Here is a 56,269-nt window from a genome sequence, read left to right as displayed (position 1 = left end):
CCGCCTAGCACGGACTTTAACTGGTTGTGCAGGGAAGGATCGTTGATAAGGGCACCCAGAGTGCCTTGGCCTTTGTCGATTTTTGTGAGAATCGCATCAAGCCTGTCGATGGATTTTGCAAACTTCTCTCCGCCGCCGTGACTTGAAGCTTCGGACATGAATTTTTGCGCGTCTTTACTTGTTTGCGTTAAATGTGTCGTCGCTGTTTCAAGATTTCCCATGATACGGCCCAGACGATTTTCAGAGTTGATCGTATGAGTGATCTTTTGAAGCTCCGTGATGATATCGAAAATTTTATTAGCTTCATTCCCGCGCTCGGAAATAATTCCAAAAAGATCGGTGGCTTTCGCTACATCAAGCACATCGCCTTCCTTCACAACCGCACCACGAGGGTCTCCGGGAATGATAAAGACAAATTTATCGCCCAAAGCACCTTGCGTGCGAATCTCTACCTGAGAACCCTGACGAATACGGCCGATGTAATTTTCGTTGATTCGCATTTTTACGTCGAGTGAATTGATCTCTGGTAAGAAAGTGATTTCTTCAACGTTACCGACTGTCACACCGGACAAGGAAACAACACTTCCTGCAGAAAGACCTTGCACTTGTTCAAAGTGAGCGTGCACTCGCACATAAGATGTGAAAAGGGCTTTGTCGGCTCCCAAGAAAAAGATCGAACTTAAGATCACAACAATTCCGATGGCAAGAAAGATTCCGACTTTGAGTTGTGTGCTTGTGTGTGATTCCATTAGGCACTTTCTCCGTTGATAAACTGGCTCATGGCTCCGGCAGGTTCCTGCTTGAGCTTTTCAATTGTGTATTGTTCACCGATACGACCGTTTAAAAGCAAAGCGACTTTGTCACAAACGGCATATACAGTGGGCATATCGTGAGTGACAAGAATAGAGGTCACTCCCTTGGATTTTAAACTTAGAATAGATTCTTGGATGCGTTTCGTATTGTAAGGATCAAGGCCCGCCGTCGGTTCATCATACAAAACGACTTCAGGATGCATCATCATCGCGCGAGCAAGTCCCACACGCTTTTGCATACCGCCAGATAGATTTCCGGGAAGAAGTTTTTCAGAACCTTCAAGGCCGAACTCTTGAAGCTGTTCTAGAATCTTTGTGGTGATTTCGTTTTCACTCAGTTTGAAATGTTCACGCAAGGGATAGGCGAGGTTTTCAAATACCGTCATGGAGTCAAACAACGCGCCACCCTGAAAGGCGTACGCCACTTTTTTTCGTATTTCGATAAGTTCATTTTCACCCATCGGAGCGACATCAACGCCGTTAATAAGAATCTGCCCGCGATCCGGTTTTTCAAGACCGACAAGACTGCGCAAAAGAACGCTCTTTCCGGTTCCTGATCCTCCGATCAAACCTAAGCATTCGCCTTTTCTCACATAGAAACTCACGCCTTGGTGAACTTTTTTATTCCCAAAGGATTTGTGAAAATCAATAACTTCAATGACGCCTTCTCTTTTTTCACTCATATCATTTTCTCGAAGATCCAAAAGAGTTTAGATAAAAAGAAATCTCCCACCACAATCAAAATAGAAGAGACCACGACGGCTTTAGTTGTTGCAATACCGACTTCTTTGGTTCCGTTTTTCACGGTCAAGCCAAAATAACAAGACGGAACGGCGATAAAGAGAGCAAAAAAGAAAGTCTTACCAAAACCGGAAAGATAATCTTGAATGCTTGAAGTCGTCATAACTTTCAAAAGATAAAAATTAGGATCGAGATTCAACTCAACTGCGCCAACAATCAAACCACCGGCATTACCCACGATGTTGGCCATCGAAACAAGAATCGGCAGAGTGACAAGAGCCGCAAGAACTCTTGGAATCACGATTTTTTTAATCGGCGAGGTTCCCAAAGCTCGGATTGCATCGATTTGTTGGGTTACAACCATACTGCCGATTTCACTGGCGATACCAGCTCCCACGCGAGCGGCTAGCATCAAGCTTGTAAAGACCGGTCCCATTTCACGCAAGATCGTGACCGCCAAAAGTTTTGGAACGTAGAGTTTTCCACCGAATTTTTCCAGCCCCAAACCGAATTGCAAAGACATCACCATTCCGATACTCACAGCGGTGATAACGATCAAAGGCATGGATCTTAAACCGATTTGATAAATCTGCTCGGCCACCAGTTTCCAATAAAACTTTCCGCGGAAAAGTTCTTTGCAAACGTCTCTGAATAAAAGACCAACGCCTCCGATGAATCGCAGGATTTCGATCATGAATTCAGTAAAGGGCAGGCCGATATTATTCATTAAGGTGCCTTGAAGTTCTGTTTAAAGTTTTCAAAGTATTTTTGTTCTGAAGAAAACTGTTTTTCAACTCCACCGTAGCTGAGTGTATAGCTGCAGCCGTTCTTTTTAAAAACCATCAACGCGATTTGCACCGGGACGCCGTCAATTTTTCCTTGGGAAATACTTTCGCGAGCGGCGCGTCCGTTAAAGGAAACTTCTTCGCTCTTTAGAATATGCAAATCAGAAAGGGCTCCTAGAGAATCCGTTTCAAGTTGTTGCAGTGTCGGCTCGCTGTTGCTGCCGCATTCGGAAAGATAGGAAATCGTATTGCCTGTTTTTTCGCTGATCCAGGCTTTATCGGAATTTCCTCCGCTCATTTCTTTGAACGGTGAACCGGGTGCAGAATAGTCGACATCCTTAGCGGACGTGACTTTGCCGCCGGGGAGTTGTACCGACACGCAACTTCCAAGAAGTAAACTCATGATGCAAACAATGAAGTGGTTTCTCATAGCACCTATCTATCGGAATCTTCTGAGGGAAAATTCAGTCTTGATCCAGCAAAACAGGACCAAGGTCCCTGTCATGAGTTTGTCGGCCCCGCCAGAAATTCTATGAAACTTTTTGCCCATCTTGAACTTATTTGCCAATGGACCTTGGAAAGACCTGGCACCGTATGTGCAACAGCACAAAGAAGGGAAAAGAAGGGGTTCAAGGAGTGAACACTTTGCGATTATTAGTTGTGGCAGGATGCCTATTCTTTGGTCTAGCTTCAGCGCAAGCTGGCAAGGTCAATGGCGTGATCAATTTCCAAGGTGATACAGTTCACATGGAATTGATGGGTCAGCAGAATTGGGACTATGACGTCAAACGCCTTGAAAACAAAGGTCAAACTGTCGTGCAAATGACAGTACCTGCTTTGGACGACTCTACGATTCAATCTCTTTCTACATTTAAAAGTGACTTTGTTAAAGGCGTGACTGTCGATCAAAAAGGTCCAGATGGTAAGCACGTCATTCAATTCACGCTTTCTGGTGATGATATCGATACGTTTGATTATCTGACAGATCAACCGTCACGTTTGATCATGGATTTCTATTTAAATCCAAATGCTAAAGTCAAAAAAGCAGCAAAGCCTGTAGCGAAAAAAGAAGAAACTCTGCCAACAGAGCTTCCTGCTAAAGGCGCTAAACCAGTAGCAAAAGCTAAAACTGAAAAAGCAGCTAAGAATAGAAAACCTGCAACAGCAGATACCTTGGCCATTGCCGGTCAAGGCGTTGCGGTTGCACAAAATGATGAATCCGTTAAGTCCGGTATCTTTGATGGTGGCGATCCAGATTACAGTCGTTTTTCTGTGAAGGATTACGAAATCAAAGAAGAGGCGATGATTCGTGCCAAGGATAACTATTATATCCCGTTTCCAATGCTTGAGACTCCGGTGGGTTATTGGGAAAAAATGAAGGTGACTCCGACTTTTTATCAAGTGTCGCCAAAATCCACGGAAGAAAACAAACAAGCACGTCTTCTTTTGACTCTTTTTGAAAAGAAAAGATATGCGGTTTATTTGAAAACCCAAGAGTGGTTTAAAGACAAATATCCACAATCAGAATACAACGAAGTCATTGATTATATGACGGCCGATGTGCATTTGGCTTTGTGGGAAGAAAGCAACCGTCCTAAAGATTACGACGAAGCGATTCAAAGATATAAAGAAGCCATCGCAAAATATCCGCAATCTCCTTTGGCGGAAAGAACGTCGTTGAAAATCGGCTATCTTGCTTTGGACAAAGGTGATTATTTAAGTGCGCTTCGCTTGTTCAAAGAACATATCGATAACAAAAACTTTACGGATAAAAATTCTCTTTCAAAAGATCTAGCTCGCTTGGGCACAGGTCTTGCGTTCATGAAACTGAATAAGTGGAAAGATGCCGTTGCTCAGTTTGATGATGTCGAGAAAAATTCTTCCAATCGCGATTTGAAAGTGGAAGCCGCTTTCCGCCGTGGTGACGTGTGGGTGCGTGCAAAAGATTACACAAAAGCCGTTGAAGATTATAAAAACGCTCTAAAGAAATATCCAGAAGGTCAGAACTACTATCCAAATGCTTACTACAACCAAGCAGAGTCTTTGTTCTGGATGAAGAACTACAACCAAAGCTTGGATGCTTATCGTGAATTCGTAAAAAAATTCCCAAGCAGTGATCACGCCGCTTTTGCGATGACTCGCATGGGTGAACTTTTAGAAATCTTCGGCGTGGATAAGTCCCGCGTGATGGGTGCGTACTTGGAAACTTATTTCCGTTACGGAGAAAGCCCAAGTGCCGTCATTGCCCGCTTGCGTTTGCTCAGTGCCCGCATGAAGGGCATGAAACAAAAAGAAGTGAACAATGCCGTGGAAGAAATCATGTCTTTGGCTAAAAAAATTGATCTTCCTAATATCGAGCAGTTCTCAACGGTGATGGTGGCCGATGGTTACACTCGTCGAGAAGAAAACCAAAAGGCGATTGATCTTTTGTCGAAGTACTACAAAGAACATCCGACATCTGTGGACGTGCCTTTGATCACGAACCGTATCGTTGCGAACATCAACGACAAACTTCAGTCGGAAATTGATCACGGCGATTTTATCACGGCTCTGAAAACTCATATTCAGTATGCGGATAGCTGGCTTAAAAATTCAAAGCGTTTGGATACGAAGTACAATGTCGGTCGCGCTTTTGAAATGGGTGGCGTGCCTGTTGAGGCCGAGAAATATTATAAAGATGTTTTGAATCGCGTTTACGCCATTCGCGGAACTCCCGAAGCCAAAGAGATTCAAGTAAAGGAAGAAATTCCGTCTGAAGACGAACTGAATCTTCGTTTGGCGGCCGTGTTCGCACAAGAGCACAAATACAATCAAGCTTATGAGTTTTTGAAAAATATCAAAACGCCAGAAAAACTCAAAGAAGACGCACAAATTGAACGCGTTAACATCGCCGTTCGCTTGCTTGAAAAGCGCGGAGATAACGAGTCGGCGATTCGGTATTTGGGCGAGCTTCTTCGCACCTGGAAAGGTCAACCTGAATTGGTTGCCGAACCTTATTTGAAACTCGCTGAACTGCAATTGAAACAAGGTCGTTCTCCGGAAGCTCTTCAAGCCCTGGAAATGGTGGATAAGCTTGAAAAAGACTCTGACAAAGTCGCTCCTTCAGTTCATGCCAAAGCATTGGAAATGATGGGCGATATTCATTTGGAAAAGAGCCAGCAAGAACAAGCAATTGCTTCTTACGACAAGCTTCTTGAACAGTATGAAGAAAGCCGTCCTCTTTCTTCCATTCGTTATAAGTTAGGACAGATTTATTTCAAGCGGGGCGAAATTCAAAAGGCCGCAGAAGTTTGGAATGAATTTAAAGGTGAAAAAAGTGCGTTCTGGAAAAACTTAGCGCAAGAGCAGCTTAAGAATTCCGAATGGCGCGATGGTTATAAGAAATATATCAAAAGAATTCCAGCGATGTCTGAGAACGAGCAAGGCAAATAGGAGTTTTGATGTCGTACTTTGATTTTGATGCTTTACACATTGAAGACAGAAGAATGCATGAAGTAAAGCAGCTCAGTTTGCAGTTGGCCGCGACCCAAGCAAGTTTATTGATTGTGGGTGAAGCGGGTGTGGGTAAAACGAGTTTGGCCCGTTACACATACACGAAAAGCCGTTCACCGCGTCTTTATTGTCTTGATTGCAAAAATGCCGGTGGTTTTGATTTTTCCAAAGTCGACGGCGGTACTTTGTTGATTGAAGATTTAGATTGCGCGAGTCCTGCTTTGCAAAACGATTTGATGAAACTTGTGGAAAGAACCGATGGTTCCCGTCCCAGATTTATTTCAACATCTCGCCGCGATTTACGTGCGTTGGTGAAACAAGAACAATTCCGTCAGGATTTATTTTATAAATTGGCGGTGGTTCACCTTGAAATTCCGCGCCTGGAAGATCGCACGACGGATTTTCAAAATATCGTGAATTTTATTCTGGAAGTTGCGCAGATCATGCACGGAAAAAGCGGCCTTCGTTTGACGGCGGAAGCTTTTGACCGTTTGAACTCTTGGAACTGGCCTGGCAACATCCGCGAGCTTGAAAACGTGCTGGAAAGAGCCGTGGTTCTTGCAAAATCTTCACTCATTGGGCCCGAATCCATTCAATTTGAGGCTGTCGTTGAAGATATGGCTTTGGATTTTGCTCCTGGAATGTCCCTTTCTGAGGTCGAGAAGCGTCTTATTATACAGACCTTGGAGCTGACGGCACAGAACCGGACGCGCGCAGCACAGATGTTAGGCATTAGTATTAGAACATTGAGAAATAAACTCAACGAATACAAGGAGGAAGGTGTTTTATGAGTAGTGGACTCTTCGATAAAACAACCAACGCTCTCGCCACGTCATTGTCGATGAGACAGCTTCGTCACAATGTTACGTCGTCGAATATCGCGAATGCAGAGACTCCGGGTTATCACGCGAAGAAGATGGATTTTGAAGGAGCTTTGCAAAGAGCTCTGGATTTGGATGGCGGTAATGCCCTAAGCACAAGCGATTCACAACACTTCGGTGTCGGAGGAGTTTCCGTTAGTAAAACTCGCCCCGATATCTATGACGATCCAGAAGGTGCTGTGAACAACGACGGCAACACCGTTGACGTGGAAAAAGAAATGTCCGCTTTGTCAGAAAACGCGATCATGTACAAAGCAGCACTTCAATTGATTAATAAAAAAATGGCGGCACTCAAATACGCTGCGACTGAGGGCCGATAGGCACAGTGTGGAGGGGCGGAGCCCCGGAACTGGAGTAGCTAGTGGCTGATTTCTTAACAGGGATGAGAGTAAGCAGTAGTGGTATGGCAGCGCAAAGAATGCGCATGAATACCATTGCCAGCAACATCGCCAACATCAATACGACCCAGACTCCTGAAGGCGGACCGTATCGCAGAAAAGACGTGGTCTTTGAAGCAATGCCGGATGCAAAAAACTTTGGTGAGATCATCACGTCAACAGACCCGAAAGGAAACTTTCAGCGGGTCCAGGTGACGGATGTTATTTCGGATCGTAAAGCGCCGCTGTTGAAATACGAACCCGACCATCCCGATGCAAATGCTGACGGATACGTCGCATATCCTAATATCAACCTTATGGAAGAGATGACCAATATGATACAGGCATCGCGTTCCTATGAGGCGAACGTGACGGCTTTGCAGGCGTCAAAGGATATGGCACTCAGTGCGCTGGAGATCGGCAGGTAGCTGATTAGCACTCCGGCGTTGCCGGAGTAATTTTCCTAGACCGCGGCAAAATTTTAGGTTTTTTTGAGTTTATTTATATTACAATTTTTATATAGGAGAAGGTGAAGCCATGGAGGGTTTTACTGTATCAAATGCAAACAGGTTTCTCGACACAGGAAGCATTCGTGATTCCAAGTCGTTAAGCATCGAGAGCCCTTCATCAGTTGGTTCGACATCCGATACTGGCAAGAGCTTCGCCGACACCCTAAAAGACGCCGTTGGTAGCGTGAATGAAATGCAGAAGGCTTCAGATAAAGCCATGCAAAATCTCGCGACAGGCAAAACAGACAATGTGGCCGACGTCATGATTGCAGCGGAAAAAGCAGACATCGCTCTCAAAGTGATGGTGCAAGTACGCAACAAGATCATTGATGCGTACCAAGAAGTCATGAAGATGCAGGTCTGATTCTTTAGTTTTTATTTGAGTTTGGAAGTTTAGGTTAGTTTGGCGGAGGGGTTGTCTTGAATAAAATTTTTGGTGGATTGGTTGTCCAATTTCGCGAGTTCTTTAAAAATTTGGGACCAACCAAAAGACTTTCGGTCGTTGCGGTTACAGTCATTGCTATCGTGGCTTTGCTTACGATGGTTTTCATGGCTTCTGGAAAAGACTACGTTCCTCTTTTCACAAACATTCCTACTGAACAAGTTTCTACCATCGTTGCGAAGTTGAACGAAAAAAATATTCCGTTCCAGTTGCGCGACGAAGGTAAAACAGTGGCAATTCCTAAGGAACTTTTGCACTCAACGCAAATGACGTTGATGTCTGAAATCGGTTCTCCAAAAATGGGATCAATTGGTCTTGAGATCTTCGATAAGCAAGATTTCGGGATGAACTCTTACGCCCAAAAAATCAATTATCAAAGAGCCCTTCAAGGTGAGTTGATGAGAGCCATCAATACTTTGACAGCGGTGAAGCAATCCAAAGTGATCTTGGCATTGCCAAACAAAAAAACTTTCCTTGAAGAAAGCGGTTCCGCCACAGCATCTGTTGTTGTTGAACTTCATCAAGGCAAAGAACTCACTCCAGATCAAGTTCGTGGTATCCGTTACCTGGTTGCCAATGCTGTTGAAGGCATGGATGCGGATAAAGTCACGGTTCTTGATGAGCGCGGTAAAGTTCTGACTCGTCAGGAAAACGGAGCGACGGGTGGATCGAACGAATTGTTGGATCTGAAAGCAAAAATCGAAGGCGATCTTGAAAATCGTATCGAAGACATTCTTTCTAAAGTTGTAGGTCACGCAAAAGTCGTGGCGAAAGTCGATGCAACTCTTAATCACCGTATTATTTCTTCGGTGGAAGAATCCGTAGATCCAGATAAGACAGCGATTCGCTCGCAACAATCTGAAGAAGAATCTTTGGATGGCGCCCGTACAAATCCTTCCGGTGTTCCAGGTTCCCGGTCAAATCTTCCTGGTGCTGAAGATCAAGGAACTGTGGGTTTCAAGCAAGACGTTAAAAAAGAAATCAAAACAACAAACTATGAAGTTCCAAAAACTGTGCGCAACATCCGTGAAGCAGCGGGAAACTTGGAGCGCGTGAGTGTCGCTGTCGTGGTTGACGGTATGGCGGTCACAACGACAAAACCAGACGGCACAACAGAAACAAAATACCAACCTCGTACAGCGGAAGAACTTAAAAAGTACGAAGATCTGGTTAAAAATGCGATTGGCTTTAATTCCGCTCGCGGTGACAGTGTCCGAATTGAAAACATGCAATTTCAACCTGAAGACTTCTCTGAAGCTGACAAGATTCTTACGACTCTTGAGCGCAAGAAGTTGATCCATGCATTGTTCAAATGGGCATTGCTTGGTTTCAGCTTGGCGTTGTTCTTCTTCATCGTGGTTCGTCCATTCATGCAATGGATTACCGACAGCTTCCAGGATTCCGTGGAAGAAATGCTTCCTCGTACTATTGAGGAACTCGAAGAACTTCAATCTGTGGATAACACTCTTCCTGGTATGTCGACGGCTCTTCCTGTGTTGCAGGAATCTATCGATCCGGAAAAGGCAGAGAGCGAACTTCTTAAGGACCGCATTATGGCGGCCATGTCTCGCGACGAAGAGAAAGCAGCCAATGCTTTTGGTATGTGGCTTGTTAGGAAGGATAGCTAATGAAACTACATAAGGCCGATAATATCGAGTATGAAAATCTAAAAGGTTTTGATAAGGCCGCAATCCTTATCAACTACTTGGGCCGTGACGCGGTGAAAGTCCTTCTTCGCCGTATGGATGACGCTGACATCCGTAAGCTCATCAATCAAATGAGCAAACTGCGCGTCGTTCCTGTGCACGTGACAAAACGTGTGCTTGAAGAATTCTATGAAATGGTTTCTGAAACGGAAGATTACATCTTCTCTGAAAATATCTCCGCCAAAGACACGATCGTCGATGCTCTGGGTGAAGAAAGAGCCCGCGGTATCCTCGGGGGTTTGAATATCACTTCGGGTGGCTCGCGCTCGTTGGAATCTTTAGAGATGGTCGATGCGAAATCTTTGGCGACATTCTTAGTGAATGAACATCCGCAAACAGTCGCGGTGATTTTAGCGCACTTGGAACCAGAGAAAAAAGGCGAGGTTCTAAAACGTCTTCCAGAAGCGCTTCAAGCCGAAGTGGTTCTGCGTATGGCGAACTTGGAACATGTCGATCCAGAGTTGATCGCTGAAATCGACCGCGTCTTGAAAAATCAATTATCAAATACTGCCACTGTTGAACAAGCTGCCTTGGGTGGAGTTCAACCGGTTGCCGAAATGCTCAACGTTATGGACAAGAACACGGAAACAGCGATCATGTCGCGCCTGGAAGAGAAAGATCCTCTCTTGGCGGAAGAGATCCGCAAGCTTATGTTCGTTTTCGACGATATCGTCAAAATCGACGACCGTGGTATCCAGGCGCTTCTCAAGGAAGTTCCAAACGACAAACTTCTTTTGGCTCTCAAAACAGCCAGCGAAGACATTCGCAACAAGATTCTCAAAAATATCTCAGCTCGTGCGGCCGAGATGTTACGCGAAGACTTGTCGAACATGGGACCTTCTCGTTTGTCAGACGTAGAATCGGCGCAACAAGAGATCGTCAACGTTGCAAGACGTTTGGAAGCCGAAGGAAAGATCTTGATTGCAAGAGGTGGTTCGGAAGATGCAATGGTCTAATTCTAGCAGAGCAGCTAAGTCTGTCCTTCCTAAGGAAGTGGCAGAAAAGACAGTCTTGGATTTCGTGCCCGTTCGTTTTGACCTGGGCACACCCGAGCAGGCTTTGAATTATCTTGCTGAAAAAAGCAAAGGCTCTGACTTCCGCATGAACGACGCGGTTCGCGTGCAAACGGGAATCGATGAAGTCGAAAAAGTCAGCGAAGAAGAAAAAGTCGAAGCCGCTGCCCTTGAGAAACTTAAAGAGATCCAAGAAGGCGCTTACAAAGAAGCTTATAATTTGGGTTTGGAAGAAGGCCGCAGGGAAGCTTTTGAAGCGGTTTCAGCAGAAATCGCCGAGCGTATGCAAACTTTGGATACGCTTTTAAATACAATCAAAGACATGAAAACTGAAATGGCTTCTTTTAATGAAGCGCATTTGGTTCAGTTGGCTTTCCGTATGGCTGCTCGTTTGGCGAAAGCGGAATTGAAAGGTAATAACGAAGCGATGGTGCAAATCCTTCGCGATGCCGTGAGCCTTTCACAAGATGAAGAGAATATCACGGTTCATGTTTCTCAATCCCAGTTTGAGTTCCTTGAAGAGCTTAAAAAAGAAACTGGTCGTGAATTTGAATTCGCAAAACGCATCCGCTTTGAACCGAATCAGGAAATTTCAGACGGCGGTTGTATCGTTGAAACGAATTACGGTGAAGTCGATGCGCGCATTGAACAACGTATCGAACAGCTTTGGACCACTCTTGCTGAAAACATGCCCAAAGTAAAAAACAGGATTGCTGGTTAATGAACGAGCTTGAACTGAATCTGGATAAGTACGCCAACGTTATTGACTCCATTCACTTAACTCGCGATAGCGGGAAGGTGACGGAAGTCAATGGCATGCTTATCAAAGGCTATCTTCCAGGTGCCAGTGTCGGTAGCATCGTGAAAATCAATCCGAGCGGCATGGAAAAATCTTTTCTTGCTGAGGTCGTCGGTTTCAAAGACAAACATGTATTGATGATGGCTCTGAATGACATGAGAGGCGTGGCTTTGGGTTCCAAAATCACTCTGGCTCGTCAAATCGCCACGGTCCGTGCCGGAGACGAACTCTTAGGCCGTGTGGTGGATGGTTTAGGCCGCCCTTTGGATGACAAAGGTGAAGTTGAACATTTCCGAGAAGTTCCTCTTTATAGTGAAGTTCGCAATCCTCTAGCAAGACGGCCTATTCGCGAACCTATTGATTTAGGTATCAGAGCTATTAATGGCGCATTAACCGCAGGTCTTGGTCAGCGTGTCGCAATTATGGCGGGTTCGGGTGTTGGTAAATCCGTTCTATTAGGGATGATGGCGAGAAATACTAATGCTGACGTCAACGTGATTGCAATGATCGGTGAACGTGGCCGTGAGGTGCGTGAATTTATCGAGCACGATTTGGGTCCGCAAGGGATGGCAAGATCTGTTGTTGTCTGTGTGACGAGTGATCAAAGTCCTTTGCTTCGTATGCGGGGTGCTTACGTTGCCACAGCCTTGGCAGAGTATTTCTGCTCTCAAGGTAAAAACGTTCTTTTGATGATGGACTCTGTAACACGTTTTGCAATGGCGCAAAGGGAGATCGGTCTTAGCACTGGCGAACCTCCTTCACAAAAAGGTTATACACCGAGCGTGTTTGCGACTTTACCGAAGTTGTTGGAACGTGCGGGATCTTTTGAAGGCGAAGGCAGTATCACGGGATTCTACACAACTCTCGTTGAAGGTGATGATATGAATGATCCTATCGGAGATTCTGTTCGTTCCATCGTCGACGGGCACATTGTTCTTAGTCGTGCCTTGGCGCAAAAGGGACATTTCCCTGCGATTGATATCATGCAAAGTGCAAGTCGTGTGATGCGGGCTGTGACATCTTCTGAACACGCAAAATTGGCGCAAAAACTGCGCGAGACCTTGGCTGTTTATAAAGATGCTGAAGATTTGATTAACATTGGTGCATATAAACCGGGATCAAATCCAAAAATCGATAAAGCGGTGAAAGTGATCGATCAAGTGAACGACTTCCTTAAACAGAGAGTCGAAGATCCGACAACCTTCACGCAAACAGTTCGCCAAATGCAGCAAATCCTTGTGAATGCCTAAGGCTGGGGCCCACAGTGTGCAGGGCTGGAGGCCCGGAACTGGAGTAATATCTTATGAAATTCAAATTCCCACTCCAAAAAGTTCTCGAGCACCGTAAAATCAAAGAAAACTTAGCTCAAAAAGATTTTCAAGAGGCCATGATGCTTCTCAATGAAGAAATGGCTCGCCTTAATCACATGGAAGGGCAAAAAACCAATGCCCACGCGCAGGCAGGTGCTTTCGCCAGTCAGGGGGGAGCCCAAGGTCCAGCTCTTTCGCAGATCCATGAGTTCCTAAAAGGCCAGGAAATCCGCATCCACAGGCAAAAGCAAAAACTTCAAGAAATCGAGAAATTGGTCGAGTCCAAGAGAGAAATTTTGCGACAATGCGCGCTCGAATATAAAATTATGGAGAAGATGCGAGAAAACAAGTTTGAGGAATACAAACAGGATCGTCTCGCTCAGGACCAAAAAGAGATGGATGAACAAAGCATCCTGCGCTTTAAAGCCGTGAAGGAATAAAATGAAAAGCGGATACGATCAATTTTTTCAGAATGCACGCAAGGTCGCCGATCAACAAGGCGGCGTGAAGTTTAAGAAAAATCCTTCAGCAACGCGTTTGCATCTTGATCTTGCCTCTGAAGACGTTGAACAACAAATCCGCCGTCGCATGAAAATGGGCGCTCCTAAAAAAAGAAAAAAAGCTTCTGTGCCTTGGAAAATGGTAGGCGTTTCTTTCATGGGACTTCTTGTCGCCGTGTGGGGTTTTCAAAATCACGACGAAGTAGAAAATTTAATTAAGCGCGTAGAAATTCAGATGACAGGTGAGGCAGTTGCACAAAATCCTGAAAAACCCGCAGCATCGGCTCCTGCAGCGCAAGAGCAAGTCAACGCCGAAGCAGCGGCGGAAGCTCCAGCGACGATGAGTTCTGCAGAAATTGATCACCTTAAAAAACTCAATGAAAGAAAAAAAGAACTCGATGCGCGTGAAGAAGAACTCAATCGCATGGAGGCTGAACTGCAAGTTCAAAAAGTGGATCTCGAAAAACGTTTGAAAGAGCTTGAAGAAATGAGAACGAAAATTTCTTCGATGCTCGAAGATCGCGTCAAGGCTGATGACCAGAAAGTCGATACCTTGGTACAGATGTACTCGAATATGAAGCCACCGCAAGCGGCTAAAGTCTTTGAGACAATGGACGAGGATTTGGCAGTTGAAATACTTGGTCGTATGAAAAAGAAGAATGCTGCTGATATTATGAATTTATTAAAGCCAGAAAAGGCTCAGGTGTTATCTGAGATGTTTGCTGGTTATAAGCGACGTTCGCCCGCTGGGCGGTAGCCCGCAGAGCGAAGCTGAAGCAGCGAACGGCAATAAAACTTTTTCCAAGGAAGGAGGAAGGTTTGTTACAAAGTATAGTCGGCCCTCCCATGGTGGGTGCGACCGATTTGAAATCTTCACCGGAAAGAACGGTGGATAAGGATTTCAAAGGTTCCGGCTCCGAATCTTCATTCGGAAAGGCTCTCGAAGAAAAAATAACTTCGAAAGACCCGAAAGAAGTGAAAGATTCACCGCAACGCGAGATGAAGCCCAAAGATCAAGATGATCCAAAGCCTCAACAAGCCGAAGCTAAGAAGACGGAAGAGGTCAGCAAACCCGACGGGAAGATAAGTAAAAAGGCGACGGTTCGACAGAAGGCAATTCAGGAATTCATGGACTCTTTCGAGAGTGAATTCGAAATATCCCCCACACGACTTGTGGAGGCGATGGCCCAGCTGGACGACAAACAACTCGCCCAATCTCCCGAAGCAACAGCGAATGCTGTCATTGAGCAATTAGGTTTGAGTGATGAAGACGCAGACAAAGCGCAAGCGATGTATGTGGCTTTGCTAACTCAATTGAACCAAATGCCACAACAGCAACAACCAAAACCTGCGCCAGAAATGGCTGTGGGTGCGGGTATGTCTCAACAACATATGCAAGCGCGCATCGCAGCGGCTCAAGGCAAACAAGATGCCATGGGTGCTTCCGTCGATCGCTTGAATAAAAGTTTTTGGATGAGGCAGGAGCCTAAAGCGGCTCCGACGGACATGCCTTCGTTGGATGCGTCGTTAGCACAAAGAATGATGATGGATGATTCTTCTTCTATGGCGGACATCGCTCAAGATGAAATGCCAATGGAAGTTCCTGAAACAGAAATGCCACAAACTCCTCCGGCGGCGGCGCAAGGGCCGAAGCTTGAAGAGTTGCCTCCGCATTTGCAAGGGCAAATGAAAGAGGCGATGTCTCCGGCGTTGCTCGCAGCTTTAGCAGCAAAACAAGCGGCTCAAGCAAAGCAAGCCCAGGAGCAAGCGGCGACAGAAGAAAATCCAGCATTGATGGATGAATTCCAACAAGCAGCGCAAGCTCCGAAATTGGAAAGAGCTCCGATCGCAATGCAAGGACAAATTCCGAATGTCCAAAACAAAGCGAGCCAAGAGTTCTTCCAAAATCAATCGCAAGGTCAATCTTTCATGCAGCAAAACTCGCAAGAGCCAGCGGCAAAAATGATGACCGGCGGTAAGGAAGCAGCGACGAAGCTTGTGGAAAAAGCTGCGGACTTCAAAAGCAGTCTGACAGGGCTTGAGGGCATTCACGGAGCACCTATCAAAGGTGAAACTTTGGGAATGAACGCGGCAGCTCCTATGGCGGCAGCGGCTCCAACAGCCCCGGCGAATCCTGCAGAAAACGAAGCGGCTGTGAAGCAACTTATGAATCAAGCGCAATACCTGATTAAAAAAGGTGGCGGCGAGATGAAAGTTCAAATGACCCCTGAGGGCATGGGGACGATTCACCTCAAAGTGATGCTTCAAGACGGCAAAGTGAATTTGCAGATGTCGGCGGATACTCAGGAGGCTAAGAAGACGATTGAGTCTAGTCTAGCTGAACTGAAAACCAGTCTTGCTGCTCACAAGCTCTCGATGGAAAATGTGAAAGTGGATGTTGTGAACTCAGCGTCTGCGGATACGGCGACACAAAACCAAACCAACATGAATGGACAAAACCAAAGAGATCAGAATCGTCAATTCTGGAACCAGTTTAATGAAAACTTCGGTTCACAAGGACGTAAAGAATCTTTCTTGGAAATGCCAAACTTGAAAGGTTATGGAAATCGTGGTCGCGATCCTTTGCAACCCATCGAAACATCGAGCACCGCGCGTGCACGCAATGTTGAAGGCAAAGGCAGCGGATTGAATCTTGTAGCTTAACTTAGAAGGAGTAAGGCATGACAGTCATGAGTACCAAACTAGGAGTGAATGCATTCGGGGCGACAGCAACGAAACCTGAGAACGCAGGAGCTTCCAATATCAGTGCTCTTGATAAAGAAAAAGTCGGCGGTGAAAACGTCGGCGACGTCTTAAATAAAATTGTCGATCCGAATTGGACAGATCCATCGAAAAAAGTTCGTACGGTGGGAAATCCAAATTTGGATAAAGATGCTTTCTTTAAGCTGATGCTTGCGCAAATGAAAAATCAAGATCCAACGAATCCATTGAAGAGTCATGAAATGGCAGCACAGCTTGCAAACTTCTCTTCACTCGAGCAAATGCAGAACATGAACAAAACATTGGAAGAAATGAAGAACGGACAAAAACCTTCTGAAAATTTCCAAGCGTTGAACTTGATCGGTAAAGCAGTTGCGGGTGATTCTTCGAAAGTGGTGCGTGGACCGACGGACAAAGATCACGATTTCAAATTCAACTTGCCGATGGAAGCAAGTGAAGTGACGGTGAAAGTTCGTGACTCCGAGGGAACTGTGGTTCGCACTTACAATCTGAAAGGTCTCAAGAAGGGTGAAAACAAACTCACTTGGAACGGTGAAGATGACAGAGCGATGAAAGCAGCTCCTGGTGAATATCAATTCATGGCGGAAGCAAAAGGCGCAGACGGAAAGAAAATTGCGTTGAAGACAGACTTCGACGGAATCATCACAGGCGTGAGTTATTCGAATGAAGGCCCTGTTCTGCACGTTGGAAATCAAGCGATTCGCTTCTCTGACGTGAAAAAGATTACGGACCCTCGTCTTATGAGCAACGACCAGAAAGTAAATGATGTTACAAACCTAGACTTGAAAAAAGATGATGCTAAAGGACAAACTGTAAAAGAGGGGAATGTAGAGCAACAAAAGGCTTCACCATCTCCGGCTCCTGCGGCAAAATCTAATATCCTCAACACAGTGGGTTTATCCCGCGACATGATGGAGAAGATCGCTAAGGAGACGGCGAAATAAAATGGTGGACTTAAAAAAGATACAAACTCTAGATCAACTCGTTCCGCAGCAACCAGCGAAGGTGAAACAACCGGATCTGGGCACGGGACCCTCCTTCAAGGAGACTTTGCAAGATATCGGAGGCTTCAAGCCTCAGAACATCGGGCAAGTGAATCCTCAAGGTCTTGCCAAGGCCGCTGAAGGGGTGAAGTTTTCGAATCACGCGATTGAGCGGATGAAAACTCGGGGAATAAGTTATTCACCTGAGGATATCACGAAGCTGCAAGACGCGATTTCGAGAGCGGCGGCGAAAGGTTCGAAGGATTCATTAGTGTTAATGAATGACTCCGCACTGATCGTCAGCGTGAAGAACAACACAGTTGTGACTGTGATGGACAAGAATGCATTGAAAGAAAATGTGTTCACGAACATCGACTCAACGGTAGTGATCTAAACGCAAAGAAAAGTTAGCAGAGTGGATGGGCTTAGTTAACTTTAGTTAGAAAAATTAAATAAAAAGAATTAGGGCTGGTCCTCGTAGAGGAGGCCCTCCAAACGGCGGATTCCGATTGAAGACGCCAACGACATGGAGGTCACATGGGTATTCTTTCATCTCTTTACACAGGTGTGTCTGGTATGACTGCTCAAGGCGAAGCTTTGGGTGTTATCGGGGACAACATCGCCAACGCGAACACTGTCGGTTTCAAAGCGAGCCGTGCAGAATTCCAAGATATCATTTCTAAAAACTTAAAAGGTATTCTTGGTGGTAACCAAATCGGTCGCGGTGTGAAGATCGGTGCAGTAAATCCTATCTTGACTCAAGGTAATATCGACGCGACAGAAAAAGTAACTGACTTGGCAATCTCTGGTGACGGTTACTTCAAAGTAAAAGGTTCTGATGGCGAGTCTTACACTCGTGACGGATCTTTCCACTTTGACCGCGAAGGTTACTTGGTAACTAACGACAATCAAAAAGTTCAAGGTTTCTCGACTGACGAGAAAGGCAATATCGTTAACAAAATGACGGATATCAAATTCCCTCGCGCCTTGATCCCAGCGAAAGCAACGAAAGAATTGAAGTTGGATCTGAACTTAGACTCGCGCATGGAAGCGACTAAGAAATTCGATATCAAAGATCCATATTCAACTTCTCACTACTCTACAGGTGTTGAGATGTATGACTCTCAAGGTAACAAACACTTGGTAAGCTTCTTCTTCAACAAAGTGGCTGACCGTGAGTGGGAATTCAAAGGCCTTGTGGACGGTAAAGAAATCACTGGCGGGGACGAAGGAATGTTGTCTCAAGTATGTGCTGGTAAGTTGACGTTCACAGTGGACGGTAAACTTGACAGCCAAGAGACAACAGAATCAAGCTTCAACTTCAAGGGCGGTGCTCTTCAAGGACAAGAAGTGAAATTGAACTTCGGTGATGCGATTAAAGACGGCGGTAAAGGTTTGGACGGTACGAAACAGTACGGTAAAAACTCAGACCTTATCTCTTGGCATCAAGACGGTGCGGCAGCTGGTACGATCACTGGTTTGTCGTTCAACGACGAAGGTATCTTGACGGCAGTTTATTCGAATGGACAAGCTTCTGACTTGGCTCAGATCGCTCTGGCGAAATTCGAAAATCCAGAAGCTCTTTTCAAAGTTGGTAACAACCGTTTGAAAGAATCTAGAGATTCTGGAACAGCTTCTCTGGGTGGCCCGGGTGCTGCTGGTCGCGGTAAATTGTTTGCGAAATCTCTCGAGAGATCTACAGTAGACTTGGCGACAGAGTTCGTAAACATGATCCAAAACCAACGTGGTTTCCAAGCCAATGCGAAGACAATCACAACAACGGATGAACTTTTGAACGAGGTTATCCAACTTAAGAGATAATCCTAGCTAACTAGACCTATAAAGACCATGTCACAGGCTCCCTGACCAGGAGCCTGTTTTTTTATTTTTTGCAACTGTGTTTCAGAGCGAAACGGGTTTCAATTCTGCAATACCCAACACGGTGTCGATTAAAACTGTGTAATAATGGCCTGTTTAGGCCCATTTATGAAATTTGCACCTTTTGTTTAGAAACAAATCTGATATATCCTAGCCTCACAAATAACATGAACGTAACAAAGGTGACTCCAAATGAGATGCTTGGTAGTTGAAGACGATAACGAAATTGCAACAATCGTTAAGCAAGGCCTCGGCGAACTTGAAGGTGAAGTCGAAGTTGAATCAAACGGTCGCCGCGCTTATGAGCGTGCATTGACCAACCATTACGATATCATCGTTTTGGATCTGATGCTTCCAGAGATGGATGGTTACACGTTTGCAAAATCACTTCGTGAAAAGGAAGTGAATACTCCCATTCTTATCCTCAGCGCCCTTCGTGAACTTGATGACCGATTGAAAGGTCTTAGCATGGGTGGAGATGACTATCTCACAAAACCTTTTGCGATGGCCGAACTACAAATTCGCGTGAAGAATCTTTTGAAACGCGCCCAAAAAGCTTCAGAAGTCACTTCATTGGTTTTCCAAGACTTGAAATTGAACCGTTTGAACCGTGAAGTGGTTCGCGCGGGTCGCAAGTTGGATCTTCAAGAAAGAGAATTTGTTTTGTTGGATCTTTTCATGAGCAATCCGAACAAGATCATCGGCAAACAGACTATTCTTAAAGAAGTTTGGAATTATGATTTCGATCCTCAAACAAACGTGGTAGACGTATTAGTATGTCGTCTGCGCAACAAGTTAGAGAAAGATTTCCCTACACGACTTATCTATACAGTCAGAGGTGTAGGATATGTTCTTAAGTCGTCTTAAACCGACGCTTTTCCGAATCAGCACTAAATTGACCCTGGCGTACTCTTTAGTGCTGATCCTCAGCTCAACAGTTATCTTCAGTTTTCTTTATTTTCAAATAAGCCACGCTCTTCAAAATCAAGAGCGTGTCGTTCTTGAAGCCAAAGTCGAAGAGTACCGCAATCGCATTGAGATCCGGGGGCTGCAAGACTTTCAGGATTATTTTGCTTATATTCCAAACTACGATCGTGATGCTGCTCTGTTAGTGTCGGTCATTTCACCGCGTGGTGAAGTTTTATTCTTTCATGAGCCTTTTCCTAATTTCAAAGTCGATACGGAATCTCTTCGCATTGAAGTGTTAGGACAGAAAGCTCACAGCTTTGATTTTTCTATGCCGGAACTTCATGGCAGTGATTCTGTGATCTTCATAGGACGTATCTTGAAAGATGGCAATCGCGTCGTCGTCGCTAAAAGTACTGAGGGTCTGAACCTCCAGTTAAGAAATTTACAAAAAATATTCTGGTGGCTCCTTTTGCCGGTAGCTTTGATAGGATTTTTGGGAGGGTTATTTCTCTCCAATAAAACACTCAGCCCTGTGCGTGAACTCATCACGTCGATGAAAAAAATCGAAAGCGGTTCTCTTTCAACACGTGTTCCTGTCGGCGGCAGTGACGATGAACTCGAAGAACTCAAAGTTCTTTGCAATAAGATGCTCGATAAAATCGAGGGACTTGTTGGTGGACTTAAAGAAGCCTTCGATCACTTGGCTCATGATATTCGTACACCGGTTACGAGACTTCGCGGACGTGCCGAGTTGGCTTTAACAAGTGAAGGGGATGTTGAGTCTTACAGAGAAGCTTTGCAAAGCTGTTATGAAAACTCCGACAAGATTCTGAACTTCCTGCAAGTCTTAACAGATATCACCGAAGCGGAAAATCGCAGTAAAAAATTAAAACTTGAAAAGAAATATATTTCTGAAATCGTTAAAGAGATCATGAGTCTTTACGAAATGGCTTTTGAAGAAAAAGACATCAAAGTCATTCAAAAACTAGATACTCATGATTGGGCTCTTGTCGACGCGAGACTTATTAGTCGCGTGATTGCAAACCTTTTGGATAACGCGCATAAATACACTCCGTCAGGCGGAGAAGTGACAATTGAAACTATCAATCAAACTGAAAACGTTATTGTGCGCGTAACCGATTCGGGTCCTGGGATTTCTCCAGATGAGCACGCCATGATTTGGCAAAAACTTTATCGCAGTGATAAAAGTCGCTCTGAATACGGAATGGGATTGGGACTTACTTTTGTAAAGGCCGTTGTTGAAGCCCATGACGGAAAAGTTTCCGTTCGCAGTCCCGTTAAAGACGGACACGGAACTGAATTCGAAGTCCTCTTGCAGAAGATGTCTTAGAAACGTAGCCCTCCGCCAACAAAACTCATGACGTTCTTCGTGTCTTCCAATTTTCGTCAGTAGTTTTAGAACTTAGTCATGTAGCTCTCTGGACGCGATTCTCTTGGTGAGACTCTATTTTCGCTCATGTGCCATATAGATGGCTTTCATAAACTATTACCAAGACGGCTTTGGTAATCCCAAAAATCTCTTTAAGTTTCTATTCTGGGAATGATATCTGCACCCTTTGTTTTGATTGATGAAATTAACAAAGGAACTTTTTATGAAATTCAAAGCTGTGGCTCTTTTTAGTCTTTTGGTGATGTCGTTTTCTACTGCTTCGGTGTTGGCTCAAACTAGAGATAAATCTTGTATGGAGCCTTGTACTTCTAAGAGTGATTTTCCTTATTACTCTTATACTACGACGGGTTTGGATTATGGGTATGACCTTCGTGTCAATAAACGCGCTTTGCGTGGGGATGTTGATGTGAAGCTGTCGCTTCTTGAAAATGGGGCGGAGATTCCTATGATTCAAGGAGCGATGATTGATCTTTCCTCTCGTGAGTCTTTGGTTTTCATTCGTATTCTTAACTCTAAGTATGATGTTCATTATTCTAAGAATCCTGATGTGGATACCAAGCTTGAGCTTAAGTTTTCTTTGGTGAGTGGTGGTCGTGTGCTTGCGGCGAAGGTGATTCCGTTTGCCACGGAATCTATTCAGGATCAGTTTTTTGTGGATGATGTTCGTGAGTTTACTCTTGAGGGTGAAGAGTCTTCTGCTCGTATCGAAACAGAGTTGATTGCTGCTGGTGGAATGAAGTGCCGTTGGAAGATTCTTCCTCCGGGTGTCATGTATTGTGATGATGGTCGATAAATAAAAAAAAGCTCCAAGTTCAATTTACTTGGAGCTTTAAATTCTCGAGCTGGCAAAGAATGTCGAGTCTTGAAACCAGAGACGAAGTTTAGAAACTATTTTGCAGCTTTAGCTTCTTTGATTTTTTCTTTTACGCATTTTTTAACGTCTGCTTTAGAAGCGCCTGGATTTTCTTCTCTGCACATTTTTTGGAATTTTTTTGTTTCTGATTTGCCTGCCGCCATGGAAACTTGACCAGTAACCATCAAAGCAACAACAAGAATAGCTGATAAACGCATATTTACTCCTTTAAAAGTTTATTCGTGTTTCTAAGGATACTTTTATGGCTGGCACCAGCAACTTTCGGAGTTAAAAATTCTTTTAACTTCGGAAGTTTCCAAGATTGAGATTTATTTTTTCAAAAAGAGATGCCATCTTTAGCGCAATGAAGCTGCTAATAATCGATGACGAGCCTGAAATCCTAAAAAAGATCTCCATCTTGGCGGAGTCTAGTGGGCACAGTGTCAAATCTGCGACTTCTGTCGAGTCATTGCAGCAAATTCTCAAAGCGAAAGCCTTCTATCCTCATGTGATCATTTTGGATCGCATCTTAAATGGTATTGATTCCATCAGTTTGATCCCAAATCTCAAAACGGCTTTTGCTGATTCCCGTTTGCTGATTGTGTCCGCTATTGATACTGCGTCTGAAAAAGCGTTGGCGTTGGATGCAGGAGCTGACGATTATCTTGCGAAGCCATTTTCTGCTGTGGAATTACTTGCACGTATAAACGCTCTAACACGTCGAAAAAGTCTTTACGATGAACGCGCGATTTTACGGGTGGGAAATCTCACCCTGCATAAAGAAGAACGCCTCGCGAAGGTTCAGACAACGACCTTGGCTTTGTCTCAAAAAGAGTTTCAACTTCTTTGCATGTTCAGTTCCAATCCGGGAAAGATTTTTCCTCGAGAAGTTCTTTTAGAAGAAATCTGGCAATCTTCCAGTGAAATTGAATCCAAAGTTGTCGAAGCCACTATCAACAATCTTCGTCGTAAACTAGAGGCCAGTTCCGCTTCTGTAGCGATCAAGAACATGCGCAACGTGGGGTACTGGCTTGAGACGTAAGTTTTTCTTTATCTCTTTGCTGGTTCTTATTGCGACGACGGTGTCTGTAGCGGGAATTCTCCTAACTTATTTTCGCACGGAGCGTTTGTCGTTTCTGGATGATCAAATTCGTCAGACAGCAACGTCGATTATTGAGTCGAAACTTTCTGAGTTAAAAACCTACGACGACGAAGAGGCCGATCAAATCATTTCAGAAGAGTTGGGACCGGATCGTTTAGGAAAATTCTTTATCGTGCGCACGCGTGAAGGGGAGATCCTTTTTACCACGCAAAACGTCGATTTATTGGAAATGGAAATTCCTCAAGATCCGAAATGGATCACGCTCACAACGCCAAAACACTTCGTGAGAGTTTTGAATTTAAAACTTCCACGATTTCCGACGCGCACTTTGCAAGTGGGTGTTATCGTTGACGCGAGTTTTATTTCTCTGACCTATGTGAACAATAGAACTCTCTGGGCGATTTCAGGAATTCTGCTGATTATTTTGATTTTAACATGGTTCTTATCGGCTTATCTTTTTTCGCCGATCAAAACTCTGGCGCAGTACTTAAACCAGGTGACGAAATCTCTTGAAGCCAATGCGGAGCTTCCACAGCTTCCGGCGGCTTTATCGCGTTATGCAAAGGAAGCTCCTTTCCAACGGCAGGACGAATTTCGCAATTTAATCCAGGTTCTCAATGGCATGGTTGAAAAAATCAACGTCAGCAGAAAGTTCATGAAATCGTGGACTTTCCAGATGGCCCATGAATTGAAAACACCACTAACGATTGTAAATCGCGACTTTGAAGTGATCTCTGAAAGATACAAAGTCGATGCAACATCGGTGCAAGAAGTTCAATCCAACATTGATAAAATTTCGCAAACAGTTTCAAGCTTTCTGGATTGGGCGGAGCTTACCACACAAAAAATTCCGGGAAATCTTTACGTCATCAACATTGAAGGCTTCTTAGTTCCGGTTCTTGTGAATCTCAAAAAAATCTATGGCGATCGTATTCACGTCACTCAAGGCGCGGACTTTCAGGTGCTGTGCAATCCTCTTCACTTAGAGCAATTGCTAAACAACGTCCTCAGCAACGCTTTAAAATATTCAAAAGACAAAGTAGAAATCTCATTCCACGAGGGATCTTTTCAAGTGCGAGACTTAGGGGAGGGCATTCCTGCCGAAGTTTTGTCGCGCATCGGTTCGCCGTTTAATAAAAGTGCGAATGTCGTGCGCACACAAAAAGGCATAGGCTTGGGGCTAGCGTGGGTGAAAACGATTTGTGACTTGTACCGTTGGCAGTATGAATTTGTTTTAGGCAAGGGAACGACTTTCAAAGTGTCATTCCCGCCCGTAATTTCTGGTTCTTAGATTAAACGCCTAAATAAGACTTACGAACTTCATCGTTATTCAAAAGATTCTGAGCAGAATCCTGCATCACGATTCGTCCTGTTTCTAAAACGTAAGCACGATGAGAAATCTTTAAAGCCATGCGCGCATTTTGTTCAACCAAAAGAACTGTCATGCCTTCTTTGTTCAGCTTTTTCACGATTTCAAAAATCTGCGCCACAATTAATGGTGCCAATCCCAAAGACGGTTCATCTAAAAGCAACATTTTTGGTTTGCACATCAAAGCACGGCTGATCGCCAGCATCTGCTGTTCGCCGCCAGAAAGAGTTCCCGCCATTTGCGACATGCGCTCTTTCAGACGAGGAAAAAGCTCAAAACACATCTCAAGATCTTTTTTGATTTCAGCTTTATCCGAGCGAGAGTAAGCGCCCATTTCAAGGTTCTCATAAACACTCATTTGCGGGAAAACGCCACGGCCCTCTGGAGACTGCGCAATACCCAATTCCACACGTTTAAACGTTGGCACGACATTCAGATTCTGTCCATTAAAAGAGATCTGTCCTGAGTTAGGAACCAGGCCCGAAATCGCACGCAAAGTCGTCGTTTTCCCCGCGCCATTGGCGCCAATCAAAGAAACCACTTCGCCTTCGTTCACAGAGAAACTAATTCCTTTTAATGCTTGAATCGAACCATAAAAAACTTCGAGATTTTCAACAATCAATAAGGGAGAACTCATTCTTTCTCCTCCACACCCAGATAAGCTTCAATCACTTTTTGTGAGCTTTGAACTTTTTGAGGAGTTCCTTCTTCGATCTTTACACCGTGATCAAGAACGATGATGTTTTCACAGATTCCCATCACAAGTTTCATGTCATGCTCGATCAGTAAGACAGTCAATTTAAACTGCTCACGGATTTTTGCGATCGTTTCCATCAAATGATGAGTTTCGGAGTGATTCATTCCCGCAGCAGGCTCATCAAGCAAAATAATTTTTGGATCTGTCGCCAGCGCACGCACGATTTCTAATTTTCTCTGCTCACCATAAGGAAGAGCACTCGCCGGCTTATGAGCTTTTTCATCCAAGTGGAAGATCTTAAGAAGACTCATAGCCTTGTCTTGCAAAGCACCTTCGGCTTTTCTAAATCGTGGCGTCTGCAAAAGCGTATCAAAAAGACCATAGTGCATGTGCTGATGGCCTGCGACCAAAACATTATCTAAAACAGTAAGGCCTTTAAAAAGACGAATATTCTGAAACGTACGAGTCACTCCACGGTGAGAAATCTCATAAGGTTTAAGTCCTTTTAAAGATGTCCCCTCTAAAGCGACTTCACCGTGAGTCGGTGAATACACGCCCGTAAGCATATTAAACACCGTTGTTTTTCCCGCACCATTGGGACCAATAAGTCCGGCAAGCTGGCCTTTTTTAATTTGGAATTCCAAAGAGTCGACAGCTTTAAGACCGCCAAACTGCATGGTGATCTTGCGAGCTTCAAGCAGAACGTCGGACATATTTTCTCCAAACATCAGTGATCTCAAGATCACCGAAAAGACCCTTAGGACGTAAAATCATCACAAGAACCAAAGACAAAGAATAAATCACCATGCGCAGGTCAACACCCGTAAGTTCTTGCAAAGGACGCAAAGCCTCAGGCAAGACGGTAATAAAGATCGCAGCAACGACAGAGCCCGTCATTGAACCCATGCCACCCAGAACGACCATGATCACCGCATTCACGCTTTGCAAGAATGTGAAAGAGGAAGGGCTGATGAAGTTTGTAAAATGCGAGAATAAAGAACCCGCGACACCTGCAAAGAAACTTGAAAGAACAAATGCGCGCACTTTCATGCGAGTGGTGTTAATACCCATGGCTTCCGCCGCGATTTCATCTTCGCGAACACTTAAGAACCCGCGGCCATAAGTGGAATGCATCACACGCCAAATAGTGAAGAAACAAATCACCAGCCACAAAGACGCAAAAATGAATGAAAACAAGAAAGAACTAAATCCAGGAATATTCGAATAACCTCGCGGGCCACCCAAGAAATCCATATTTAACAACGCCACACGAATGATCTCGCCAAATCCCAAAGTCACAATCGCTAAATAATCACCTTTAAGACGAAGAGAAGGAAGGCCCACCAGGAATCCAGCACCTGCGGCAACAAGGCCCGCGCAACCTGCCCAAATAAAAAACTCAACAGCTTGCAGAGGCGGCGGTAAAAGATCCCAGTGTGTATTCGCGTAAGCGGAGAAGTAAGCACCGATCGCCATAAATCCCGCGTGCCCTAAAGAGAACTGTCCCGTGTATCCATTAACAAGATTCAAACTCATTGAAAGAAGACAATTCACCAAAGCAAAAAGCAAAATCAATTGGAAGTATGCATTGATGCCGAAATCAAAGACCAGACCCAGAACGGATAAGACGGCGATAGCAATCAGCGGAGACTTAATAAATTTCATTAAACTTTCTCCACTGTGTATTTGCCAAGAAGTCCGGCTGGTTTAAAGATCAAGATCACAATCAAAATGCCGAATGCCAAAGCATCGCGGTACGTACTGGAAAGATAAGCGACGACCATCTCTTCAGAAAGTCCCATGATCAGTGCTCCTAAAACCGCACCGCCAACATTGCCGATTCCACCAAGAACGGCGGCGACGAACGCTTTAAGACCAATCATCATTCCCATCAAGGGATCAATTTTGGGATACTTCATTCCAACAAGAACACTGCCGACGCCGGCCAAAGATGAGCCGACAATAAATGTAAATGCAATAATACGATCTGGATTCACGCCTAAAAGACTTGCGACAGAGGCATTCGCGCTCACCGCACGCATCGCGCGACCCAATTTGGTTTTAAAAATAAGAAACTGAAGTCCCAACATCGCAAGAACACTCACGATCAAAACCGTGACATCAAAAGATTTTAGTTCCACATCACCAATGTTGAACAAAACCATGTCCTTCATCACTTCCGGAAAAACTTTAGGATCAGCACCAAAAACAACTTGTCCTGCGTATTCCAAGAAAAGACTCACGCCGATAGCCGTGATAAGAACGTTTAATTTGGGAGCATTGCGAAGAGGGCGATAAGCCAGGCGTTCAATAGCCAGTCCCAAGAGACTGCAACAAACCATCGAGACAACAAGAAGAGTGATTAGAGTTGCGATGCCAGGACTTGCATCAATTCCAAAGAAACGGGCGACATAGTAGGCGGCAAAGGCGCCCACCATGTAAACGTCGGAGTGGGCGAAGTTGATCATTTTCAGGATTCCATACACCATCGTGTATCCAAGGGCGATCAGTGCGTAAATAGATCCAAGACTGATACCGTTGATAATGTGTTGAATGAAATCCTGCATGCACCATCCTTATGGAGTGATCGTCGTGATGTATTTGCGGTTGCTACCGTCCACTTGAATAATCACAGCACTTTTTACAGCGTCGCGATTTTCATTCAAAGTGATTTTTCCAGTCACTCCGCCGAAATCTTTCGTCTTAGCTAGTTCATCACGAATGGCTTTGCCTGACAAGTCAGGAGCGCGTTCCATCGCTGCAACTAAGATTTTTGCGGCATCGTAAGCCAGAGCCGCCAAAGCGTCCGGTGTTTCGTTGTACTTCGCTTTAAACTTTTTAATAAATTCAGTCACTGCCGGGTCTGAAGACTCTGTTGTGTAGTGATTTGAGTAGTAATTGCCGTTGATGGCCTCTTTACCGATCTCAGAAAGTTTGTCGCTATCCCAACCGTCTCCGCCCATGAGCGGCACTTTTATACCTAATTGGCGCGCTTGTTGAGCAATCAATCCGACTTCAGTGTAATAACCGGGGACATAGATGCCCTCAGGGTTTTTAGAGCGGATTTGAGTTAGTTGAGCTTTGAAATCGATATCTCCGGCTTGATAACTTAGATCCGCCACGATTTCACCACCGCGTTTTTTAAACTCAGCAGCAAAGACGTCAGCAAGACCCACGCTGTAATCATTTTTGACGTCGCGAAGAATCGCCGCTTTTTTCATTTTCAAATTTTCCGTCGCGAATTTCGCCATCACGTAACCTTGGAATGGATCGATAAAGCAGACGCGGAAAACATAATCACCCACTTTAGTCACATCCGGATTTGTTGAAGCCGGAGAAACAAAAGGAACTTTGTGAGTTTGCGCAATCGGAGCCGCCGCTTTCGAACGACCGCTGGCAACGCCACCAATAATCGCAACAACTTTGTTCTGTGTGATCAAACGAGTTGTCGCCGCTGCCGCTTCTTCGTTTTTCCCTTGGTCATCCAAAGTCACAAGGCTGATTTTTTTGCCTTTTACTCCGCCAGCGGCATTGATTTCGTCTAGGGCCAAGCGGACGCCTTTATTTGAACTCAATCCAAAAGTGGCATCACTTCCAGTCAAAGAATCATATTCACCGATAACGATTTCGTTTTCTTTTTTTGTACATCCGGAAAGCAATGGCAACACAAGAACCAAAGCTAAAAGTAGGCGTTTCATAAGACCTCATTTCTGAAAAACTTGAATGGAATATGCTTTAGAATTCTAGATGAAGTCTTAAGTGGCAAGAATATTCGCTAAAGAGATCAAATCCAGTTGGGATTTTTTCTCATGCTTCGTCACTAAATCCAAAGGCACTTGAATCAGACGTTCGCCTTCAGTACCGATCATCACATCACAATAACCTTTAAGAAGGGCATCGACGGCCGCGGCACCCATACGGCTTGCAAGAATACGATCCGCCGCTGTCGGAGAACCTCCGCGCTGTTGGTGTCCCAAGATACAAACTTTAGCGTCCATGCCGGATTTTTTGCGAATCGCATCCGCAAGATCATAGGCGCGCCCCGGCTTTTGCCCTTCAGCGGTGACAAGAATACTGCTGGTTTTCCCTCTAGAAATACCATCTTTGATATGGTCCAAAGCTTTTTCAACAGTCGTATTTCCATCAGGAGTGAAGATTTCTTCAGCACCACCGGCAAGACCGACGTGAGAAGCGATGAATCCAGAATTTCTTCCCATCACTTCAACAATAAAAAGACGGTCATGCGAGGCGGCCGTATCACGAATTCTATCAATCGCTTCAAGAGCGGTATTCACCGCCGTATCAAAACCGATGGTTTTGTCACTGCCATAAATATCGTTATCAATTGTGCCGGGAACTCCGACGACGGGAATTTGATGCTCTTCCCAAAGTGCGTGGGCGCCTCTAAAAGAACCATCGCCACCGATACACACCAAAGCATCGATTTCGGCATCCTTCAGATGCTGTGCTGCTTTAGCGCGGCCTTCGGCCTTCATAAAATCCGTCGAGCGGCCCGTTTTCAGAATCGTACCACCGCGCTGAATGATGTTCGCCATATCACGAAGTTGCAAAGGCTGAATTTTGTTTTCAATCATTCCGACGTAACCATTGAGGACGCCATAGACTTCTAAATTTTGTGCAATTCCAACACGAACCACAGCACGAATAGCCGCATTCATTCCTGGCGCGTCGCCGCCGCTTGTGTAAACACCGATTCTCTTAATTTTTTTTGTAAATTGAGCCATATAGAAAGGCTACTACCACGAAACGGAAAAAGGAAGATAAGAAGTGTCTTTCCGCTCGGGCAGTCCTCGCGGACGCCTCCCTTTGGGAGTGCTGCTGTGGAACTCGCTCCAAGACACTTCTTATCTTCCTTTTTCCTTTTGCTAGAATCCTCTATGGATTTTCAAAGAAATAGATTGTGTTTTAAGTGGGGAAATTAGGAATGAATGTTGTGCTTGGCGCATAAAAAAAGGCGCTCCCGAGGGAACGCCTTTCAAAGGTTTTAATCGTTAGATACGATTACTTAACCATTGATTTGAATTCTGCGCCAGCGCGGAATTTTGGAGCCCAAGCAGCTGGGATTTTGATCGCTTTACCAGTTTGTGGATTGCGACCAGTGCGAGCTTTACGCTTAGCTTTTGTGAATGTACCGAAACCAACAAGTTTAACATCGTCGCCTTTTTTAACAGACTTTTTGATGTTTTCTACTGCGCAATCAAGGATTGCTTCAGCTTGAGCTTTAGAAACTTTTGTTTCAGCTGCGATTTTTTCGATGAGTTGTGCTTTGTTCATTTTGAACTCCTCTTTCAGACACTTTTGTGTGTCTTCTCGTTGTAATTAAAATCTTGATGATAACTCTTCGTCATCCAATGACATGCCAATCAAAATTCAAAAACTAAATTTCGTCAATAGCAAAATGTGAAAACGTCTCTGAGTGCGCCTTTCAAAGGAACTAATGTTCGTTCTCCGATGAATCATCATAGTCATCGTCAGAAGAACTTAAAGAATCACTTGAAGAACCCGAGACGGGAATGCGGTAGGATTCACTCGCCCACTCACCCAAATCGATGAGTCGACATCTCTCAGAACAGAAAGGTCGGAAGGGGTTTTCTACTGTGTACAAAGTCAAACGCCCACACTGTGGGCATTTGACCTGTCGAGATTTTTGAGGTTCGGTCATACTTGAATTTTTACTAACTCTTGCACCGAGTGCAAGACGCGGAGCTTAGCGACGTTTGAATTTTCCAGTCGCAATCTTTGTCGCCACGTTGTTATACGGGAAATAAAGATCGTATGTGAAATAACCGTCTTGCAAAGTTCCTTGCAGAACCTGGATTTGGATCAGTTTCAATCCGCCACCATTCCAGTAAGAACCTTGGGCTCTGATTTCAAAACCTTTACTGTTATTAATTAAGCTGAACGTGTTGTTCTGGTTCAAGTAAAGTGGATTGAAAGCCATACCGCCGCCGTTGATACCTACACTCAGTGTGTATTGATACCAGTTTGGAGCAGGGTAAGCTGTGAAAGACACTGTGGGTTTCAATGAAGAATCAACACTGAATTCGATCTGGAAAGATCCAGAAACCCAGTTGTTGCAATCAGCAAGGCCGGCTTGCCAACCCCAAATATTTCTATCGCAAACAGCCATCGCTTGTTTCAAGAACTCTTTATAAGCCCCTGCATTGACGATTTGCATGTCGCCATTTTGCGTGCTGACGCCATAATAGCTATTATAGAAATATCTGTTGTAGTCATAGTAGCGAACAACGCCGTTAGTTGGTACAACACCGGTGTTGTTCACGCAGACAGTGCCATTCCAAACTTGGCCGGCAGCACATGAAGGAATCACGGGATTAATAACCGTGTCTCCACCGCTGTCTTTCGCGCAACTGACCATCAACAAGGCGGAATAAATCGCCAGAAATGATGCCATTAGCTTCTTCATATCAACCTCTCTCGTCTCGATAGACTTCTTCAGTTAATCTGCAATACATGAGTCATGCCATCCCAACGCGTTCCCAAGAATTCGCTAAAAACGAATTGACGGAAGTAGGACTGTCTAAACTATGGAAAGAGGGGACATTTTGCGTCAGTCTCAATATGAGACACGGGGTTTTGTTCGAAAAAATTCTTCAAGGCAACAGATGGTTGCAGTGTGCGCTTTGTATTAGACAAGAAACCCGAAGAATTTTACTCAGCTTTCCTAGAAAAAGGAGAAGTATGAAAAAGGTTTTATTTTTAAGCGCGGTGTTGTTGTCGATGTCAGTAGCAAAAGCGGAAATTTGCGGAAAAAGCGATGAACGAGTTCCGTCGCTGGATCCAAAAGTAGGTCGTTTGGTTCTTGCAGGTCACACAACTGGTTGCACGATTTCTTTAGTGGGTAACAAGTGCGCGATCACAATAGGCGAATGCTATAATTATGATTATGCCGAGTTCAACGTTCCGGCCTCTATCAAAGGTGTACCGCAAGCTTCTCGCGCTGAAGATATTTACTATGTGAAAAAAGATCGCACGGTTTATAAACGTGGTGGCATCGGCAGTCAGTGGGCCGTCATGCAACTAGAGCCCAATCGTATCACGCAAAAACTTCCCGGCGAGGTTCAAGGATACTATCGTGTGGCGTCTCATAGATCTCAAACGAATGAACCGGTTCGCGTGATCGGTTATGGTTATGCTTTGAACGACACTTACAATATCAAACATGAAGGTTACAAACCCAATGCTTACGGAGAAGAAATGCATTACGCGCAACAAGTTTCTTACGGAAAACTTGTGAAAGCGGGCATTTTCTTAGTTCCTGAAATCCTTGAGCACAATGCTGACACTTCTTATGGAAGCTGGGGTGCACCGATTATCAGCGAAGTCACAAATGAAATCGTCGGTATCAGCACCCATGGTGGTTGTGAAGCGGAATACATGGTGAAAGCTGGCGCTCGTTACACAAACTCAGGAACTTCAGTGACAGGTTCGAAAGCTTTTAAGCATGCTATCGAAAGCTGCTTGAACAATTAAGATCCGAGACAAATTCAAAAGCGACAGATTTTGGCAGTCACTTAAATTTCTTTCATGAGGTATCTATATCTTGTGAAGTGTGCTACCTTGCCTGTCGCTATGTCTTTAAAAAAAGTTCTTCCTTACATTCTTGCGACACTGCTTCTGGGATTCCTAATGGGAATGGTGCAAACGCCTAAGGTTTTACTGAAAGGTAAAACGGGAAACCAAGTAAATGCGCAGGAAAGTATCGAAGGATATTTTTATCTTCCGGTTGGATCTAGCAACGTCTCTGCTATTTCTCAGCAAGATTATGTCGGCATTATTGGCAGATTCATCGCGCACAATTACAACAGAGTGGTCAGTGAAACGGGATTGCCTTTGTATGTCGCTTTAGAGTGGGAAAATCCCTACTTCGGTGCCTTTGCAAAAAAGAATTCAGACACCATGCAAATTTCTTTGTGGGGTGGAATGGCGCGAGCACCGGGAGCAACTCCAGGAGCTTTAGCCGCAATTCTTTGTCATGAGTTAGGACACATCGTTGGAGGACAACCCCGCCAAACAATTCCAGGCGTGGAGTGGTCTTCTAGTGAAGGACAATCTGATTTTTTTGCAGCGTCTCAGTGTTTGCCTTCTTTCTTAAATAAATATCCAGACCTTGTTTCAAGCTTTGATCCCGAAGTGATGGCAGTGTGCAAAGAAAATCTGACTTGCGCCAGAACGCTACAAGCAGGTTTGGAAATGTCTCGCCTCTTGCAAAAATATTCTTATCGTGAATACGTGCCTGTTAGCTTGAACGTCACAGAAAAAGAAACGGCAGAGCTTCTTCGTAACAAATATCCGTCCGATCAATGTCGATTGGATACATTTAAAAACGGAGCCCTATGCCAGTTAGGAAACTCCTGCCGAGCGCCGAGCTGCTGGTTTCCTAAAGAGTAAATAAACTCCCAACAGAGCTACACACACGCTGATCCAGCTTGAAATGGAAATTCCTAGATTGGGTCCGCGAAAATCATCACGGAAATTTTCCATTAAGAGTCGGCCGACGGCATGAAGAATCATCCACAAAAAGAAAACACTGCCGTCCTTTTGAAAAACGGAAGGTTTACGTTTTGTCACAGGAACTTTTTCAATGCCAAGAAGAATAAATAAAACGCCTAGCTCCCAAAGAACAGCATAAGCCTGAGTAGGGTGTCTTCCACCGATAGCCCAAGGTAAATCGCAGTATCTTCCATAACAACATCCTGCCAGCAAACAGGCAGAGCGTCCGGCGGCGTAGGAAAAGGAAAGAACCGGAGCGAAGAGATCCAAATATGCATCCACAGATTTTCCGGCTTTGAAACACAAGTACATCAGCGCAAAGACGCCAGCCAACAAAGCTCCGCCGTAAAAAACAAAGCCGCCATTCCAGAAATGCAAAATGCGCCAAAGATTTTCGCGGTAGTATTCAAAGTCTTCGTAGAAAACATGAAACAACCGACCGCCGATGAATCCCGTCACCATAACAATAAGACTTAGGTCCAGAGCTACCTTCGTTGAAAGTTGAAAGCGCTTTGCTCTGCGGACAAGCCAAATAAGTCCCAACGAAATCGTCACACTTAAAACTAAATAGTAAGTGGGGATTTCCAAAAATGGAGAAACACGGATAACCGGGTACAAAGAACCTCCATACCGACGATAGACTTAATTTTCTTTTATTCCCCAAAATATTCAAGACGATTCTGGTCAAGGCCTTACAACTAATTACATAATTGAAACTATATGAAGTTGCATCCGGTTGAAATCGCCAAGGAAATTAAAGCGTTTTCTTTTTTCAAGTCTTTCAGTGAAGACTTGCTTCTACAAGCATCTGCGATGATTCACACGGAATCATTTCCTGCTGAGAGCTTTATTCTTCAGGAAGGAAAAAAGAACAGCTCTTTGTTTTTCTTGCGCTCCGGAAAAGTCGAGGTCTCACTTGCCGGTGAGGTGATTGCAACTCTTGAAACGCCGGGTGAAGTGTTTGGAGAAATGAGTGTTATCACCTCCAACCTCACGTCCACAACTGTGAAGGCTTTAACACCGGTTGAATGTTTTGTTATTCGCTCTGAAGATTTCGCTCACGTTCATCCTAAAGACAAAGATCGTTTTCAAGCTCTGCTATTTCAGATCTACTGTTTCATTTTGACAGAAAGACTGATGCGCACGAATGAAAAGGCCCGTCTTTTCGAAATCCTCAATCGTGAATTGCATGAAGCCCAAAGCGCCATTGAAAAAAGCGGCGGCGGAAAAGTCCTTCTTGTTGAGCCCGATAAAAAACAACAGCTTCCCATTCGCATGGCTTTAGGTGGTACGGGCGTTCAACTCGATATCGCCAATGACTCCGAAATGGGCCAGGCCTTTTTAAAAGAAAATCAATACGATATCGTTCTTTGCGAAGAAGCTTGTGTCGATGTGCTTAAGTCTGTGCAGGACAATAAGCTGTCTCCCTATGCGGTTCTTTTAACAAGCAAAGACGTGCAAGGAAACTTGCAAATTCTTGAGCGCAACCGCTTTGTCGATCACATTATCTCGCGTGACGCCGAAGATAAAAACGCAACCATTCGTTATGTTTTAACAGCCTTAAGCAAACTTCTGAATAAAGACCTCTTCGGTATTGAGAAATACCTCACCTGGGGAGTCGAAGTTCAAAACAAAACAGTTTCTCATTCGGCTCAGCGTGAGGAATTGCGCGAAGAGCTTTATACCTATTTCAAAAAGATGGGAATTCGCAGCACGGTTTTAGATCGTGTGAACACCGTCGTTGAAGAAATGCTGATGAACGCGATTTATGATGCGCCCGTGGATTCTCAAGGGAAGTCCATCTTCAATCACATTTCTCGTAAAGAAGAAATTCAGCTTGATACGCATCAACAATCTCAGCTTCGTTACGCCAGTGACGGAGTGTTGCTCGCAGTCTCTGTTAAAGATCCATTTGGTTCTTTAACTAAGAATATCATCGTGGATTACTTGATCAGTTGTTACAGCGGTCAAGCGGGCAGCATGAACTCCAATAAGGGCGGCGCTGGTCGCGGACTTCATCAGATTATTGAAAATGCAGATTTAACTGTCTTTAACGTTAAAAAAGGCGTGCGCACCGAAGTGATCTGTCTTTTTAACGTCGATGGACAAAAGAAAGAAGCGCAACCTTCTTTCCACTATTTCTTCGTGTAAGTTAAAATTCCAATCAACATCTGTCCAATCAGAACACAAGGCACTGTGGGTAACGTCGTGGATAACAAGGACACGACAAACCCCAAAAGGCTTCCTACAAAGGAAATCACCAGAATTCGCTTCGTATAAGATCGCAGATTTTTACTGCGGTGAGCGGCAAAGCTCGTGGCGATAAAGAGTGAACCGATCGTAAAAAGATAACCCATGCTTTGAATGGCCATCGTTGTAAGCAACAATGTCCCGATATCAAAAAGACGATTTTTTCCACTGCGATGAATCCAGCTGTGATTCACCAACTGATAAGAAATCATCGACAGAGTTCTCCAGTTAGAAAGCACGAATCCGCCAAAAAGAAACCCCATGATAAGACACGCCTGTGCGCCGCTATCACTCATCACTGCCACATCGCCGAAATAGGAGGACGCCATATGGGATTCCAGCGCCGGAGTTAAAGAGGTCAAAAGATAGGTGAGTGATAAGAAGAAAACAAAAAGTGTCAGATAAATATGATTGCGGTCGGCTCTGGTTTCAATCAAAAGATCCGACAACAAAAGTGTCAGCCATCCCAAAGAAAGACCAATCAAAAGATTCAGACCATGATAATCAGTGCCAAGCCAAATATTGATCGCCAGGCCCAAAACAATTCCCAAAGAAGAACCTTGGCCCAAAACAAAAATCTGCGCGCTTTTTTCACGAGCCGTCCATTGCGAACCAATCATCGCAAGGACACTCGCCATCAAAACACTTGCAGGTAAAGACCAACGATAAATCTGTAAAAGCTCCAAGAATGAACTCATCATCGGATCTCCAGAAAACGAACTTTGGCCCAATCTTGGATAAAGGCGCGATGAGAAACTAAAACTAAAGAACTTTCCGGGTGCTCTTTTAAAAATTGAGCTAAAGCTTCTTCCAAAACTTGGATGGATTCTTTATCAACGTGATTAAAAGGCTCATCCAGTACAAGCAAACGTGGTTTCTTACCAAGTGTAGCCGCCAGCAAAATCTTCTGACGTTCTCCGCCGCTCGCCGTATTCCATTTTTTATCCAGATCAATGCCTTTAATCAAAGAGGCAGGAATGTCTTCAGAAGAAGACAGCATGTCTTTTAAAGTCAGCGGCAAATGAAAATGCAGGTTTCCAAGTTGAGGCAAATATTGAATATCCGAATCAGGAATAAGAAAATGAAATTGGCCTTCGTAATATTTGTGAAGGCCCAAAAGAGTTTTCAGCAAAGTGCTTTTTCCCGCGCCATTTTCACCGCGCAAGAAAAGCACTTCTCCGGCAAGAAGTTCAAAACTCACCGCAGGAGAAAGATATTTTCCTTCACGGCTTTTGGCTCTTAAGTTTTGAACTTCAAGAATCTGACTCATGGAATGGATTTTACTAACAAGTTTTGCAAAGCTTCAATGTTCTTTGCATCTGTGCTGCCACTGCTCTGAACGTAAGAAGGAACAGTTACCACGGGAACTCCCGAAAGCTCATGAAAGCGTTCCAAAGTTTTATGGGGAGCTGACGGGGTTGCGAACAGCACCGCAACTTTGTTGTCCTTTGCCATCTTAGCCACTTGAGCAATGCGCGCCGCTGATGGCGGCATTCCCGGCTTTTCCTCTAAAGAACCGAGGGACTCCAAACCGTAAGCATTAAAGAAGTAAGTGAATTCTTTATGGTACTCCATCACTTTGACTTTCTTGACCGTCTTAGCCAAACGAGCGTGAAGTTCTGTCATCTTCTTTTTGAATGCATCATAATTTTTCTCAAACTCAGAGCTTTTAGCAGGGAGTACTTGCGACAACACGCGCACCACTTCTGCGCCACCTTCAGCCAATTTTTCTGGAGATAAAACGAAGTGAGGATTTCCATGAGGGTGCACATCACCCAAAGAGCGATCAATCACACCTGTTGGAACCTCTAAAGCCTTCACACTTTTTCCAAGAGCGCAGAATCCAGGTCCGCCTTCTTGAACTTTTTCATTTCCCGATTTGCTTAAAACTTTTGGCAACCAACCGATTTCCAAATCAAGGCCCACGGAGCAAACCACGTCAGCGCGATTCACTTTTAAAATAAAATCAGGGCGAGCTTCCGCATAGTGAGGATCTTCCGATCCTTTCAAAAGAGTTTGAACTTCCACTTGATCGCCACCAATGGCTTGAACTACCTCAGCGATATCCGGTTGTGTTGCCACAACCTTGATTTTTGCGAAAGCGGAAACAGAAACTAAAAAAAGCACTGAAAAAATAAATTTACTCATACATCACCTCTAGAAAGAGTGCGCAGGATGCGCGCCCAGGATAGAAACAAGTTGCAATTCAATTTTCTGATGAACAGTATCGGATTCGCCTTGATACGTTTGCACATCATAGCCATAAGCCACGCGGAACAAAGTGAACTCACTGTGTTTGTAAGTCAGTGTCGGAACCAAACCATAGTTGAAATTGTCCTGTTTAGATCCATCCGCTTCCGATTTTCTAGCAAGTTCCGTGAATAAATCAATGCGAAGACCTGCAAAGAGCTGCTCTGTTAAAGAGAACTGTGGATAAACATAAGCTCCAAGGTCCTCTGAAGTCGCCAGGCCTGAGGCGCTCTGATTGCGATACCAGATTTCAGATTGCAAAAGAAAATTGAGAATCTTGCCTTCCATTTTTTTAAAGACGAAATCTAAACCATAAAGTTGAGTTTGCACTCCGTGCGCATCAGTTCTTCCTAAATAATTTGCGCCCCATTGAAGCGCGCCGCTGTCGCCGAAATCAATAAAGTTTACAGGATGAATATAATGAGTCGGCACGCGCGGTTTTTCTGCCGGAGTTTCTGAGTGTTCACCAAAAGAGTAACCATTCGTCACACCCACTGTAATATCCCAATAAGAGTCCATCGGAAGCAGCGTTGAAAATTCAGCTCCGGAATCGGCAACACCTTCGTCACCTAAAAACTCTGCTTGAACACGCGGGGCAGAAATAAAAGCCCAATCATGTTGATGAAACTGATTCAAACGGCCGACGCCTAAAAAGAATTTTCCGATTTTAAAACGAGACGACGGAATCAATTTGCTGGAACTTAAATAAGCTTCGTGAACTTCCGCTTTGAATTCACCGTCTTCATTGTGAGCCGCGAAATTTAAAGTGGCATCAAACGTCGGATCAAGAGGACCAAAGAACAACAACTCCGCTGAACGAATATCGAGCTTGTTTTCTTCTGAGTGCTCAAAATCAAAAGGGGCGGTGATATCGATAGCCGCTGACGTCTGGATGTTTTGCAGAATATTTTGTGCGTGAGCCTGATAAGCTCCTGCCAGAATTAACAGAGATACTAGAACCTTCATCGTTTTCATTCGTGAACACTCCTCCAATAGTTCGCTTCTATCAGCCCCATTTTTTAATTGCAAGTAATTTGCATTTAAAAAATGCAACGAATGGTTGCATAAGAGAGAGACTTGTTGCGGCAAAAGGCTCTCCGAGCTATGAAGAGCGCATGCCAGGATTAATTCGTTTTCGTTGGATTGCCATTGCCTGTTTGATTCTAGGAACTTTGCCGCTTCTAAAATGGGGCTTTTTGCAAACACGTGATGTGCCGTACTTCATCGCTGTTCTTGCGCTGCTTGCCACTTTCAATGTGTTAGCTCAAGGGATTTGGCCTCGTGAGGAATCGGCAAGACAAAAACACGTTCTCGTGAATCTGTGGGTGGATCTACTGGCTGCCGTCGGTTTGCTTTTTGTGAGTGGATCGGCGAACAATCCTTTTATCAGCATTTTATGCATTCACGCTTTTTTAGGCGGGATGCTTTTAAAACAAAAATCTTCGTATCTTTTTGGTCTGACTGTTTTAGCTCTCTTAGGTCTTTTGCAATTTGAAACTTATCTCGACGCCAAAGTCACGGTAGGAGCTGACACTTCCGAAATGTTATTAAGTTTTCTTTCGCAATGGGTTTTGGTCACAGCCTCCTGGTTTGTGAGTCACTACTTCTCAGGACTTCTCCATAAAAACGAACAGCGCATCCGTCTTTTACAAGATCGCCAACACCAAGCTGATCGTTTGAAAGCCTTAGGTGCGTTGACGGCGGGGTTTTCCCATCAGTTGGCGACACCCATGAACTCCTTAAAACTTCGCATGGAGCGCGGTCTTAGAAAACTCACGAATGAAGATTCACCTGCCAAAGAAGAATTTGAAAAAGCGCAAAGTTCTTTAGACGAATGTGTACGTGTGTTTCAGCACATGGCTTCGGTGTTCTCGCGCTCGTCCCAATCAGAACTGCAAAAAGTCCAAGTAGAGCTTCTCACCGCAGATCTTTTAAAAGTATGGGAAAAAGAAAACGAACCAGTGTCCGTTGAAAAACATTTTACGACGGAAACCTTACCCTGCCGTTTACAGGTTCTCGCTTTTTCACAAACTTTTTTTGATCTTCTCAATAATGCCTATGAAGCGTCACCAGAAGGTTCTACGATTTACGTGCGCCTTTTTAAACAAGACTCGTGGATTGTTTTAGAGGTCACAGATCGCGGAGAGGGTCTTTCCAAAGAAATTCTTTCGCGCTTAGGGGAGCCTTTCGTAACAAGCAAAGCTGACGGCAATGGCCTTGGACTTTACTCAGCTTCGATGATGGCGCAAGGTGCGGGTGGCGAATTTAAAATCTTCAATAATACTTCAGGCCGAGGGGCAACAGCGCAAATCTGTCTGCCGGTGGAGGAATTATGATGGACTTCAAAGGAAAAAAACTTTTACTCGTCGAAGACGACCAGGGATTGCGCGAAGTTCTCACCGAAGAACTGCAAGAACGCGGTCTGCAAGTCACAGCCTTTGCACAAACGCCAACACTCAATGCTTTGCAAAGTTTCGACTGGGCTCTTTTAGATCTGCGTGTGGGCTCTGAAAACAGTTTGGATTTTTTACGCGAACTGAAAGTCAAAAATCCGCAAATCAAAGTCGTGATGATGAGTGGCTTTGGCAGCGTCGCTTCAGCAGTAAAGGCGATGCAACTAGGCGCACACAATTTTATTTCAAAGCCAGTAACTCCCGACATGATTCTAAAAGCCTTCACGGATCAAACCGTGGGCGAAGAAGTTCCCGATCAGGAAATTTCTTTAGCACGCATGGAGCGTGAATATATCGATTATATTCTGCAAAGCTCTGACGGCAACATCACTCAAGCAGCGAAGAAGCTCGGCCTTCATCGCCAAAGCCTGCAAAGAAAACTTCGCAAAAACATTCCGAATAAATAAAAAAGGCGCCTACTTGGCGCCTTCTGCTTTTTCTTTCTTTTTGTTTTCGATGAACATCAAAAGAAGCAAGAGTCCCACTCCGCCGACAATCGCCATGTCGGCGATGTTGAAGGCTGGCCAGCTCCAACGGTTGTAAAGGTGGAAATCCAAAAAGTCGATCACATAGCGAAAGCGCAAACGATCAATGTAGTTTCCAATCGCGCCACCAAAGATACTCGCAAGAGCGATGATCTGTTTTGTGTCCGTGTCTTTCACTCCACGCAAAATTCCTAGAATAATCACCAACGCAATTGGCGGCATTGAAAGGAAAAACAACTCACGGAAGGAAGGATGGCTTTCCGCCAAAAATCCGAAAGCCGCGCCGAAGTTTCGTACATAAGTAAGATTAAAGAAATTCGGAATCACACTCACGGATTCGCCCAAGTGGAAATGCGTGTGAACGTAAATTTTCACAACTTGATCAAGGGCGACAAGGATGCCGGAAATAAGGACAAGCCAGATGTATTTTTTCTTCATGACCGCGAGTATAGACTACTTTTTTTGCTAAATTAAGTGATTTCCGGCAGATACCGCTAGGGAATGCTATTTCAGAAGGCCTTTGGAACGACTGTAGCCGATTTTAATAAGCATACGAAGAGCTTCCAGGTCCGAACTGAGGTTGAACTCTTCTTTGACTTCGCGAATCATGCCCTGACTGCACGAATCCAAAAGCTCGGAAACATCCGGGTTGCGAGTCGTCGCTGTCACGGTCTTTTCTGTATAAGACACTTGAGTCTGTGTCGGTGCCGTCACCGGAGGAGCGACCACTGCCGTAACCGGAGTGGCCTGGTGGACGACCGCAGCCGCAGGAGCAACATGGTGGTGATGCACAGGAGCTGAAACAATCGGCGCTTGTTGTTGAGGGCGATTGTCCAATTCCCCCATAATTCCAGCCAAGCTTTTCAGCTCATTTTTGAAGTTTTGAATGCTCGGTCTTTCTAGAACACTATCGCCATCACGAGTGGCCTTCAGATACAAGCTCACAAGAATATCCGGAGTTGTTGCCATCTCTTTGATCGAAGAGTTTTGCACCATCAGCCACTGGTAGGCCTTGAGCAAAGTATCTTTCGTGTAAGCCTGTGGCGGCAACGGGTTCATGGTCATTAAACAGAATCTCCAGACGTGAGGGGACTGAAACTACAGATTCAATGGCAACGAGTCAACGAGCACTCTTCACCAAATCCAAACAATTTACTGCTCAAAAAATGTGCACAACTATATGGCGGGCCTTTTAGCGTATTACAAAACTAGAGGCGTCGCAGAAATTGAAAAAAAGAGAAAGAGTTTTTCTTGATTTTTTCGATGGCTCTTTTTGCATAAGAATTTTTTATCCCTGTGGTTTTTCAATGAGGATCTCAAATTAGGAATATCCCTCTTTCGATCTCTAAGAGTCTTTAAAGATAGGCGGACAAAAAAATTTTGCGCAATGGATTTGAGAAGGCATGCTCTCCCATTCAAGATATCCCGAAACTCAACCGAATAAATACTCATGATCTTCGGAACGTTTTGGAAACAATCTCTTATTGGGACTTTTTTTGTTTTCCTTGTGGGATGTTCTCTGGATGCTTCACTAATAAGTGAAGAGTTGCCTTTGCTTGAATCCAGTGGTGAGCCCCTGCAATTCAACGTCGTAAAACTTGAATTTGGAGAAGGAGCTGTCGGAACTCCCATATCCAGAACAGTCACAGTGTTCAACCGTAGTACCGAGATCATTTCTGAAATTCAAACGTGGTCTTTAAACTCTCCTTTCTACTTTGCCGGTGGAATTTTTCCTGGAATTGGTGGCACTTGCAGTGAGCAACTCAATCCTTTGCAGTCGTGCACCTTAGTCATTGAGTTTGCGGCCTCTGCTCCGGCAAGCTTCGAAGACGAACTGATGTTGAAATATCTTTTCCAAGGTGAAAACAAATCCAAGACATTGCAAATTCAAGGGGCCGCAGATTCCACGGTGACCGCCGTGGATTTAAAAGCGGGTCCGATGATATTCTGCGCGCGACTTTCCAACAACTCGCTTCGTTGTTGGGGTGAGGGCGGTTACGGCAAACAGCTTGGCGACGGTGTGACCTATTCAATGTACGACGGAGTAACAACTCCTGTAACGCCACTTCAAATGTCTTCGGATGTTCTCGATTTCGATATGACTTGGGGCTACAGCTGCGCCATCAAAACAGGTGGGCAAGTATGGTGTTGGGGAAGTTACACTCCAGGCGGATCATTAAATTCTCCAAGCCTCTTGATTGCATCAGGCGCAGAAAAAATCTCTATTGGAGAAGGGACGAGCGGTTGTGCCGTTATCCTCGGCGGAGTCAAATGTTGGGGATATGACGCTTACGGCGGTTTGGTGGGAGACGGTGGAGGAACAGGTTCGCTGCTTCCACCAACAGATGTTGTAGGACTCAGCGGAACTTTTATTGATGTTGCTGTAGCACGTGAAGCTGCGTGCGCGTTGAACTCCGTCGGAGCTGTCTATTGTTGGGGGAGCAATTCTTCAGGTGCCTTGGCCAAAACGGGTGTGATGTCCTCTTCTTCCGCAGTACTGACTGAAAATATGGTTGCGGGATTGATAGATATCGAAGCGTCATCCATCAATTCCTTCTGCGGGCTGACTTCAGATAATAAAGTGTATTGTTGGGGCGGTAGCATCGGCGCTGTTCCTACACAAGTGACAGGAATCTCTGGCGGAGTTTCAAATTTAAGATCAATACTCAACTCAAGCAATTTCTGTATTGCTAAAGATGACAACTCCGGACTCTATTGTTGGGCGGCGTCCTTGCCTTTAGTCGCTTCTCAACAGAGTTACGGCTTAAGCTCAATTTCTTCTTATGATGTTGCTGGTTACACTAGCACTATGTGCGCTCTTACCGACGGCAACGTGAAGTGTTGGGGAAAAAATATTTACGGGCTTCTCGGAATCGGTGGCGCCAGTGGCAAGGTTCCTACCGCATCTCCAGCAACAATTCCAGGTCTTCAAAATGTCGAGCGTTTGACGATGGGCCAAGTCGGATTGGCCGTTCACGCGGACGGATCGTTAAGTTGTTGGGGTGATAACTCTTTGGGAGAATGTGGTTCCGGAGATCTTGAGCCCATCAATATGGCCAAAAAAATATTCTTCTCTGGGGTGACACGTGCAAAAAACATTGGCTCTGGAAGATCCTGTATTATCCGCAACTCTCAGGTTCTGTGTTCCGGAAGTACGTATTCACAAACTTTGTTTACTCCTCTCAGTCCGGATCTAACACAAGCAACTGACCTGGATGGAGCTTATCATTTCTGTGCAGTATCAAACGGAGCTGCTTATTGTTGGGGTTGGAACAATCCAACAGTCTTAGGAGCAAGTTCGTGTGTTGGAGACTGTCAGCTGAATCCACAGGCCGTGCAAGGTATGGAATCTGGAGTCACCGCAGTTTCGGTTGGGTATGAACACGCGTGTGGGATTAAAGATGGACAAGTGTATTGTTGGGGCTTCTCGACAAGCAATCAATTAGGAAGTGTCGGAGGAAGCACTTCAGTAGCACGTCTCATAGACAATTCTCCGACAGATGCCATCGCAATTAGCTCAGGTTACTCGTTCAGTTGTGCCGCGAAAGCCTCCGGGGGAATCGTATGCTGGGGCAATGGCTTTGGAGCACCAGTGGTTTTGTCAGGAACTGAATCTTTGGTTGCGAGCAATCTCATCCTCGCGGAATACTCTAAAATCTTTTTTAGTTCCGGAACTCTGGCCTACGTCTACAACGGATCATTGTCGACACAAGCAACGAACTGGGATTACTATGAAGAGTTTAGTATCCAGGGCGGAACTTATTATGCGACCTGCGGAATTCAGTCTGGAGCAGTGAAATGTTTCGGCTCGAATATTTTTGGTAACTTGGGATTGAGTAATCCGTCCCCCGCGACCATGAAGTATGTTCCGTTTCCCGTTTACAATTTATTTTAAAGGTGTTTAGTCATCATGATGTCTGTCGTATAAGTTCCGTCTGCCAAGCGATAAGCACCCGGGTAGCGACCGACTTCTTTAAATCCTGTTTTCAGATAAAGTTTATGAGCGCTGATGTTGGGTTCCATCACATTAAGTTCCAAAAGAGTAAGACCCTCAACCGATCTGCAGACCTCGATTAACTTTTGAAGAACGGCTTCACCCAAACCAAGTCCGCGAAAATCTTGATGCACCGACATTCCAAAGCTGGCGCGATGAAAACGTTTGGTGTCCTTGAACGAGCGGAAATCCGCGATGCCCACGATATGTCCTTTATGCTCAGCGATCACAAGGGCGTTGCGCGGATCCTCGTTGGCGTCTTGGATCCATTTTTCCTGAGTTTGCACGGTCTTGGTTTTTAATGATTCAGGCGTACTCAAGATATAGGGCGATGTCGAAAAGATATTTGTGACTGCTTTTAAAAGCTTCTCGGCATCACCGATTTTCGCATGACGAAGCAAAACCTCTTGGCCATTTTTAAGAGTCACAGTGGAAGATGGAAAGAGAGCCATAGACACCTCACAACACTTGTTTAATAACAATGACATAAAGTGTATTCATTTGCCACATTCTATTTTTGAAGTGACGGCCGTGGCCGTGTTTCCTAAAATGAAATCTCCTGGGAGTGTTATGAAAGACAAAATACAGAACGCCAGCCGCAACCTCAAAAATCTTCACCGACGCTTTTTGGAATTAGAGCGCGTCGCTGCAGAAAAGTATTTCGAGCGCCGGATTTCTCCTTTTGATTTCTTGCAAATTCTTACTCACGACAAAAACTTTGCATGGCTTCAACCATTCTCAGCGTTGATCGCAGAGATCGACGCCTTCGTAGACGAGTCAGAACAGATTGTTGAAACGGATCTAACTTGCATCAAGGATCAAATCGATTTTGTTCTGCATAAGTCCGAAGTGAACTCCAAAATCTACCATCGCTACCAACACCACATTAGCGAAGATCCTGAATTCGTGATGATGCACGCAAATCTCAACGAAGCATTAAGTCAGCTAAAGCCCTAAAAACAAAAAACCCACAACTCGTGAAAGCTGTGGGTATTATTGTTTTATCTTTTTGCAAGAATCTAGTTTACGTAGTCCTTCGCATTGATTCCGTACTTCTCAATCTTACGAAGAAGCGTTTTCTTCGGAATATTCGCGTGAAGGGCCGTTTGATTAATACGACCGCAGAACGTCTTTAAAGCTTTGATGATAAACTCTTTCTCAAAAGCTTCTTTCTGTGCATTGAAATCAAGACTCTCGTTGCCAGAGAACGGAACCATTTCTTCTCCGTCCAAGTCATCAGAATCCGAACCCAGGTCCGCATCTTCTTCGTCACCCAAACTTGCATGAGCTTGAAGCGCAGATCCCAAACCTTGAGAAGCCACGTTCGCCGCCGTATCCATCACAGGCATATCGATCAAATTCACGCCTGTTGCGATCAAAAGAGATTCAGGAAGTGAAGCGATCGTGATGATGTTTGTCATCTCAAGAACGAAAGCATGTTCAATCACGTTTTCAAGTTCACGGATGTTACCTGGCCAAGTGTGCTTTTTCAAAACAGCCATCGCATCTGGAGCGATGCCATTGATGCGTTTGCCATGAGCTTGGTTGAACTTCTTAATAAAGATATTCACCATGTGTTCCATATCGTCTTTGCGCTCAGCCAATGCTGGCAAGAAGATAGGTACAACGTTCAAACGATAGAAAAGGTCTTCGCGGAAAGATCCCGCTTTGATCATGTCTTCTAGAGGACGATTTGTCGCCGCAATGATGCGAACATTCGTCGGGAATTCGCGGTTAGAACCCACAGGAGTGAATACTTTCTCCTGAAGAACGCGAAGGATCTTTACTTGCATAAGCTGAGGCATATCGCCCACTTCATCCAAGAAAAGAGTTCCGCCTTCCGCAAACTGGAATTTACCAATCTTGCGTTGGTCTGCACCTGTGAAAGAACCTTTTTCGTGACCGAAAAGTTCAGACTCAAACAAGTTTTCAGGAATTGCAGAGCAGTTGATAGCTACGAATTTTTCATCTTTGCGAGCCGAGTTGTAGTGAATCGCTTTAGCAACAAGTTCTTTACCCGTACCAGAAGCGCCACGGATCAAAACAGGCGTTTCAACTTTAGCAAGGCGGTGAATGATATTAAACACCTTTTGCATTTGCGAAGTGTGACCGATGATCTTACGACCGGCTTCCACCATCACCGGCGCAGAGGCCGCGATATTAGAAATCAAGTTATGAGCATTGACGGCTTTATCGATCAACTGCAAAAGGTCTTCGCTGCTGACAGGCTTTTGGAGGTAGTTGTAAGCGCCGTCTTTCACAGCTTGAATCGCATCGTTCAATGTCGCGTGTGCGGTCATGATGATAACGATAATACCTGGATCGAATTCTTTGATTTGGCGAAGAGCTTCAAGCCCATTCATGCGAGGCATGTCGACGTCAAGAATAACGACATCATATTTTTTCTCGCTGCCTTTCACTTTCTCCATAGCGTTGACGCCATCGAAAGCTTCATCAACTTCGAAACGTTGTGTGACTGCGAGTGCCGATTTGACGGACAATCTTAAGCCCTGATCGTCATCAACAACCAAAACCTTAAGCATGTGTACCCCCTTGCTCGATTGGTAGTTCTACCGTAAAAGTCGATCCATTACCATGGGAAGATTCTACAAAAATACGTCCCCGGTGAAGTTCAGTAAAATATTTGGCCAAATACAATCCCAAGCCCGAACCCTTAATAGGCGAGCTTTTGGCGTTCTTAGAGCGGAAAAACTTCATAAAGATATTCTGAAGTTCATCAGAAGGGATGCCAGGGCCCTGATCGGCCACCTGAACAACGACCTTCGTGGAAGTTTCTTCGCTCGACACCATGATTTTCGTGTCTTCCGGACTGTACTTGATGGCGTTTTCAACAAGATTCGAGAAGACTTGCTTCATAAGGTCCGCATCCACAGGCACTGGGAACATGGGTTCCAATTCAGAGACGATTTGAATGCGCTTAACTTTCGCCAGGAACTCGTGCTTTCGAATCACTTCCTGAAGAAGATTGTTGATGTCCTTGCTTTGCAAATGAAGCTGAACACCCTGGCTCTCGATCTTACCGTAATTTAAAATTGCATTGATAAACTTTAAAAGATCATCCGAAGAATGCTTGATCGTATCCACGGCTTCACGCTGTTGCGCACTCAACTGAACATTGTCAGACAGGATCATGTCCGTCATTCCTTGAATACGTGCAATCGGCGTTTTCAGATCATGCGACATCATCGAAATGAAATTCGTCTTAAGCTCTTCAACTTGGCTTAGAAGTTTATTCTTTTGGTAGTATTCCCAGCTCCGACGGTTCTCGACAATCAAACGATAAGGAATAAAGAAATAATAGCAGAGGAAAATCGTCAAAAGAGGTGCTGCCATGGGAAGCCACAAACCTGCAACCCAGTAAGCAAGAATACAAACAACGATAAATCCCGCCAAGGTTCCACCGAGAATCATCAATCCGCGAGTGGGCTTCATCGTTAAAACAACATGAGTCGTTAAGATCGAAGCAAGAAGAATAAAGATCCAATTAATGGCCTTGTGAGATTTCACAGGACCGGAATTGCGAATCAAGGTGTCGATCGTATTGGCTTGAAGTTCAATGCGAGTCATCGCCGTCACTTCGCGACTGTACGGACTCATGATGTATTCGCCTTCATCCAGACCTAAATCGGTTCCGATAAGAACGATTTTATTTTTAAAGCGAGAAGCATCGATACGGCCATTTAAGACGTCTTCAAAAGAAGTGGATGGATAAGTTTTAGCTCTGTGGAAATCAATATAAGCCTGATCGGTTCCGTAAAAATCAAAGTGACCGCGAACTTTATCGACGTCCTTGATTTCAGGATTAAAAAGACTCGCCAATTGCACGGGCAATAACGAACGACCTTGATACGTTAAAATCATTCGACGAGTCACACCGTCTTTGGCGAAGTTCACCAAGTCCGTTGTTTTCGGAGCTGGCGCTAAAGTGACTTTTTCAAGAGGGTCCGGAAGAGAAAGCTGTTTTTCTTCTCCCTTTAAAGCTGTTGAGCGGCCTGCAACGAAAACATTGGCGTTTTCGACGATGCTGGACTCCCAATCATTCTTCTCATCAACACTGCCTGGTGTCTCGCTGACGTTAAAATCATAGACGACAGCCTTTGCACCTTCGGCAACAAGGCCGCGTAAAAGAGAAGCTTGTTCTTTCGCGGTCGGAAAACCTTTAAACAATTGAACAGTTTGTGGAGTGATATAAATCAATTCGATGTTGCCGGATGTTTGATTCAGAACTTTAGTGCGAACTCTTAAGTCGTAGAGGAAAGACTCAAGATAATCGAGATTGGTTTGCGCAATGAAAAAAGAGATCCCCAGTGCGAAGGCAATTCGCAACGCAAGCGCTTTATAGTCTCCTCGTTTTTGGGAGGAGGATGTCTCTTCAGGCGAGGGAGGAAGAGTCATAATCTCGTTTTTCGTTAAAATTAATAATTACTATCGAACTGGGATACAGCCTTCGCCGTTTCCACCAGTACCTGGCCCAATCATCTGTGTCGACGGAGTTGCGGTGGGCTTCAGAGGTTTAATCTTTTTAATATGTGTTTGCTTTTTCATAACATCCTCTTAGCAGGAAACCCTGCTCATTTTATAATATAACAATGCCGTAGCAATCAAGCCGCGCGTGCGAAAACAAAACTGACCGTCTTTCTGGTGCTTGTTTCCCGTGCTTTGCTTGTGAATGAACATACAGCCTCCGCCGCAAAGGAAACGCGCCCAGCAGCTTTGGCAGTTGTTCTGTTCAATAAGGGGAGCTTGGTATTGAGCCAAACGCTCCTCATTGAGTTGAGTCCCTTGACCCACTTGTTCTTCTTTATTTCCAACTTCCCAAGGGCACGTGAAAAGATTGTTTCTCGCGTCCACCATCAGAAATGACTTTCCAGCTCCGCAGTAGTTTTCAGTTTGTTGCTGGTTGTCCAAAGCAGAAAAGTGCTGATCAAAAACTCCAATTTTGCGAAGTTCAGGTTCGCCGCCGGAGGCGTAAGCCAACGCTGCAATCGAATTCATCTGCTCAACGAATGCCTTGTTGCTGGCGTCGTCATTTTCTTCCACAGAGTATGTGAACTCATAGCGATCGACTTTCAGCGTGCGATAGAAATTGTAAGCGCTCACAAGATCTAAATTCTCGCGATTGAAAACGCCATGCACCGTCAAAAGACCCAAAGAGTGTCTGTTATCAACAAGCTGACGAAGACCTTCAACAACCAATGATGTGCTGCTAGAGCCATCTTTTGTAGGACGAGCCTTGTCGTTGATCTCTGCGGGACCATCTAAGCTTACTGTCACATTGGCCTTAAGACTCTTTAGAATATTCAAAGTTTTTTCGTTGATCAAAGTTCCGTTCGTCACAATCGAAAAACCAGCCTGGATATTTTTTCCAGCTGTCATCAAACGAACATAACTACCGATCTCTTGAATGCCGTCTGGATAAAGAAGAGGCTCGCCGCCTAAGAATGTGATTTTAAAACGGCTGCCTTCAGGAAGACGTTCAATAAAGAATTTCAATTGCGGAAGAGTTTTTTCGACGTTGATCTTTGTTTGCGCAGCTCCGTAAGTTCCGTCGCCACCTGCCGCACAGTAAGTGCACTTCAGATTGCAGATTTGTGTGACGTTGATCGTGAGGCTGCGGATGCCGGGTTGAAGCTTTCCGGATTTCACTTCAGGGCTGTTTTCTTGCTCCCACAAAGTGAGTTCTTCAGTGGCCTCGGAAGACTTCAAAGTCTCTTGCATGTCGTTCCAAGTCTCTTCAGAAATTTCAGCGACTTCCAAATTACGGGCATGGAAAGCCAGGGGAGCTCCTTGGTTCCATTTGAAGGCCACAATGTCTTTGTAACGTCGTTGTTCCATACCGCTAAGGGGAACTGCAATAAGCGTTCCATATTGAGACACCCGAATGATCTTATAAAAACAAGTAAAATCAATAATTTATGCGATGAGGGAGTGGTGTATTTTTGCCCTGAAAAACAAGCTCTTGGGGGCAAAAGGAAACTATTTCATGAGTGTCAATTGGCTGGGGAGGTTCGGACATCGGACACCGCTGCTGGCCAGATCGCTTTTATGAGGGCCCGTACGGCTTTGTACCTTTGCAGGAACCTTCCATTGCCCGTGAAATTGCGGGCAATAACTGGAGGCATTCATGAAAAATAAAGCACTGCTTTTGGGGTTTTTATTAACGTCCCTTTTAAGCAAACCTGTTTTGGCGGTTCCGTTGTTTGGGGAAACAGCGGGAACGATTAAAAACGGAATTTTAACTTTGTATCGCGATCACGCGAATCTAAACAAAGTTTATTTCTTTCCAAATTCCACACGCTTTTCGGCAGACAACAGTGGTGTTCCACTTTTCAACTTCGTGTACTGGGGATTGGAAAATCCAGCGTCAGGTGGAGCGTATATGACCATGACGACTCATCTTGCGTCTGACACGGATCAAAAAGCGGCCCTTGATACTTACATGAAGGAGCATCCAGAAGTGGAAGTGGCTGTTTTACCAATTAAATCTTCGACGATTGGTTTACAAACGACTGCGGCGGGAGCGCAGCCGTTAAGTGATTTATTTAAAGAGTTCAATTTTGCTCAGCACGGTGGACGTGCGGAAGATGAAATCGGTGTGAATTCGGTGTTAACCAGCGTCGGCGCAAAAGCCTTCAAAGCTCTTCTGACGAAATCAGCAGGAAGTGCGTTGTTGAAAATGGACTACTGCTACAAGGTGCAAGGTTTCGGTCCTAACATGGATGCTTCTATCAGAGTGAACATGAAACGCGTATACGAATATTTCCAGGCGTCTCATTCAGGTGGTTGGGGTTGGTTTAGTTGGAGCATTCAGTCGGTTGTAGAAAAGCTTCATGCGGAAAGAGCCATTGAAATCACAATGAATGGTGGCGATGCAAAAGAATGGGAATATCTTCAAAAGATTTCAGAGACGATCACAGCACGCATGTTTGTTCCAGAATTGGCAGCGACACCGGTGACAGCAACAGCTCCTAGCAATCGTTTATTCCACTTTGGTGGAGGCTCCGTTCGTAAAGAAGAGTTACAAACAGAAACATGGAACTGGAAACGCACAGACCTAGAGGAGCGTGATTTCTGTACAGCCGTTGTCATCAAAGATCTTGATAAATATCGCGACCGTCTTGTGATCTCCGCAGATTAAATAAAAAAGGAAAATCCTGTGAAAAAATATTTTGCTTTATTGCTGACACTGGTGGGATCGTGGGCTTCGGCTGCGATCCACGAAGTGAATGAATACGAAAGAACCGTTTACTACTCACTTACTCCTTATTTAGAGATGAATGTGATGGATCTTGAAAGTGATGGTGGAATTTTAAGTGTGTCTTTGGCTTACGACGGCGATTTAGCTCGTCAAGAGATGGACAGGGTGAAGGCGACTTATCCAGGTTACAAACTCAATCTACTGACAGCGCAAGTGACAGGCGCGCCGTTGAAAGTAGAAATTCCTTCTGTTGGTATTTCCGAAGAAACGGTGTTGCGACAGGGGCAAGCCGGGCCTTACATGAATTTGCAAATCAGTCTTAAGAAAGACCAAGTGGCGAAGTTGAAAACTCTGGCGAAGAGAAACGACTTCTTAAATTTGGAAATTCCCGTGCAAGCTAACTACAGCTCAAGCACAGAGATGGAAAAATTTGAAGACTCGGTGAACTGCTCAGAACTTAGGGTGAATCGTATAGAAGATTTGATTTTGAATCTTTCGCGAATGAAACAGCCGTCCACGATGCGTTATGATCAGACATTTATCTCTTACAAAAAGGATCTATTGCAGAAATGTTTTGAAACAGAAGCAAGTTCTGTGAAGTCTTTTAGAGATGTCTTGAACTTGCCAATAAAATCTCGCTTAGAGCCTGTTGTGGTCAAAGGTCTTCATCTAGACAGACAGAATCACGATATTAAATTTAACTTAGTTCCGATTTTGAAAGTTCAAATTAACTAGGAATTTTATATGAAAAAACTCATATGGCTATTTCCCTTGTTCGTTTCAGCTTGCGGCGGTGGAGGGAAATCATCCGGAACGCCGCCTGTAAGTGTACCGATACCTCATCCACAAGTGGACAATCTAGCTTGTGATCAGGTGAAGCTTTTGGGGCGTATGTATTCTGGAACTTCGGCAACATTTTATGTGAATACTTTGATTTTGGCGATGGAGACTTTTGCCTCACAGTGTTCACCTCAGGATGCCGCAGCTGTTTTAGATAGGAGTTTTCATATCGCATGCAGTGATATCTGTGTGGTAAAGGAAAAATAGAATGAAAAATATTATGACATTGTTTTTTATTACGTTGGCGGTTTCAAGCGCTTGGGCTATTCCAGTGGTGAATGAAAACGTCGCCAACAGTGGCGTGATGACAATATATCCGGATCATCAAGATCCTCACCGGTATTATGTCGCTCCGAATGTTGTGATGATTGCAACGAACTCGGAAGGAGTTCCCTATTTTTCTTACGGAGAATTTAGAAAAAATCTAATCAATAAAATTGGCGTGATTTCGATGACATTGGTTCCCGCCTACACCCGAGAAGAGTTGGAATTGGCAAAAGCAGAAATTCTTAAAAAAGATCCTAAAGCGGAATTTAGCGGGGTGCCTTTTATCGAATCGAAGCTATCGCTCACAGGAGTCTTGGCGGAGTTGATTGGCGAAAATGAGTGCAATCACCGTGGCGGCTTGATCGGGCAAGAGCAGTCCTGTGCTATTGTTCTTACGAGCAAAGGAAGAACATTCTTTCTAAAGTCGATTCAGAAAAGAACTCTTTTTACGACTTTGCAGTTTGAGTACGCTCTGCAAGCCGTGGTTCGTAAAGCCGATGGTTCCTTTGTTGACCAAGAAATCAATCATGGGGTCGCAGTCCGGATTGATGGTGATCAACTTTCAAAGTATCCGCAATTAATCAATCCGTTATAAAACCGAGGCCCAGAATTGTCTGGTCCTACGGCTAGAGCATTGGATCTCGGTGGCTTGGTAAAAATAATTTGATAGCCTATGGATCTATGTTCAATTCAAGTTCTTCTCGCGGCAAAAGATTTACAGATCAACAGGTTCTTAAACTCACGGATGGAGAAATTTTATTCCGTGAAGGAGATTTGAGCCGCGAGATGTACATTGTCCAGTGTGGCACTGTCGAAGTTTATAAAAAAGTCGAAGGTAGCACGGTGATTCTTGGAAAAGTGGAACGGGGAAGCATGGTTGGCGAAATGTCGCTGTTAGAGTCTTTACCTCGTTCCGCATCCGCTCGCTCTGTGGGCGATACCACTTTGTTGGTCTTGGACCCTGGTAGTTTTTTATTAAAAATCCGTCGGGATCCGACGTTTGCATTTGAACTGATGAAACAATTAAGCGGTCGCATTCGCCAGACCAATGACAAACTAGTAGCCTTGATTGCCGCTGAACAACTTTCTAAAAATAATCTGCAAGAAGTCGTTGAGTCCTCTTTATGATCATTGATGTCTCGACGGAAAAAATGGTGGTCATTTCGGACCTGCATTTGGGTAATCCATTCTCCAGTACAAAAAAGCGTTTGATTGAGTTTTTGTATTGGGCGGCTGAAAACAAATACGATGTTTGCATTAATGGTGATGGACTTGAAATTGCTCAAGTGTCGTTTCGTAAATTAGCAGAAGACGTCCCGGAAGTTTTTCGAGCGGTGAAAGCGATTTCCAAAGCGGGAAATCGGGTTTTTTACATCGTTGGGAATCATGATATTTTGCTAGAAAATTTTTTAGAAGACTGGGGGCCCCTGATTCTTGCCCCGTTTTTGAATGTCCAATGTGGCAATCAAAGAATTCGCATTGAGCATGGCCATCTTTATGATCCTTTTTTTGTGAAAAGCCCGGATCTTTATGAGTTTATGACGTGGCTGGGAGGATTCGCGCTCATGGTGAGTCCCAGAGCTTACAAACTGTGGATCAAGTTTGAAGAAGTAAAATCAAAAATCAGACGTTTTTTTAGAGGTCCTAGCGAAGTGCAGACCTTGCCCGGAGAACATCCTGACTTCGTTATTGCGGCAGAAGAGGTGTGCGCTCGTGGATTTGATTCCATTATTTTTGGGCACACCCATCATGCGGGCGTTTTAGCTCTGCCAAACGGGCGATATTTTAACAGTGGGTCTTGGTTGATCGAACCGCATTTTATCGAGATTAGTTCGGATGATGTAGAGATCAACACGTATTCTAACTTTTAAGCCGTCTCAAGAAGAGAAGCTCTCGATAAGAAGCTCTTATTTTTGTTCCCATGGGCGTTCCCACGCTTAACAGATCAGTTTAAAAAACCGAAAAGATCATTATGCAGAAGCTGGGAATATGGTACGTCATTGCATTTTGTCTGTTTGCGGGAATGGGTTGTTCTTTGGACGCCAATCTTGCAGATTTCAATAGCCAAAACCAACTTTTTTTAAGCTTTGATACCGACAATGCGACAATCTCATCTTCAAACTTTCGTTCCTATGCTGTTAAAGGTTCCTGCGAACACACTGAAAAACCTGTTGAGATTCAGGTCAGCACTTTCGGTACTTTTTCAACTGAATGTAAAGCGGACAAAACATTTTCAGTGTCTTTAGATTTGGACGGTATCCAAGACGGCAAAATTACAATCAGAGCCAGCCAAGATGAAACCGAAGCGAAGAAAACCTCATTAGATCAAAAACACGTCCTCGTCGATTTAACTCCGCCGACTGTGACAATTGATCCTCCGGATGGCGCAACGAACTACTCGGCGTCTTCCCTAAGATCGAACTATCCTATTGCAGGAACTTGTTCGGATCCTTTTAACGTTGTGAAAGTAGGAACGTCTTTAGCGCAAGAGTATTTCGCTGTTTGTTCAGCGTCTCATAGATGGGAGATTCGGTTGAATCTTTCAGCGGAAACGGCAAACTCCATTGATTTTTATGTTCAGCATTTTGATCAGGCTGGGAATATTTCGACAACTCAGTCTGTGAACATCGCTTATCCTCAGTGGCATAAGATCAGTCCTGATATT

The 56,269-nt window shown here is 44.6% G+C and carries 59 protein-coding genes (2 of these 59 cut by a window edge); 34 read left to right on the top strand and 25 right to left on the bottom strand.

The genetic code is table 11. From position 1 onward, the window contains the following. The 4 genes in view from AAAA78_RS16030 to AAAA78_RS16015 are tightly spaced (at most 32 nt apart) and all read right to left on the bottom strand, a layout consistent with a single transcriptional unit that may run on beyond the window. A protein-coding gene (locus tag AAAA78_RS16030; RefSeq protein ID WP_340593090.1) for an MlaD family protein crosses the window boundary here: on the bottom strand, positions 1–749 show its 5' portion. Its footprint begins 64 nt before the window's first position; 749 of the gene's 813 nt are visible here — the first part of the coding sequence; it begins with the start codon at positions 747–749; its stop codon lies beyond the left edge, outside the window. Continuing rightward, on the bottom strand, positions 749–1,495 hold the full coding sequence (locus tag AAAA78_RS16025) for an ABC transporter ATP-binding protein (protein WP_340593089.1): 747 nt from the start codon (positions 1,493–1,495) through the stop codon (positions 749–751). Before AAAA78_RS16025 ends, AAAA78_RS16030 begins: the two co-directional genes overlap by 1 nt. Further along, positions 1,492–2,247: an MlaE family ABC transporter permease gene (locus AAAA78_RS16020; RefSeq protein ID WP_340593088.1), complete on the bottom strand. Its 756-nt coding sequence runs from the start codon at positions 2,245–2,247 to the stop codon at positions 1,492–1,494. The genes AAAA78_RS16025 and AAAA78_RS16020 overlap by 4 nt, the downstream gene beginning before the upstream one ends. A 32-nt stretch (positions 2,248–2,279) precedes the next feature. Continuing rightward, a complete protein-coding gene (locus AAAA78_RS16015) occupies positions 2,280–2,741 on the bottom strand; it encodes a hypothetical protein (RefSeq protein ID WP_340593086.1) in 462 nt (153 codons plus the stop codon). 233 nt (positions 2,742–2,974) lie between these two features. Here AAAA78_RS16015 and AAAA78_RS16010 point away from each other — a divergent pair, with 233 nt between their 5' ends. From AAAA78_RS16010 to AAAA78_RS15925, 18 genes are all read left to right on the top strand, one after another. Beyond that, positions 2,975–5,770, top strand: coding sequence for a tetratricopeptide repeat protein (locus AAAA78_RS16010; RefSeq protein WP_340593084.1), 2,796 nt, complete (start codon positions 2,975–2,977; stop codon positions 5,768–5,770). A gap of 8 nt (positions 5,771–5,778) precedes the next feature. Further along, positions 5,779–6,621, top strand: coding sequence for a sigma 54-interacting transcriptional regulator (locus AAAA78_RS16005; RefSeq protein ID WP_340593082.1), 843 nt, complete (start codon positions 5,779–5,781; stop codon positions 6,619–6,621). After that, the gene (gene flgB, locus AAAA78_RS16000; RefSeq protein ID WP_340593080.1) at positions 6,618–7,031 is read left to right on the top strand and encodes a flagellar basal body rod protein FlgB; all 414 of its coding nucleotides are present in this window, start codon (positions 6,618–6,620) and stop codon (positions 7,029–7,031) included. The genes AAAA78_RS16005 and flgB overlap by 4 nt, the downstream gene beginning before the upstream one ends. Positions 7,032–7,072: 41 nt before the next feature. Beyond that, positions 7,073–7,516 carry a flagellar basal body rod protein FlgC gene (gene flgC, locus AAAA78_RS15995; RefSeq protein WP_340593079.1) on the top strand — a complete coding sequence of 148 codons (444 nt, stop codon included), beginning with the start codon at positions 7,073–7,075 and terminating at the stop codon, positions 7,514–7,516. Positions 7,517–7,625: 109 nt separating this feature from the next. Further along, on the top strand, positions 7,626–7,961 hold the full coding sequence (gene fliE / locus AAAA78_RS15990; protein ID WP_295906225.1) for a flagellar hook-basal body complex protein FliE: 336 nt from the start codon (positions 7,626–7,628) through the stop codon (positions 7,959–7,961). A 56-nt stretch (positions 7,962–8,017) separates the two neighbouring features. After that, positions 8,018–9,667, top strand: a complete 1,650-nt coding sequence (gene fliF, locus AAAA78_RS15985) for a flagellar basal-body MS-ring/collar protein FliF (protein WP_295906224.1) — start codon at positions 8,018–8,020, stop codon at positions 9,665–9,667. Further along, a complete protein-coding gene (gene fliG / locus AAAA78_RS15980; RefSeq protein WP_340593076.1) occupies positions 9,667–10,701 on the top strand; it encodes a flagellar motor switch protein FliG in 1,035 nt (344 codons plus the stop codon). The genes fliF and fliG overlap by 1 nt, the downstream gene beginning before the upstream one ends. Beyond that, the gene (locus tag AAAA78_RS15975) at positions 10,688–11,479 is read left to right on the top strand and encodes a FliH/SctL family protein (RefSeq protein ID WP_340593075.1); all 792 of its coding nucleotides are present in this window, start codon (positions 10,688–10,690) and stop codon (positions 11,477–11,479) included. Before fliG ends, AAAA78_RS15975 begins: the two co-directional genes overlap by 14 nt. Continuing rightward, positions 11,479–12,807 (top strand): FliI/YscN family ATPase, encoded by a 1,329-nt coding sequence (locus AAAA78_RS15970; protein ID WP_340593074.1) that lies wholly within the window; start codon positions 11,479–11,481, stop codon positions 12,805–12,807. The genes AAAA78_RS15975 and AAAA78_RS15970 overlap by 1 nt, the downstream gene beginning before the upstream one ends. A 53-nt stretch (positions 12,808–12,860) precedes the next feature. Then, the gene (gene fliJ, locus AAAA78_RS15965) at positions 12,861–13,307 is read left to right on the top strand and encodes a flagellar export protein FliJ (RefSeq protein WP_340593073.1); all 447 of its coding nucleotides are present in this window, start codon (positions 12,861–12,863) and stop codon (positions 13,305–13,307) included. Position 13,308: 1 nt separating this feature from the next. Further along, positions 13,309–14,124: a MotE family protein gene (locus AAAA78_RS15960; protein WP_340593071.1), complete on the top strand. Its 816-nt coding sequence runs from the start codon at positions 13,309–13,311 to the stop codon at positions 14,122–14,124. Positions 14,125–14,186: 62 nt separating this feature from the next. Beyond that, positions 14,187–16,031 carry a flagellar hook-length control protein FliK gene (locus AAAA78_RS15955; RefSeq protein ID WP_340593069.1) on the top strand — a complete coding sequence of 615 codons (1,845 nt, stop codon included), beginning with the start codon at positions 14,187–14,189 and terminating at the stop codon, positions 16,029–16,031. A 17-nt stretch (positions 16,032–16,048) separates the two neighbouring features. After that, positions 16,049–17,053, top strand: coding sequence for a flagellar hook assembly protein FlgD (locus tag AAAA78_RS15950; protein ID WP_340593068.1), 1,005 nt, complete (start codon positions 16,049–16,051; stop codon positions 17,051–17,053). A 1-nt stretch (position 17,054) separates the two neighbouring features. Beyond that, positions 17,055–17,486 (top strand): TIGR02530 family flagellar biosynthesis protein, encoded by a 432-nt coding sequence (locus AAAA78_RS15945; protein WP_340593067.1) that lies wholly within the window; start codon positions 17,055–17,057, stop codon positions 17,484–17,486. 143 nt (positions 17,487–17,629) lie between these two features. Beyond that, positions 17,630–18,913, top strand: coding sequence for a flagellar hook protein FlgE (locus AAAA78_RS15940; RefSeq protein WP_340593066.1), 1,284 nt, complete (start codon positions 17,630–17,632; stop codon positions 18,911–18,913). A 249-nt stretch (positions 18,914–19,162) separates the two neighbouring features. Next, a complete protein-coding gene (locus AAAA78_RS15935) occupies positions 19,163–19,837 on the top strand; it encodes a response regulator transcription factor (RefSeq protein WP_295905896.1) in 675 nt (224 codons plus the stop codon). Next, positions 19,818–21,230: an ATP-binding protein gene (locus tag AAAA78_RS15930; protein WP_340593064.1), complete on the top strand. Its 1,413-nt coding sequence runs from the start codon at positions 19,818–19,820 to the stop codon at positions 21,228–21,230. The genes AAAA78_RS15935 and AAAA78_RS15930 overlap by 20 nt, the downstream gene beginning before the upstream one ends. A 262-nt stretch (positions 21,231–21,492) precedes the next feature. Further along, positions 21,493–22,083: a hypothetical protein gene (locus AAAA78_RS15925; protein ID WP_340593063.1), complete on the top strand. Its 591-nt coding sequence runs from the start codon at positions 21,493–21,495 to the stop codon at positions 22,081–22,083. 95 nt (positions 22,084–22,178) lie between these two features. Here the strand turns inward: AAAA78_RS15925 and AAAA78_RS15920 are convergent, their stop codons facing one another. After that, entirely contained in the window at positions 22,179–22,361 is a 183-nt protein-coding gene (locus AAAA78_RS15920) for a hypothetical protein (protein WP_340593062.1), read from the bottom strand. Positions 22,362–22,507: 146 nt separating this feature from the next. Between AAAA78_RS15920 and AAAA78_RS15915 the strand changes: the two genes are divergently transcribed. Together AAAA78_RS15915 and AAAA78_RS15910 are read left to right on the top strand one after the other, a co-directional pair. Continuing rightward, complete coding sequence (locus AAAA78_RS15915; RefSeq protein WP_340593061.1) at positions 22,508–23,185, top strand: response regulator transcription factor; 678 nt, start codon at positions 22,508–22,510, stop codon at positions 23,183–23,185. Then, positions 23,175–24,536, top strand: a complete 1,362-nt coding sequence (locus tag AAAA78_RS15910; RefSeq protein ID WP_340593060.1) for a sensor histidine kinase — start codon at positions 23,175–23,177, stop codon at positions 24,534–24,536. The genes AAAA78_RS15915 and AAAA78_RS15910 overlap by 11 nt, the downstream gene beginning before the upstream one ends. A gap of 1 nt (position 24,537) precedes the next feature. On the opposite strand, the gene AAAA78_RS15905 is transcribed toward AAAA78_RS15910, so the two are convergent. The 9 genes from AAAA78_RS15905 to AAAA78_RS15865 all read right to left on the bottom strand — a co-directional run bounded on the left by AAAA78_RS15905 (position 24,538) and on the right by AAAA78_RS15865 (position 31,759). Continuing rightward, a complete protein-coding gene (locus AAAA78_RS15905) occupies positions 24,538–25,251 on the bottom strand; it encodes an ABC transporter ATP-binding protein (protein WP_340593059.1) in 714 nt (237 codons plus the stop codon). After that, a complete protein-coding gene (locus AAAA78_RS15900; protein WP_340593058.1) occupies positions 25,248–26,024 on the bottom strand; it encodes an ABC transporter ATP-binding protein in 777 nt (258 codons plus the stop codon). Before AAAA78_RS15900 ends, AAAA78_RS15905 begins: the two co-directional genes overlap by 4 nt. Continuing rightward, the gene (locus tag AAAA78_RS15895; RefSeq protein WP_340593057.1) at positions 26,005–26,976 is read right to left on the bottom strand and encodes a branched-chain amino acid ABC transporter permease; all 972 of its coding nucleotides are present in this window, start codon (positions 26,974–26,976) and stop codon (positions 26,005–26,007) included. The genes AAAA78_RS15900 and AAAA78_RS15895 overlap by 20 nt, the downstream gene beginning before the upstream one ends. Beyond that, positions 26,976–27,878, bottom strand: coding sequence for a branched-chain amino acid ABC transporter permease (locus tag AAAA78_RS15890; protein ID WP_295905916.1), 903 nt, complete (start codon positions 27,876–27,878; stop codon positions 26,976–26,978). Before AAAA78_RS15890 ends, AAAA78_RS15895 begins: the two co-directional genes overlap by 1 nt. Positions 27,879–27,887: 9 nt before the next feature. Next, a complete protein-coding gene (locus AAAA78_RS15885; RefSeq protein ID WP_295905917.1) occupies positions 27,888–29,009 on the bottom strand; it encodes an ABC transporter substrate-binding protein in 1,122 nt (373 codons plus the stop codon). A gap of 57 nt (positions 29,010–29,066) precedes the next feature. After that, positions 29,067–30,056, bottom strand: a complete 990-nt coding sequence (gene pfkA / locus AAAA78_RS15880) for a 6-phosphofructokinase (protein ID WP_340593056.1) — start codon at positions 30,054–30,056, stop codon at positions 29,067–29,069. Between the two features lie 277 nt (positions 30,057–30,333). Then, positions 30,334–30,606, bottom strand: coding sequence for an HU family DNA-binding protein (locus AAAA78_RS15875; protein WP_295905919.1), 273 nt, complete (start codon positions 30,604–30,606; stop codon positions 30,334–30,336). Between the two features lie 160 nt (positions 30,607–30,766). Then, on the bottom strand, positions 30,767–30,994 hold the full coding sequence (locus tag AAAA78_RS15870; RefSeq protein ID WP_340593054.1) for a DNA gyrase inhibitor YacG: 228 nt from the start codon (positions 30,992–30,994) through the stop codon (positions 30,767–30,769). 45 nt (positions 30,995–31,039) lie between these two features. After that, entirely contained in the window at positions 31,040–31,759 is a 720-nt protein-coding gene (locus AAAA78_RS15865; RefSeq protein ID WP_340593053.1) for a hypothetical protein, read from the bottom strand. Positions 31,760–32,034: 275 nt separating this feature from the next. Between AAAA78_RS15865 and AAAA78_RS15860 the strand changes: the two genes are divergently transcribed. Beyond that, complete coding sequence (locus AAAA78_RS15860; protein ID WP_340593052.1) at positions 32,035–32,826, top strand: hypothetical protein; 792 nt, start codon at positions 32,035–32,037, stop codon at positions 32,824–32,826. A gap of 54 nt (positions 32,827–32,880) precedes the next feature. Next, positions 32,881–33,744, top strand: coding sequence for a hypothetical protein (locus AAAA78_RS15855; protein ID WP_340593051.1), 864 nt, complete (start codon positions 32,881–32,883; stop codon positions 33,742–33,744). Here AAAA78_RS15855 and AAAA78_RS15850 read toward each other — a convergent pair. Continuing rightward, entirely contained in the window at positions 33,697–34,464 is a 768-nt protein-coding gene (locus tag AAAA78_RS15850; protein WP_340593050.1) for a prolipoprotein diacylglyceryl transferase, read from the bottom strand. The two genes, AAAA78_RS15855 and AAAA78_RS15850, sit on opposite strands and share 48 nt — an antisense overlap. Positions 34,465–34,566: 102 nt before the next feature. Here AAAA78_RS15850 and AAAA78_RS15845 point away from each other — a divergent pair, with 102 nt between their 5' ends. After that, complete coding sequence (locus tag AAAA78_RS15845) at positions 34,567–35,997, top strand: cyclic nucleotide-binding domain-containing protein (protein WP_340593049.1); 1,431 nt, start codon at positions 34,567–34,569, stop codon at positions 35,995–35,997. Here AAAA78_RS15845 and AAAA78_RS15840 read toward each other — a convergent pair. The 4 genes from AAAA78_RS15840 to AAAA78_RS15825 are packed head-to-tail and all read right to left on the bottom strand — an operon-like array spanning position 35,982 to position 39,321. After that, complete coding sequence (locus AAAA78_RS15840) at positions 35,982–36,797, bottom strand: metal ABC transporter permease (RefSeq protein ID WP_340593048.1); 816 nt, start codon at positions 36,795–36,797, stop codon at positions 35,982–35,984. The two genes, AAAA78_RS15845 and AAAA78_RS15840, sit on opposite strands and share 16 nt — an antisense overlap. Beyond that, entirely contained in the window at positions 36,794–37,366 is a 573-nt protein-coding gene (locus tag AAAA78_RS15835; protein ID WP_340593047.1) for an ATP-binding cassette domain-containing protein, read from the bottom strand. Before AAAA78_RS15835 ends, AAAA78_RS15840 begins: the two co-directional genes overlap by 4 nt. Further along, the gene (locus tag AAAA78_RS15830; RefSeq protein WP_340593046.1) at positions 37,363–38,244 is read right to left on the bottom strand and encodes a metal ABC transporter substrate-binding protein; all 882 of its coding nucleotides are present in this window, start codon (positions 38,242–38,244) and stop codon (positions 37,363–37,365) included. The genes AAAA78_RS15835 and AAAA78_RS15830 overlap by 4 nt, the downstream gene beginning before the upstream one ends. 9 nt (positions 38,245–38,253) lie before the next feature. Next, positions 38,254–39,321, bottom strand: coding sequence for a hypothetical protein (locus AAAA78_RS15825; protein WP_340593045.1), 1,068 nt, complete (start codon positions 39,319–39,321; stop codon positions 38,254–38,256). 140 nt (positions 39,322–39,461) lie between these two features. Here AAAA78_RS15825 and AAAA78_RS15820 point away from each other — a divergent pair, with 140 nt between their 5' ends. Then, on the top strand, positions 39,462–40,682 hold the full coding sequence (locus AAAA78_RS15820) for a sensor histidine kinase (protein WP_340593044.1): 1,221 nt from the start codon (positions 39,462–39,464) through the stop codon (positions 40,680–40,682). Continuing rightward, a complete protein-coding gene (locus AAAA78_RS15815; RefSeq protein ID WP_340593043.1) occupies positions 40,679–41,206 on the top strand; it encodes a response regulator transcription factor in 528 nt (175 codons plus the stop codon). Before AAAA78_RS15820 ends, AAAA78_RS15815 begins: the two co-directional genes overlap by 4 nt. Positions 41,207–41,215: 9 nt before the next feature. Here the strand turns inward: AAAA78_RS15815 and lspA are convergent, their stop codons facing one another. Continuing rightward, the gene (gene lspA / locus AAAA78_RS15810; protein ID WP_340593042.1) at positions 41,216–41,722 is read right to left on the bottom strand and encodes a signal peptidase II; all 507 of its coding nucleotides are present in this window, start codon (positions 41,720–41,722) and stop codon (positions 41,216–41,218) included. A gap of 66 nt (positions 41,723–41,788) precedes the next feature. Then, positions 41,789–42,349 carry a hypothetical protein gene (locus AAAA78_RS15805; protein WP_340593041.1) on the bottom strand — a complete coding sequence of 187 codons (561 nt, stop codon included), beginning with the start codon at positions 42,347–42,349 and terminating at the stop codon, positions 41,789–41,791. Positions 42,350–42,734: 385 nt separating this feature from the next. Here AAAA78_RS15805 and AAAA78_RS15800 point away from each other — a divergent pair, with 385 nt between their 5' ends. After that, the gene (locus tag AAAA78_RS15800; RefSeq protein WP_340593040.1) at positions 42,735–45,179 is read left to right on the top strand and encodes an RCC1 domain-containing protein; all 2,445 of its coding nucleotides are present in this window, start codon (positions 42,735–42,737) and stop codon (positions 45,177–45,179) included. On the opposite strand, the gene AAAA78_RS15795 is transcribed toward AAAA78_RS15800, so the two are convergent. Next, the gene (locus tag AAAA78_RS15795; protein ID WP_340593039.1) at positions 45,176–45,730 is read right to left on the bottom strand and encodes a GNAT family N-acetyltransferase; all 555 of its coding nucleotides are present in this window, start codon (positions 45,728–45,730) and stop codon (positions 45,176–45,178) included. The two genes, AAAA78_RS15800 and AAAA78_RS15795, sit on opposite strands and share 4 nt — an antisense overlap. A 118-nt stretch (positions 45,731–45,848) precedes the next feature. Between AAAA78_RS15795 and AAAA78_RS15790 the strand changes: the two genes are divergently transcribed. Further along, a complete protein-coding gene (locus AAAA78_RS15790; RefSeq protein ID WP_340593038.1) occupies positions 45,849–46,235 on the top strand; it encodes a hypothetical protein in 387 nt (128 codons plus the stop codon). A 62-nt stretch (positions 46,236–46,297) separates the two neighbouring features. Here AAAA78_RS15790 and AAAA78_RS15785 read toward each other — a convergent pair whose 3' ends face one another. The 3 genes from AAAA78_RS15785 to AAAA78_RS15775 all read right to left on the bottom strand — a co-directional run bounded on the left by AAAA78_RS15785 (position 46,298) and on the right by AAAA78_RS15775 (position 51,176). Then, positions 46,298–47,821, bottom strand: coding sequence for a sigma-54-dependent transcriptional regulator (locus tag AAAA78_RS15785; protein WP_340593037.1), 1,524 nt, complete (start codon positions 47,819–47,821; stop codon positions 46,298–46,300). Continuing rightward, a complete protein-coding gene (locus AAAA78_RS15780) occupies positions 47,814–49,694 on the bottom strand; it encodes an ATP-binding protein (protein WP_340593036.1) in 1,881 nt (626 codons plus the stop codon). Before AAAA78_RS15780 ends, AAAA78_RS15785 begins: the two co-directional genes overlap by 8 nt. A gap of 159 nt (positions 49,695–49,853) precedes the next feature. Continuing rightward, positions 49,854–51,176 (bottom strand): radical SAM/SPASM domain-containing protein, encoded by a 1,323-nt coding sequence (locus AAAA78_RS15775; protein WP_340593035.1) that lies wholly within the window; start codon positions 51,174–51,176, stop codon positions 49,854–49,856. A gap of 247 nt (positions 51,177–51,423) precedes the next feature. Between AAAA78_RS15775 and AAAA78_RS15770 the strand changes: the two genes are divergently transcribed. The 7 genes from AAAA78_RS15770 to AAAA78_RS15740 form a co-directional block, all read left to right on the top strand. Continuing rightward, on the top strand, positions 51,424–52,437 hold the full coding sequence (locus AAAA78_RS15770) for a hypothetical protein (protein WP_340593034.1): 1,014 nt from the start codon (positions 51,424–51,426) through the stop codon (positions 52,435–52,437). Between the two features lie 18 nt (positions 52,438–52,455). Further along, positions 52,456–53,232, top strand: coding sequence for a hypothetical protein (locus tag AAAA78_RS15765; protein WP_340593033.1), 777 nt, complete (start codon positions 52,456–52,458; stop codon positions 53,230–53,232). A gap of 9 nt (positions 53,233–53,241) precedes the next feature. Continuing rightward, a complete protein-coding gene (locus AAAA78_RS15760; protein ID WP_340593031.1) occupies positions 53,242–53,544 on the top strand; it encodes a hypothetical protein in 303 nt (100 codons plus the stop codon). Between the two features lies 1 nt (position 53,545). Further along, positions 53,546–54,199: a hypothetical protein gene (locus AAAA78_RS15755; RefSeq protein ID WP_340593030.1), complete on the top strand. Its 654-nt coding sequence runs from the start codon at positions 53,546–53,548 to the stop codon at positions 54,197–54,199. An 86-nt stretch (positions 54,200–54,285) separates the two neighbouring features. Further along, entirely contained in the window at positions 54,286–54,732 is a 447-nt protein-coding gene (locus tag AAAA78_RS15750) for a Crp/Fnr family transcriptional regulator (protein WP_340593029.1), read from the top strand. Then, entirely contained in the window at positions 54,729–55,475 is a 747-nt protein-coding gene (locus AAAA78_RS15745) for a UDP-2,3-diacylglucosamine diphosphatase (RefSeq protein ID WP_340593028.1), read from the top strand. The genes AAAA78_RS15750 and AAAA78_RS15745 overlap by 4 nt, the downstream gene beginning before the upstream one ends. Before the next feature lie 101 nt (positions 55,476–55,576). Then, positions 55,577–56,269, top strand: the 5' portion of a protein-coding gene (locus tag AAAA78_RS15740; RefSeq protein ID WP_340593027.1) for a TolB protein. The gene runs 3,024 nt beyond the window's last position; the window shows 693 of its 3,717 coding nt (coding positions 1–693); its start codon is at positions 55,577–55,579; the stop codon falls past the right edge of the window.

Origin of the sequence: Bdellovibrio sp. BCCA (assembly GCF_037996825.1) — a bacterium.
Lineage (GTDB): Bacteria > Bdellovibrionota > Bdellovibrionia > Bdellovibrionales > Bdellovibrionaceae > Bdellovibrio.
This window is presented reverse-complemented; position numbering and strand designations above follow the sequence as displayed.

What these genes read in the sequence shown, in the direction of transcription:
- AAAA78_RS16025 (WP_340593089.1), bottom strand. Translation starts at nt 1,495, where the DNA reads ATGAGTGAAAAAAGAGAAGGCGTCATTGAAGTTATTGATTTTCACAAA.
- AAAA78_RS16020 (WP_340593088.1), bottom strand. Translation starts at nt 2,247, where the DNA reads ATGATCGAAATCCTGCGATTCATCGGAGGCGTTGGTCTTTTATTCAGA.
- AAAA78_RS16015 (WP_340593086.1), bottom strand. Translation starts at nt 2,741, where the DNA reads ATGAGTTTACTTCTTGGAAGTTGCGTGTCGGTACAACTCCCCGGCGGC.
- AAAA78_RS16005 (WP_340593082.1), top strand. Translation starts at nt 5,779, where the DNA reads ATGTCGTACTTTGATTTTGATGCTTTACACATTGAAGACAGAAGAATG.
- flgB (WP_340593080.1), top strand. Translation starts at nt 6,618, where the DNA reads ATGAGTAGTGGACTCTTCGATAAAACAACCAACGCTCTCGCCACGTCA.
- fliE (WP_295906225.1), top strand. Translation starts at nt 7,626, where the DNA reads ATGGAGGGTTTTACTGTATCAAATGCAAACAGGTTTCTCGACACAGGA.
- fliG (WP_340593076.1), top strand. Translation starts at nt 9,667, where the DNA reads ATGAAACTACATAAGGCCGATAATATCGAGTATGAAAATCTAAAAGGT.
- AAAA78_RS15975 (WP_340593075.1), top strand. Translation starts at nt 10,688, where the DNA reads ATGCAATGGTCTAATTCTAGCAGAGCAGCTAAGTCTGTCCTTCCTAAG.
- AAAA78_RS15970 (WP_340593074.1), top strand. Translation starts at nt 11,479, where the DNA reads ATGAACGAGCTTGAACTGAATCTGGATAAGTACGCCAACGTTATTGAC.
- fliJ (WP_340593073.1), top strand. Translation starts at nt 12,861, where the DNA reads ATGAAATTCAAATTCCCACTCCAAAAAGTTCTCGAGCACCGTAAAATC.
- AAAA78_RS15960 (WP_340593071.1), top strand. Translation starts at nt 13,309, where the DNA reads ATGAAAAGCGGATACGATCAATTTTTTCAGAATGCACGCAAGGTCGCC.
- AAAA78_RS15950 (WP_340593068.1), top strand. Translation starts at nt 16,049, where the DNA reads ATGACAGTCATGAGTACCAAACTAGGAGTGAATGCATTCGGGGCGACA.
- AAAA78_RS15945 (WP_340593067.1), top strand. Translation starts at nt 17,055, where the DNA reads ATGGTGGACTTAAAAAAGATACAAACTCTAGATCAACTCGTTCCGCAG.
- AAAA78_RS15940 (WP_340593066.1), top strand. Translation starts at nt 17,630, where the DNA reads ATGGGTATTCTTTCATCTCTTTACACAGGTGTGTCTGGTATGACTGCT.
- AAAA78_RS15935 (WP_295905896.1), top strand. Translation starts at nt 19,163, where the DNA reads ATGAGATGCTTGGTAGTTGAAGACGATAACGAAATTGCAACAATCGTT.
- AAAA78_RS15930 (WP_340593064.1), top strand. Translation starts at nt 19,818, where the DNA reads ATGTTCTTAAGTCGTCTTAAACCGACGCTTTTCCGAATCAGCACTAAA.
- AAAA78_RS15925 (WP_340593063.1), top strand. Translation starts at nt 21,493, where the DNA reads ATGAAATTCAAAGCTGTGGCTCTTTTTAGTCTTTTGGTGATGTCGTTT.
- AAAA78_RS15920 (WP_340593062.1), bottom strand. Translation starts at nt 22,361, where the DNA reads ATGCGTTTATCAGCTATTCTTGTTGTTGCTTTGATGGTTACTGGTCAA.
- AAAA78_RS15915 (WP_340593061.1), top strand. Translation starts at nt 22,508, where the DNA reads ATGAAGCTGCTAATAATCGATGACGAGCCTGAAATCCTAAAAAAGATC.
- AAAA78_RS15905 (WP_340593059.1), bottom strand. Translation starts at nt 25,251, where the DNA reads ATGAGTTCTCCCTTATTGATTGTTGAAAATCTCGAAGTTTTTTATGGT.
- AAAA78_RS15900 (WP_340593058.1), bottom strand. Translation starts at nt 26,024, where the DNA reads ATGTCCGACGTTCTGCTTGAAGCTCGCAAGATCACCATGCAGTTTGGC.
- AAAA78_RS15895 (WP_340593057.1), bottom strand. Translation starts at nt 26,976, where the DNA reads ATGAAATTTATTAAGTCTCCGCTGATTGCTATCGCCGTCTTATCCGTT.
- AAAA78_RS15890 (WP_295905916.1), bottom strand. Translation starts at nt 27,878, where the DNA reads ATGCAGGATTTCATTCAACACATTATCAACGGTATCAGTCTTGGATCT.
- AAAA78_RS15885 (WP_295905917.1), bottom strand. Translation starts at nt 29,009, where the DNA reads ATGAAACGCCTACTTTTAGCTTTGGTTCTTGTGTTGCCATTGCTTTCC.
- pfkA (WP_340593056.1), bottom strand. Translation starts at nt 30,056, where the DNA reads ATGGCTCAATTTACAAAAAAAATTAAGAGAATCGGTGTTTACACAAGC.
- AAAA78_RS15875 (WP_295905919.1), bottom strand. Translation starts at nt 30,606, where the DNA reads ATGAACAAAGCACAACTCATCGAAAAAATCGCAGCTGAAACAAAAGTT.
- AAAA78_RS15870 (WP_340593054.1), bottom strand. Translation starts at nt 30,994, where the DNA reads ATGACCGAACCTCAAAAATCTCGACAGGTCAAATGCCCACAGTGTGGG.
- AAAA78_RS15865 (WP_340593053.1), bottom strand. Translation starts at nt 31,759, where the DNA reads ATGAAGAAGCTAATGGCATCATTTCTGGCGATTTATTCCGCCTTGTTG.
- AAAA78_RS15860 (WP_340593052.1), top strand. Translation starts at nt 32,035, where the DNA reads ATGAAAAAGGTTTTATTTTTAAGCGCGGTGTTGTTGTCGATGTCAGTA.
- AAAA78_RS15855 (WP_340593051.1), top strand. Translation starts at nt 32,881, where the DNA reads ATGAGGTATCTATATCTTGTGAAGTGTGCTACCTTGCCTGTCGCTATG.
- AAAA78_RS15845 (WP_340593049.1), top strand. Translation starts at nt 34,567, where the DNA reads ATGAAGTTGCATCCGGTTGAAATCGCCAAGGAAATTAAAGCGTTTTCT.
- AAAA78_RS15840 (WP_340593048.1), bottom strand. Translation starts at nt 36,797, where the DNA reads ATGATGAGTTCATTCTTGGAGCTTTTACAGATTTATCGTTGGTCTTTA.
- AAAA78_RS15835 (WP_340593047.1), bottom strand. Translation starts at nt 37,366, where the DNA reads ATGAGTCAGATTCTTGAAGTTCAAAACTTAAGAGCCAAAAGCCGTGAA.
- AAAA78_RS15830 (WP_340593046.1), bottom strand. Translation starts at nt 38,244, where the DNA reads ATGAGTAAATTTATTTTTTCAGTGCTTTTTTTAGTTTCTGTTTCCGCT.
- AAAA78_RS15825 (WP_340593045.1), bottom strand. Translation starts at nt 39,321, where the DNA reads ATGAAAACGATGAAGGTTCTAGTATCTCTGTTAATTCTGGCAGGAGCT.
- AAAA78_RS15820 (WP_340593044.1), top strand. Translation starts at nt 39,462, where the DNA reads ATGCCAGGATTAATTCGTTTTCGTTGGATTGCCATTGCCTGTTTGATT.
- AAAA78_RS15815 (WP_340593043.1), top strand. Translation starts at nt 40,679, where the DNA reads ATGATGGACTTCAAAGGAAAAAAACTTTTACTCGTCGAAGACGACCAG.
- lspA (WP_340593042.1), bottom strand. Translation starts at nt 41,722, where the DNA reads ATGAAGAAAAAATACATCTGGCTTGTCCTTATTTCCGGCATCCTTGTC.
- AAAA78_RS15805 (WP_340593041.1), bottom strand. Translation starts at nt 42,349, where the DNA reads ATGACCATGAACCCGTTGCCGCCACAGGCTTACACGAAAGATACTTTG.
- AAAA78_RS15800 (WP_340593040.1), top strand. Translation starts at nt 42,735, where the DNA reads ATGATCTTCGGAACGTTTTGGAAACAATCTCTTATTGGGACTTTTTTT.
- AAAA78_RS15795 (WP_340593039.1), bottom strand. Translation starts at nt 45,730, where the DNA reads ATGGCTCTCTTTCCATCTTCCACTGTGACTCTTAAAAATGGCCAAGAG.
- AAAA78_RS15790 (WP_340593038.1), top strand. Translation starts at nt 45,849, where the DNA reads ATGAAAGACAAAATACAGAACGCCAGCCGCAACCTCAAAAATCTTCAC.
- AAAA78_RS15785 (WP_340593037.1), bottom strand. Translation starts at nt 47,821, where the DNA reads ATGCTTAAGGTTTTGGTTGTTGATGACGATCAGGGCTTAAGATTGTCC.
- AAAA78_RS15780 (WP_340593036.1), bottom strand. Translation starts at nt 49,694, where the DNA reads ATGACTCTTCCTCCCTCGCCTGAAGAGACATCCTCCTCCCAAAAACGA.
- AAAA78_RS15770 (WP_340593034.1), top strand. Translation starts at nt 51,424, where the DNA reads ATGAAAAATAAAGCACTGCTTTTGGGGTTTTTATTAACGTCCCTTTTA.
- AAAA78_RS15760 (WP_340593031.1), top strand. Translation starts at nt 53,242, where the DNA reads ATGAAAAAACTCATATGGCTATTTCCCTTGTTCGTTTCAGCTTGCGGC.
- AAAA78_RS15755 (WP_340593030.1), top strand. Translation starts at nt 53,546, where the DNA reads ATGAAAAATATTATGACATTGTTTTTTATTACGTTGGCGGTTTCAAGC.
- AAAA78_RS15750 (WP_340593029.1), top strand. Translation starts at nt 54,286, where the DNA reads ATGTTCAATTCAAGTTCTTCTCGCGGCAAAAGATTTACAGATCAACAG.
- AAAA78_RS15745 (WP_340593028.1), top strand. Translation starts at nt 54,729, where the DNA reads ATGATCATTGATGTCTCGACGGAAAAAATGGTGGTCATTTCGGACCTG.